The 57,671-nt window shown below is 48.8% G+C and carries 32 protein-coding genes and 1 tRNA gene (2 of these 33 running past the window's edge); 10 read left to right on the plus strand and 23 right to left on the minus strand.

The features are described from left to right. Positions 1-3,077: the 5' portion of a hypothetical protein gene (locus K2Y22_10430; protein ID MBX9878861.1), read on the minus strand. 94 nt of this gene lie to the left of the window's left edge; 3,077 of the gene's 3,171 nt are visible here — the first part of the coding sequence; it begins with the start codon at positions 3,075-3,077; its stop codon lies off the left edge, out of view. 206 nt (positions 3,078-3,283) lie between these two features. On the opposite strand from K2Y22_10430, the gene K2Y22_10435 reads away from it, so the two are divergent. Further along, positions 3,284-3,703 (plus strand): Dabb family protein, encoded by a 420-nt coding sequence (locus tag K2Y22_10435; protein ID MBX9878862.1) that lies wholly within the window; start codon positions 3,284-3,286, stop codon positions 3,701-3,703. A gap of 184 nt (positions 3,704-3,887) precedes the next feature. On the opposite strand, the gene K2Y22_10440 is transcribed toward K2Y22_10435, so the two are convergent. The 7 genes from K2Y22_10440 to K2Y22_10470 all read right to left on the minus strand — a co-directional run bounded on the left by K2Y22_10440 (position 3,888) and on the right by K2Y22_10470 (position 13,971). Then, positions 3,888-4,880: an acyltransferase gene (locus K2Y22_10440; GenBank protein ID MBX9878863.1), complete on the minus strand. Its 993-nt coding sequence runs from the start codon at positions 4,878-4,880 to the stop codon at positions 3,888-3,890. Between the two features lie 234 nt (positions 4,881-5,114). Continuing rightward, complete coding sequence (locus K2Y22_10445; GenBank protein MBX9878864.1) at positions 5,115-6,527, minus strand: DUF2252 domain-containing protein; 1,413 nt, start codon at positions 6,525-6,527, stop codon at positions 5,115-5,117. Between the two features lie 99 nt (positions 6,528-6,626). Next, positions 6,627-8,717, minus strand: coding sequence for a carbon starvation protein A (locus K2Y22_10450; GenBank protein ID MBX9878865.1), 2,091 nt, complete (start codon positions 8,715-8,717; stop codon positions 6,627-6,629). Positions 8,718-8,719: 2 nt separating this feature from the next. Continuing rightward, positions 8,720-10,030, minus strand: a complete 1,311-nt coding sequence (locus tag K2Y22_10455; protein ID MBX9878866.1) for a hypothetical protein — start codon at positions 10,028-10,030, stop codon at positions 8,720-8,722. Between the two features lie 2 nt (positions 10,031-10,032). Further along, positions 10,033-10,479, minus strand: coding sequence for a hypothetical protein (locus K2Y22_10460; GenBank protein ID MBX9878867.1), 447 nt, complete (start codon positions 10,477-10,479; stop codon positions 10,033-10,035). A gap of 119 nt (positions 10,480-10,598) precedes the next feature. Next, positions 10,599-12,809 carry a PBP1A family penicillin-binding protein gene (locus K2Y22_10465; GenBank protein ID MBX9878868.1) on the minus strand — a complete coding sequence of 737 codons (2,211 nt, stop codon included), beginning with the start codon at positions 12,807-12,809 and terminating at the stop codon, positions 10,599-10,601. A gap of 208 nt (positions 12,810-13,017) precedes the next feature. Next, positions 13,018-13,971: a tyrosine recombinase XerC gene (locus tag K2Y22_10470; GenBank protein MBX9878869.1), complete on the minus strand. Its 954-nt coding sequence runs from the start codon at positions 13,969-13,971 to the stop codon at positions 13,018-13,020. A 384-nt stretch (positions 13,972-14,355) separates the two neighbouring features. Here K2Y22_10470 and K2Y22_10475 point away from each other — a divergent pair, with 384 nt between their 5' ends. Beyond that, positions 14,356-30,999, plus strand: a complete 16,644-nt coding sequence (locus tag K2Y22_10475) for a hypothetical protein (protein MBX9878870.1) — start codon at positions 14,356-14,358, stop codon at positions 30,997-30,999. Positions 31,000-31,023: 24 nt separating this feature from the next. Here the strand turns inward: K2Y22_10475 and K2Y22_10480 are convergent, their stop codons facing one another. The 8 genes from K2Y22_10480 to K2Y22_10515 all read right to left on the minus strand — a co-directional run bounded on the left by K2Y22_10480 (position 31,024) and on the right by K2Y22_10515 (position 34,437). Continuing rightward, positions 31,024-31,440 (minus strand): type II toxin-antitoxin system PemK/MazF family toxin, encoded by a 417-nt coding sequence (locus K2Y22_10480; protein ID MBX9878871.1) that lies wholly within the window; start codon positions 31,438-31,440, stop codon positions 31,024-31,026. A 2-nt stretch (positions 31,441-31,442) separates the two neighbouring features. Further along, positions 31,443-31,700 carry a hypothetical protein gene (locus K2Y22_10485; protein ID MBX9878872.1) on the minus strand — a complete coding sequence of 86 codons (258 nt, stop codon included), beginning with the start codon at positions 31,698-31,700 and terminating at the stop codon, positions 31,443-31,445. A gap of 55 nt (positions 31,701-31,755) precedes the next feature. Next, the gene (locus tag K2Y22_10490) at positions 31,756-32,121 is read right to left on the minus strand and encodes a type II toxin-antitoxin system PemK/MazF family toxin (protein MBX9878873.1); all 366 of its coding nucleotides are present in this window, start codon (positions 32,119-32,121) and stop codon (positions 31,756-31,758) included. Then, on the minus strand, positions 32,112-32,471 hold the full coding sequence (locus K2Y22_10495) for a hypothetical protein (GenBank protein ID MBX9878874.1): 360 nt from the start codon (positions 32,469-32,471) through the stop codon (positions 32,112-32,114). Before K2Y22_10495 ends, K2Y22_10490 begins: the two co-directional genes overlap by 10 nt. 119 nt (positions 32,472-32,590) lie before the next feature. Beyond that, positions 32,591-33,367: a sulfurtransferase gene (locus K2Y22_10500; GenBank protein ID MBX9878875.1), complete on the minus strand. Its 777-nt coding sequence runs from the start codon at positions 33,365-33,367 to the stop codon at positions 32,591-32,593. Positions 33,368-33,420: 53 nt separating this feature from the next. Continuing rightward, positions 33,421-33,792, minus strand: a complete 372-nt coding sequence (locus K2Y22_10505; GenBank protein MBX9878876.1) for a DUF5615 family PIN-like protein — start codon at positions 33,790-33,792, stop codon at positions 33,421-33,423. Next, entirely contained in the window at positions 33,767-34,276 is a 510-nt protein-coding gene (locus K2Y22_10510) for a hypothetical protein (protein MBX9878877.1), read from the minus strand. Before K2Y22_10510 ends, K2Y22_10505 begins: the two co-directional genes overlap by 26 nt. A gap of 64 nt (positions 34,277-34,340) precedes the next feature. Then, positions 34,341-34,437 (minus strand) — tRNA-Sec (locus K2Y22_10515). A 117-nt stretch (positions 34,438-34,554) separates the two neighbouring features. Here K2Y22_10515 and K2Y22_10520 point away from each other — a divergent pair. The 4 genes from K2Y22_10520 (at position 34,555) to K2Y22_10535 (ending at position 44,351) form a co-directional block, all read left to right on the plus strand. Continuing rightward, positions 34,555-34,980, plus strand: coding sequence for a hypothetical protein (locus tag K2Y22_10520; GenBank protein ID MBX9878878.1), 426 nt, complete (start codon positions 34,555-34,557; stop codon positions 34,978-34,980). A gap of 334 nt (positions 34,981-35,314) precedes the next feature. After that, positions 35,315-38,779 (plus strand): DNA-directed RNA polymerase subunit beta, encoded by a 3,465-nt coding sequence (gene rpoB / locus K2Y22_10525; protein ID MBX9878879.1) that lies wholly within the window; start codon positions 35,315-35,317, stop codon positions 38,777-38,779. A 51-nt stretch (positions 38,780-38,830) separates the two neighbouring features. After that, positions 38,831-40,630 carry a hypothetical protein gene (locus K2Y22_10530; protein MBX9878880.1) on the plus strand — a complete coding sequence of 600 codons (1,800 nt, stop codon included), beginning with the start codon at positions 38,831-38,833 and terminating at the stop codon, positions 40,628-40,630. Between the two features lie 46 nt (positions 40,631-40,676). After that, a complete protein-coding gene (locus tag K2Y22_10535; GenBank protein MBX9878881.1) occupies positions 40,677-44,351 on the plus strand; it encodes a DNA-directed RNA polymerase subunit beta'' in 3,675 nt (1,224 codons plus the stop codon). 91 nt (positions 44,352-44,442) lie between these two features. On the opposite strand, the gene K2Y22_10540 is transcribed toward K2Y22_10535, so the two are convergent. The 5 genes from K2Y22_10540 to K2Y22_10560 all read right to left on the minus strand — a co-directional run bounded on the left by K2Y22_10540 (position 44,443) and on the right by K2Y22_10560 (position 50,231). Further along, complete coding sequence (locus tag K2Y22_10540) at positions 44,443-45,861, minus strand: hypothetical protein (GenBank protein MBX9878882.1); 1,419 nt, start codon at positions 45,859-45,861, stop codon at positions 44,443-44,445. 8 nt (positions 45,862-45,869) lie between these two features. Beyond that, a complete protein-coding gene (locus tag K2Y22_10545) occupies positions 45,870-47,525 on the minus strand; it encodes a hypothetical protein (GenBank protein MBX9878883.1) in 1,656 nt (551 codons plus the stop codon). Positions 47,526-47,653: 128 nt separating this feature from the next. Beyond that, the gene (locus K2Y22_10550; protein ID MBX9878884.1) at positions 47,654-48,925 is read right to left on the minus strand and encodes a HAMP domain-containing histidine kinase; all 1,272 of its coding nucleotides are present in this window, start codon (positions 48,923-48,925) and stop codon (positions 47,654-47,656) included. Continuing rightward, positions 48,915-49,595 carry a response regulator transcription factor gene (locus K2Y22_10555; GenBank protein ID MBX9878885.1) on the minus strand — a complete coding sequence of 227 codons (681 nt, stop codon included), beginning with the start codon at positions 49,593-49,595 and terminating at the stop codon, positions 48,915-48,917. The genes K2Y22_10550 and K2Y22_10555 overlap by 11 nt, the downstream gene beginning before the upstream one ends. A gap of 159 nt (positions 49,596-49,754) precedes the next feature. Further along, a complete protein-coding gene (locus K2Y22_10560) occupies positions 49,755-50,231 on the minus strand; it encodes a hypothetical protein (protein ID MBX9878886.1) in 477 nt (158 codons plus the stop codon). Between the two features lie 149 nt (positions 50,232-50,380). Between K2Y22_10560 and K2Y22_10565 the strand changes: the two genes are divergently transcribed. Both K2Y22_10565 and K2Y22_10570 read left to right on the plus strand, forming a co-directional pair. After that, a complete protein-coding gene (locus tag K2Y22_10565; GenBank protein MBX9878887.1) occupies positions 50,381-51,523 on the plus strand; it encodes a tetratricopeptide repeat protein in 1,143 nt (380 codons plus the stop codon). Between the two features lie 3 nt (positions 51,524-51,526). After that, the gene (locus K2Y22_10570; protein MBX9878888.1) at positions 51,527-52,144 is read left to right on the plus strand and encodes a 1-acyl-sn-glycerol-3-phosphate acyltransferase; all 618 of its coding nucleotides are present in this window, start codon (positions 51,527-51,529) and stop codon (positions 52,142-52,144) included. Here K2Y22_10570 and K2Y22_10575 read toward each other — a convergent pair. Together K2Y22_10575 and K2Y22_10580 are read right to left on the minus strand one after the other, a co-directional pair. Beyond that, the gene (locus tag K2Y22_10575) at positions 52,141-55,125 is read right to left on the minus strand and encodes an AAA family ATPase (GenBank protein MBX9878889.1); all 2,985 of its coding nucleotides are present in this window, start codon (positions 55,123-55,125) and stop codon (positions 52,141-52,143) included. The genes K2Y22_10570 and K2Y22_10575 overlap by 4 nt on opposite strands. Then, the gene (locus tag K2Y22_10580) at positions 55,115-56,383 is read right to left on the minus strand and encodes a DNA repair exonuclease (protein ID MBX9878890.1); all 1,269 of its coding nucleotides are present in this window, start codon (positions 56,381-56,383) and stop codon (positions 55,115-55,117) included. The genes K2Y22_10575 and K2Y22_10580 overlap by 11 nt, the downstream gene beginning before the upstream one ends. 167 nt (positions 56,384-56,550) lie before the next feature. Between K2Y22_10580 and K2Y22_10585 the strand changes: the two genes are divergently transcribed. Next, the gene (locus K2Y22_10585; GenBank protein ID MBX9878891.1) at positions 56,551-57,543 is read left to right on the plus strand and encodes a tetratricopeptide repeat protein; all 993 of its coding nucleotides are present in this window, start codon (positions 56,551-56,553) and stop codon (positions 57,541-57,543) included. Between the two features lie 64 nt (positions 57,544-57,607). Further along, positions 57,608-57,671, plus strand: partial view of a serine protease gene (locus K2Y22_10590; GenBank protein ID MBX9878892.1) — the 5' end (the start) only. 821 nt of this gene lie beyond the right edge of the window; the window shows 64 of its 885 coding nt (coding positions 1-64); it begins with the start codon at positions 57,608-57,610; its stop codon lies off the right edge, out of view.

Here is a 57,671-nt window from a genome sequence, read left to right on the forward strand (position 1 = left end):
TCGTCCATCTTATCGACGCTTCCTTTTTCCTTTTGATATGTGCCGGCGGCTACTCCGGTGGAAGAAGGAGGTTGTCCATAGCTTTCGAAATAATCTCGTAGCTCTGCTTCATCCATGCTCGGGAAATAGATGCTTCTATCTCTGTTATTTCCACCTGGGTTTTTGTGGTAGTTGTGATCAACAGTCGTCACTGCACTCTTCCAGGTTTCAAAATCAGACAGGAAGTGCATTTCCTTGAGGGACTCATCACTCATTTTCATGAAGTAATGAACATTCCCAGAGCTGTCTACTTTAGCGACAACACTACCCCATGAGTCGCCTTCCTCCACAGTTACTCTTCCTGTTGGTCCCATAGAGTCAACACAGAAGTTAGGTCCTTCAGGAGTTGTTGGTGGAGTTGGTGGAGTTGGTGGGCTTGTTGGTGGTGCCGTAGGCGGACTCGGTGGAGTCGGTGTGCCCGGAACTTCTCCAGATGTCGGCGGTGTCGGGGGGGTAGTCGGCGTGCCTGGGACTTCGCCGGATGTCGGCGGTGGAGCAGGAATGCCCGGTGGCGTTATCGACGGAGTTGTCGGTATTGGACCACTTGTCGGTGCCGGACATCTAAGTGACCATTCACCAATAAGCACAGGATAATTATTTCCAGCGAGCGAAGCATTACTTCCGGGAGCATTTCTGTCCGCAAAATACGCTTTCGTGTACACGGCACCATTGTCACGAGCGATGCAGTTCCACACTTGAGTAATACTTGAGCCAGCTGGTTTTGTAACCCAGGATGCAGTGTTCTGGTACATATACTGCGTTTCGAGTACGTTGACTCCAGCTAAACTGGTCAATGGTGTCATGCGAACCATATGTCCATCCGGATTTACATACAACGCAAAGATGTTGTTGCGCTGCGGTGGCACCGCTGTCAATGCATGCGCAGGAGCCAAGAGATGCAGACCACTTTCGCGCGGGACCTCGCTAATTTTAGCTGCGCCGGATGATGAGACAAGGACAAAGGACTTATCTGGTTTGACACTTGGGCATGCCCAGTCTCTTATAGCTAAACTTTCGTCTTGATTGGTGGCAATCACCGATGTGCTGATAATTTCAGCTTCGGTTGCGGCTTTTTGTACAGGATAGAAATTACCTGTTACGATTTCGTATTTCTTGCCGCTTTCACGCTTAAGCCCAAAAGCTGTTATAGCCTTACGGTCGTTGAGCATAGCAACAGTAGCGTTAATTGTGTACTGGGCATTCTTGCTCACAGCTAGTGCGCGAGCTACTTGTCTAAGCATGGCTTTTCTTTGTTTCAAAAGTTCGGTTTTTTCGGCACCGTCAGGCAGTCTATCAATACGCGCCTTATTGGCGTCAAGCTCATCGACCTTTTTAATCAGAACTGCTTTTGCAGCTTTTAACGATTCTGAAGCTAGTTGATTAGACCTTTTGACCGAATTGTAGAAATCAAAAAGAATTTCTGCTGGCTGTCCATTAGTAGTTATGGTGCGTCCTTGGTTATCCAATGAGACTACCAAACTATTGCCCGGCAAAGTCATATCAGCGGGAATATATCCAAAGACATTGGGAAACTGCCTGCGATATCCTTCGCGATCTGAATGAAAGTTGCGCAAGTCACGTCTGTCGCCAACACCATTTTGAGGAATATCAAATATTCCGAAGGTGACTGGATGATCAGGACGTACATCCGCATACACCGGAGCAATTACAGAATTATTAAGCGTTGCTTGCTGTCCCTGATTCCAAAGTGGAGATGAGATTACATCAGCAGCTTCTTTTATATTGGGACGCAAGTACATACTGCGCAACCAATCATAGACAACGAAAGACAAGACAACACTTGGATCATCGCTATTTCTGCCACGGAAACTATCCGGTATGACGCTTGCTGAAGCGTTAGCCGGCACAGGTCCACCACTGGCTCGAAACCAGTTGCCTGGACTGGCTTGATTCCATCCGTGATACGGGCTTGTAGAGCCAAAATTGCTATCAAGGTTGGCATTCGCCGTATTGAATTTTCCGCCGTCAAGTTTGACTTGCGAATTATTCATAATTGATTTGATGCTTGTGAAATCGACACCAAAGCCTGATGGCGGTGCGCCGGCTCCCGGGAATGACACTTGCAGAGTGCCGGATGGAAATCCTTTCGGGCTGAAAGAGCTGCCTGCCTCAGCAGTAGCTATAACATGCACAGTTCTAAAGTCAGGCTCAGGCGAGCCTGCTTTGTCACCAGTAGACACAAGCCCAACATCTTCTTGAGCATCAACTTGCACCAAGCTCGGTGGCATCAAGTCGTCACTAGGCATTGTTTGAAAGGTATTGTTATCAACCAAAGCAAGGGTGCCACCGGTGGCGATAAATCTAAATGTCAAATTGGTGCCAACTGCGTTGGTATCTACATTAACACCAGCAGTATAAACATAGTCACCATTTACGACTTGCGATGTCGCACCATCTACTTGTGCTGATGTGATAGGCACCGGTACAGGTGTATTGGTTTTTGTTTTACCGTTGGTTGTTCCTACCTTAATATGCAAGTCACCACGACGCTTGGCGCCCTTTATAGCTCTTACGGCGTTAGCGTCGTACGCAATATTGGCTGAAGCGACTAAATTAATTTCCTTGCCATTCTTGTCCTTCACAGTGCCACCACTTGCGGCTTTGAGAATCTCGTTGCGCAGAAGTTTTGCATCATGTTCTGCTCGACGCAAGTCTTGAGCTGCCATTACCACCATAGAACTGTTACCCAACTCATTGGCAATAAGAGCATCCAAACGAATGGTCGCCATGATTGTGTTTATGCCGATTACCGGACGCTTGTTGATATCGCCATCGGGAGGACTGTCATCAACTAAGGCAACGTTACCGAAATAGGTACCATCTTCTTCAGATACAACTATTCTGCCTAAATCTTTGGCTGCTTGTAGCGCTCCGGCATCAATTGCTGTCTGAGCTTCTTTATGAGACGTGAACAGCATCGTGTAATTGATGACGATAAAGCCGACAACCAGCGCAAACATCAACGAAACAATGAGTAGTATTAATGCATTCCCGCGACAAGACCGAACCGTTTCCATCTCGAAAATTCCTCATGCAACAAACGATATATACCTCGTGAACCGAGAAGGCACACGACTACATCGACTGGGGTAACTTTGCGAGAGTTAGTAAACAGTACCGGTCTATATTAGCACCGCTTAATAATTTGTCAAGGGGATTTAATCAAGCCTGAATGAGCCGCTGGGCTATAATTGCTGGACAAAATTCACCCAAAAGGACAGACATGAAAGCTTTCAATTTCCTAGTCGCGTTGTTTGTAATTTCTTCGGTCCTCTGCCCATCACCGGCGACTGCTGACACCGGTAAGTCAGGTTCATTCGTTCGTCACATGGTCTCCGTAAAGTTCAAGGAGACAACAACACCTGAACAAGTTCAACAAGTTTTGTCCGCGTTTAAAGACATGAAGACCGGCATTCCAGAAATCTACGCTATGGAATTTGGCCCTGATGTTAGTGTCGAGCATAAGAACAAAGGTTTTACACATGGTTTCTTGTTGACCTTCGCCAACGAGAAGGATCGCGATACTTATTTGGTACATCCTGTGCACAAAAACTTTCTGGCATTAGCCAAACCGCTGTTGGACGACATTTTCGTCATCGACATTTTGACAGCTGCATCGGACAAAAAAATAAACAAGACCTAAAGGTTTTTACCAGGGGGAACTATCACCCTGGCAAAACATCTTAGTGTCCATAAAGCAGCCAAAGTAAATGCGACGCCCAGTGACTGCAAAATTATGTGATCTGCTCCTAAGCAAGTTGATATTGTCACGTCTAGTTCAGATGAACTTAGTGAAGGGAAGTTCCAGACAATAACGAACACTAACGCTAAGCTTGTCCATATGGAAAGCGATTTTTCAAGCGATTTATGGGATTTTCCAGGTAATACCAGGACAGGGAAGCCATGCCAACGGTAATGGCAAAGTATAAAACCGGCTTAGTAATGAACGCCAATGAAGGAACAAGAATTAGGAGAAATATGCCGATCGGCATAGAAAACATATGAAACACGTACAAGCCATAACTTATTTTCCCCAAGTAGGCGATTGGTCTAAAAGAAAATGTGTTGAGCAAGAAGGCATTGTTTGTCCTCCACAGTCCGAATACAACAAGTGCCATTGCAAATGCGCAAACTGTTTCATCCAAGCCATAGAGATGCTGTTGGTTGAGTTCTAATGGAATCCAGGCAAGTATTAATGCAAGACCCAGCATAAAACACCTGGAGCCGCTCCAGTTTTTTGTATTAGCTTGAAGTTCTAACAATCCTGCCAAACATCCCCAGAAAAGGTATTGTCCGCGGACTGGTAAAAGCAATTCATAGAGAGTGTTTGGATTAACCGCCTGAAAAATCAGCTTGGCGATAATGGTGAGAAGAATCATAGTCGTCAAAAAGCGCAAACGCATAATAGACGGGACTAGAAGGATGAGTGGCGCGTACGAAAGATAGAACTGTTCTTCGACGCAAAGACTCCAAAAATGGTTGACCAAACTGGTTGACTGTCCGAGCAAATAAATTTTGATATTCCAGAGATAGGTAAACAACCAGAGTGGATAGGGTAATAGCCCAATAGCCAGCAAAACCAAGAGAACAAAATAGTAAAGCGGAAAGATCCTCAAACTGCGCCGAATATAAAAGACTTTCAGATCGTGCTTTATAGAACCAGTTTCTCCTTTAAGCAAGAGACGGGTTATGAGAAAGCCGCTTAAGACAAAAAATAGATTGACTCCGACGGCACCTGTTAGCTGAATGCCGATAAAGTGCTGCGCAAAAACCAGAAGGAAGGCTAAAAATCTTAATCCGTCTAGTTGCTGTCTGTGCATTGGCAAATATTAGCATGCAGTCCTGTTAACTTTGCATTTTTTGGAAACCTCTGGCTCTTTGTTATGAGTCCAATCCAAATAGATTTTGCCATAGCTGTTGCCTGTCGTAGGGACGCCTGCTGCGTTCGGAAAAAGATTTTGTACGAGTTATAGGATGCCCCACCGATCCAAGGGTTCCACGCCTTATAAACGTGGTTACAAAACTCAGCGTGGATTAAACATCTCGTAAATTTGTTACGACTCGGCTTCATTTTCCGACACAGCTTTAATACGCCCGGATCGAATAGCTGCCGTTAGAGCAGCGTGATCCTTTTCGGTTTGGTCGGCATAGCTCATGGCGAAATCAGCGATAGCTCTATCGAATTCATCAGAGTGTCCCAAATAACCGCTAAGTACTGCCGAATCTCCTGCTCGAGCGTGAGCACGGGCCAATACGGCACCCATAAATTCGGCGCCCGATACCATCTCGGCTCCTTCCCAGAGTTCGACTTCCGGCTTCACCTTCGTGTCGCGCAATTGACGAATATAGAAATGTTTACCGTTTTCAAATTGCGTCCAGCCAAGGAATATATCGCTGGCTGATTGGGCAATTCTTTGACCGGCAATTACTCGATGCCCATGATTAGCAAATTCGCTTTTGCCTGCGTACGGCTCAAGCACTGACTCCGAAGCTTCTTTGATTTGCAAAAGCAAAGGTTCATTATCTGGCGCCAAGAAAAGAGCTACTCCGCACAGCGTACCAACACTGCCTATACCGACAACTTTAACGGCAACATCCGTTAGTTTGTACCGGTCGAACAATCTGCGCTTATCTTCCTGCAATGAATCTCTGTAAGCAGGAATTGCATTGCGGAATTGATCAATGAAAGACTTGTCTTTCCAGTGATATACAAGCGGCGGACTATCTTTGATCATGAATTGCCCGTCGATTTGTTCAGTGAGTTTCGGGAAATAGTGGTCTTGCGTTGTGCGCTTCATTGCTTGTTTCAAACGATCTTTGCGTTCTTTTTGTAAATTCGGATCGCTTGTCTGTTCAATTACTTTGGTCCAATCAATACGCGAATACCAAATGTCCAAAAGACTCGTATGAGCATACTCATCGGTCTTCTCACGATATGAGCGAGCTACGGCTTCAGCCGCTGCCGCTTGAAACTTGGGTTTTATACCGTTGTCTCGAGCTGCTAAAACAAAACTCACCGCCAGTCGCTTAAGGTCCCATTCCCAAGGTGCAGGCAATGTTTCATCGAAATCGTTGATATCAAACACGATATTTCTTTCAGGCGTGGCAAAGGCGCCGAAATTGAATAAGTGGCAGTCACCGCAAGCCTGCACACGCACTTTAATTGAAGGTGAACTTGCCAGGTCATAGGCCATAAGAGCAGCAGAGCCACGATAAAAGGTAAACGGGGATTGGGCCATACGTCCCCAACGAATTGGGATAAGCTCTTCAACGCGCCCCTTGTTGAATTTTTCCAATAGTTCAATCGGATCTGGTCTATCAGGAGCTATCTTCCACGTGGCGTGGTCTTTGTACGGCACAACCGATCGCATTGCCTTACCGCGAAAACGTCTGTCATCGCGAGGCGAAATAGTCGCATCGTGCAACAGCGCCTCAGAAGTCGGTTTCTTTTCCTCAATCTCGGGCATAATCGGATCTCCCTGGCATAAAAGTCCCGCCAGTATTGTTATTCCAAGATCCGAGCCGTCCTGTCGGATCTTGTTAAATACCGATACAGTATTTAATCATTAGCAACAGCGCGCGGGAGCCTCAGCAGAGCCCGGTTCCGGCTTGTTGTCGTTGCACTGTGGTCTAGGCTTGCCAAACCAGGACCGAACCGCTTCAAAAACAATTAAAAACACCATGGCAAGAAATGCTACTGCCATAACCGCATCGAGGCGATCGTTGAAAATTAGGGTTTGTGTCATGCCAATGTCCGCTGCTGGAACAAGTCCTGATTGGATCTTATCGGCAAGCATTTGCGCATGTGACAAAAATCCAAGCTTCGGTGAGGCGCTGGTCACCTTTAACACCGCTGCCGTTGTCGTTACGCAAAGAAGCCAGACAAGCGGCGCAAGTGTAATCCAGCAATATCGAGCTTTGCCCATGCAAACGATGCAAGTTGTAGCAACGCACAAGGCAACAACTGCCAACAACTGATTGGCAATGCCAAATAACGGCCACAAGCTGTTGATGCCACCTAATGGATCAATTACACCTTGATAGAGGAAATAACCCCAGCCGGCCACGACCAAGAAAGAACTCAAAATTACAGCCGGATACCAGTCAGTTTTGCCTAAGGGCTTCCAAATCAAAGCAAGAAAGTCTTGTAAAAGAAATCTGCCCACTCTTGTGCCGGCATCCAGACAAGTAAGAATGAAAAGCGCCTCAAACATAATGGCAAAGTGATACCAGAATGCCAGACCACTGGCCGCTTCTTTAGCACCGAGTCCAATTTGAGTTAGAGCCTTGGAAAATATGTGAGCCATGCCCACGGCAAGCGTTGGTCCGCCGCCTGTGCGCGACCAGAGACTGTTTTCTCCGACATCGGCAGCCAGTTTACTCATCTCATCAGCTGAAACTTGATACCCCCAGGAGGAAATCATGCCGGCGGCAGCAACGGGGCTTTCACCAACAACACCTTTGGGAGAGTTGATGGCAAAGTAAGTACCTGGCGTAATAACGCACGCAGCAATTATTGCCATTATCGCCACGGAAGCTTCACACAACATTGACCCGTAACCAATTGCCCGTGCATGACTTTCCTTCGCAATCATCTTTGGAGTCGTGCCTGAAGACACCAAAGAGTGGAATCCGGAAATTGCTCCACAGGCTATTGTGATAAAGCAGAAAGGAAAAATGCTGCCGGAGAATATGGGTCCTTGTCCATTGGTAAATACGGTCAATGCAGGCATTGAAAGATTTGGGCAAAGAGCAAAAATTCCTACGCCCAATAAGCCAATCGTCCCTATTTTTATAAAAGCAGATAGATAATCACGCGGCGCAAGCAGCACCCAGACAGGCAGCACAGAGGCCACAAATCCGTAAATCATTATCGAGATAGAAAGTTGAGTACCTGTAAGTGTGAACCAAGGAGCAAGATCCGGATTTTCAGCAACATACTTGCCCACTATCACGGCAGCAACGGTCAGCAACACACCAAGAATTGATCCTTCAAGCACTTTACCTGGTCTTATAGAGCGCATGTAAATGCCAACGACAATTGCAATGGGCACCGTCATAAGCAACGTGAACGCGCCCCATGGACTTGCCTTCAAAGCATTGACTATGACAAGGGCAAGGACGGCCATCAAAATGACCATAATTAGAAGTATCGCTGTTAACGACAGTACGCCGGCAAAAGGCCCGATTTCTTCTTTCGCCATAGCACCAAGTGATTTGCCATTACGGCGCATCGAAGCGCAAAGAACAACAAAGTCTTGCACGGCTCCGGCAAGTACGACTCCAAGAATTATCCACAGAGTCCCAGGCAAGTAACCAAATTGCGCGGCCAGAATTGGACCTACCAATGGACCAGCTCCGGCAATTGCCGCAAAGTGGTGGCCGAACAAGACCCACTTGTGAGTCGGCACATAATCCTTTCCATCGTCTATTGCAACAGCTGGTGTCTGGCGCGAATCATCAAGGGCAAACACCTTTTCAGCGATGAACTTGCTGTAAAAGCGATAACCGCAAGCAAATGTACAAAGCGCAGCCAGCAACAACCAGGCAGCATTGATACTTTCACCTCGTACTATTGCAATATGACTAAGAGCGGCCGCACCAACAGTTGCGATAGCCACCCAAATGGCGCATCTAATTACATTCGGAAAAGACATAGTTAGGTAAGCAAACCTGCAATGGCAGCAGACATATAACTTGCCAGCGTGCCGCAAATTAAGGCCTTAATACCAAGCTTAGCCAAATCATGTCTACGTGAAGGAGCAATTTCTCCAATACCACCGATTTGCATAGCGATAGAAGAGAAGTTGGCAAAACCACAAAGCGCAAATGTGGCAATTGTTTCTGCCTGGTGTCCCATGTGTATTTCGCTTGAGCCCTTTAATATTGAAGACATGTCGAGGTAAGCGACAAACTCGTTGATAGTCAACTTCTCACCCATCAGGCGACCAACAGTGTGAGCATCAACCCAGGGCACTCCCAAAAGCCATGCAACTGGTGAAAAGAGAACACCAAAAATATCTTGCAGCTTTAGGGTGGCAAGATTTAAACCGATAGCATCGGCGCGCAATCCGACTTCATACAGTCTGCTACCGACAAAACCAAGACAGGCATCGGTCATGGCGATAAGGGCGATAAAGGCAATTAGCATTGCACCAACATTTAAACCAATTCGCAGTCCTTCGGAAGCGCCGTGAGCTGCTGCATCAATTAAGTTGATGCTTGTCTTTTTGACTTCGACTTCCACTGTGCCTTTAGTCTTCGAGTGTTCTGTTTCCGGAAAGACTATTTTTGAAATAACCAAAGCACCTGGTGCTGCCATCAAACTAGCAGTCAGCAGATATGAAGCCTTTATACCCATTCCAATATAGACGGCAAGGACGCCACCGGCAACGCACGCCATAGATCCGGACATTGCAGCAAGAAGTTCGGACATAGTCATAGTTGCCACATAAGGACGAATCAATAATTGAGCTTCCACTTGTCCGACAAATATCGAGGCAGCATTAGATATAGCTTCAGCGCCGGATGCTCCCATCACAAAAGCAACTACTTTAGCTACTACCTGAACAATTCTCTGCATGATACCCAGGTGATAAGAAATACTCACAAGGCAAGAAACAAAGATGATAGTTGGAATAACGCGAAAACCAAATATATAATCCGAACCTGGTCCAAATATCTGAATAAGTACTTCCGGTTTGCTAACCAGCGGTCCGAAAACAAACCCCGCGCCTTTGTCTGAATAACCAAGAACGGCAGTCACCACGTCGCCTATAGATTGAAAGAGCTTTTGTCCAAACTCAACTTTCAAAACAAAAATGGCAGTGAGCAGTTGCAGAATAAGTCCACTAATAACTAAACGCAGGTTGATTGCCTTGCGGTTGTTGGACATCAAATATGCCAGTCCAAGTATTGAAGCTATTCCTAGAATTCCCACCATCTTGCCTGCGCTTGGCTCAACAATCACAACTAGTTCCCTCCGAGTGCATCGAGTGAAGGATCGCCTTTCTCAATGAGTTTTTTTGGCTTTAGATTGACGCCTATATAGTCTTCGCGTCTCATATTTATTTGTTTGCTGAAAGTAGTAAATTCCGCTTTGCGCACTTCTATCAAATGTGGACCGTCATTGATATGAGTCCAAAAGGCACCGCCACCCAAACCGGAATCTTCGGAGGCTACCATGGCACCAACTTTCTTACCATCTACAAATACTTCTGAACCGACGGTGTCTGCTTCACCACTCAAGAAAAGATTGAAGTTTTGTCCGACGTTGTGACGCGTCTCCAGCCACAATACAGCAAGAACAACAACGACAAGAGCTATCCAAATTTTTAAGGCACGTGAGGACTTGGGTGTAATGGCGATATTGCCGGCATCCTCAATAGATTCACTGGAAGACTTTTCCGTCGTCATCATGGTCACAATTGCCTTTCATGTCCGGGGCAAGAATGCCCAGGATCCGCCTACATCTATTAGATCGTGCAGATCTTAGCAGTTGACTATGCTCAAATGTATTAAGACTTGAAGCCCGAGTCTTAGCGCAATTTCATCATGATGGCCGGCGGCTGATTGCTGCGATTTCCAGAGGCTTCGCTATTGGAAATTTTGCTTTCCGGCTGAGTTGGCAAGCGCATGATCATACGCGGTCCGGTTTGCGGCAAAGAACCAGCCGGTCTGCCTTCCGAATTTGGTCGCGGTTCGCTTGGCGTGATTAAAGGCTCACCGGTTGCATCCGATGGCGGAGCCTCACGACTTGGTGCCGGCGCAGGCGTAATTATGCGAACGGAAGACGTATCTTGTGCAGGAGCTGGTTGCGGAGCTTGATCAAGCTGCGGAGTCATCGGCTGCATTGGTTTTGCTTCTTGCGGCTGTCTATTTATCTCTTCCATGCCCGGCAGTGCTGTCGGCGGCTCTAAGTTTTCTTCCTTGAGCAACTCTTGTTCAGCACCACTTAATCCGCTATCAGAAGTAGGAATCATGAAAGCACCTGGTGGTGTCGGGTATTTTTCATAATAGGCTTGGTTGTACTCGCGCCAAATTTTTGCCATAACAGTACCGCCTGTGACAAAAGTTCCGGGAATAGGCAAATTGTCGTCGTTGCCGCCCCAAACGGCAGTAACTAGATCGGGCGTGAATCCAATAAACCAAATATCTTTTGCCTCGTCCGCTGTGCCTGTTTTACCGGCAACAGGTCTGTCGGCAAGACGAGCCTGCGTGCCTGTGCCCATCTTCACGACGTCCTGCATGATATCAACCAGCGTACTTACTGGTTGGGACTCAAATGCCTTGTCGACCTTCGATTCAAACACCTGAATTGTTTGACCACGATTGTTTTCAATGCGGCGAACTACTTGCGGGCGAATGGAAATTCCAGCGCGAGCAAATGTGGAATAAGCAGACGCCATATCTAAAGGCGAAACTGCTGAACTTCCCAGTGCAAGAGACAAGTTGTTATCGAGTTTGGTTGTGACTCCTGCTAGTCGAGCTGTTTCAATTACATTGTCTATGCCGACCATCTGTCCGATGCGCACGGCCGGTACGTTGCGCGAAAGTGTAAGCGCTTTGCGTACTGTTATCTTGCCCATGAATTTGTGGTCAAAGTCTTTCGGTGACCAATCAGGCAAGCCCCAACCTTGTTTAATCGTAATTGGTTCATCAGCAATAATCGTTTCAGGCGTGATTTGCCCTTTCAAAAAACCTGTCAGGTAAACAAACGGCTTGAATGCTGAGCCGACTGTATGTGGATTTGTCGCTCTGTTGAATTGATTTTTCCAGTAATTGCCGACACCACCAACAAGAGCAACGACAGCTCCATCCCGTACATTGATTGAAACAAGCGCACCCTGTGTCACACCCTTTGGTGCCTTCTTGATGCTTTCATTGAGAACTTTTTCAGCAATCTCTTGCGCTTGCGGATCGAGGTTTGTATAGACTCTCAGTCCCTGCCTGCGCATTTCTGCCGGGCTGAAGTGCGAGCGCAAAATCTCGAGCACGTAGCTTACATAATATGGATATTTCGAAAGTGGATTGATTCCCTTTTTGAAAACAAGCTTTTGATCCTTGGCTATTTTTGCTTGTCCTGCGGTAACGTAACCGTACTCAACCATACGATCAAGAATAAAGTGTTGTCTTTCAACTGCATCGCTGCGATTTGCTTCTGTAGAAAGTTCAGAAGGTGCTTTTACCAAACCAGCCAAGAAAGCCGATTCTGCAAGGTTCAAAGATGCTGCACTTCTATCAAAATAACGTGAAGCTGCGCGCTCAATGCCATAAGCACCATTACCGAAATAGACTTGGTTCAAATAAAGTTCAAGAATTTTTTCCTTGGGATAACGTCTTTCCAATTCCCAAGCCATGATTGCTTCTTTGACTTTGCGATCGATATTACGACGCGGCTCTTCAAAGAACAGATTCTTCACCAGCTGCTGCGTGATAGTCGAACCACCTTCAACAACACGACGAGCAACAATGTTGGCCATCAAGGCACGAAAGATACTTACGGGGTTAATGCCGTGGTGTTCATAAAAGTGATGGTCCTCAGCGGCAAGCATTGCTTGCTGCATTTGATTGGATATTTGGTTAAGGGGAACAACCTGACGATCTTCGTCACCCTCAACCGTCGTCACCATCTTGTCGTTGCGATCGTAAATTTGAACAGCTTCAATCGGCTCATATTTTTCCAAAATGGAAATATCCGGCAAGTCGACAATCTGACGCCAGAAGGCGGCGCCTAAAAATCCGAGCACGCAGCATATTATTGCCGCGATTGTCAGGAGGAAGTTTCGAAGCGAACTTGGCCCGGACTTTTTTCGTCCGTGCTTCGGTTTTTTGGAATTTGCTTTAGCTCTGACCACGTTGGTTCTTTATATGCTCCTGCCGAGCTTATATTTTAACGTAGTCAAGGAAAAGAGGGCGCCCTTTCGGACGCCCTCTTAGCAATTAGATTCGCCGACCCTACGCTCTTGGGTGGGATTGACTGTAGATTTTCCGCAGTCTGTCCATACTCACGTGCGTGTAGATCTGGGTGGTGCTAATAGACGAGTGACCCAGGAGATCCTGAACCACGCGGAGATCGGCTCCACCTTCCAGCAAATGTGTGGCGAATGTGTGTCTTAGTGTGTGTGGTGTAATTGTCTTGTTAATACCTGCCTTGCGGGCGTACTTCAAGACAATTCTGTGCACTGAACGTGTCGACAGCGGTGTCGATTCACGGCTAATAAAGAGCGGATCTTTACCTTCCGGAAGACGTCCACCAGCCAAACGAGACCAGTGCTCATTGAGGTAACGACGCAACCACTCGTTGGCGCTTTCATTCAAAAGCACAACGCGTTCGCGGCTACCCTTGCCGAAGCAACGAATTTCCATGGTTTCCGGGTTGTATTCAGCAACCGTCAAACCGCAGAGTTCGCTTACTCGCATGCCTGTAGCATAAAGTGTTTCCATAATTGCTCTGTCGCGAACACCCAAAGATGAGTTGTCCGGTTGAGAGAGAAGATTCTTCACCTCTTCGCGATCCAAGCAAGCCGGCAAGCGACGAGCAAGTTTCGGTCCACGAAGTGGCTTCGATGGATCTTCAGTAATCAATTGCTCGCGGCGCAAGAAACGGCAAAAGCTTCTAATAGCCGAAATCTTACGGGCAACTGTCGGGCGGCTGTACTGATCAGTAATGTCTCTGATGTAGGTTCTCAGCGCTTCCGCTTCCAACCAACCTGAACTATTACCGCTCGTACCGGCCATCAATGTACCTTCAACCTGAGGAACTTGTCCCTCCGGTTGTCCTGAGGAGTTAATCAACTGCCTCAGATCATTTATATATGCGCGAATTGTGTGCGATGAATAATTACGTTCTGCTTCAAGGTAGCCCGCAAATTGATCGAGCCACACCAGTGCCCCTGGTTGGTAAGTCACGATCGCCCTCTTTCTTTCTAGTCTAGTAAATATTAAAAATGTGTAACGGAACGAAGTTAATTATAAGCATCTTATGATCGCTGTAAAGCCCCTTGGCATCATATTTTGAGACATTTCTTTGAAAGCCTCACAGGGCGATCATTTCGAGATATTCCACTTTTTCGGACGCTCTAGCCTGTTGATATCCAACTGCTCATTAATTTCGATCTCTCGAAATCCAGACAAAGCAAAATCCAGGTAAACTGCGCCGAACTCTCCATTTTGTTACGATGGAATCTTGTCAAGAAGTCATTACTCATAGACAATATTGTTATGGTATGTCGTGTGTAGGCTGGCAAGGCATTTGGTTGCCAGATCCTGCCTGGAATCCCCTAGGAGTGATTCATGATCCAGTTCAGAAAGAAGCTGGCATTACTTTGCGCATTCGGTTTCTTATTTGTACACCTGCAAGGAAGTGTTGCCTTAGCGCAGGAGTCGACATCAAGCGTTCCAGATTCTCACAGTTGTGACTCGGCAACATGCGTGAATGGCACGAATCCAGCAACGGCAACTATTGTCGAATCTGCCTCACACTCAACACCAATTAACTTGGACCTCAGCTCGACCCAGCAAACGGTTGCGCTGCCAACAACAGCCACATTTTTGCCTTTCAACCTATCTGTTACCGACGGAAGTTCTCTACCTATTCAGCCTGGTGCTTTGCTAACTCCAGCACAATTTATTGCTGCCTTCCAGATTCTATCGGGAGGCACGCAAGAACTACTGCTTGGGATAAATGGTAATGCTGTCGGTGGCAGCTTTGCCATTAATGAGACCCTAAGCCAGCCGCTGGGCAACCTGGTGGTTCCGCAGGGTGTAACAGCCATTCATGACTTTGGCGTAGCATCCGAACTAAATCTTGCCGGCATTCTAAGCAATGCTGGAACTTTCTACGCAGTGTCCAGCAACATGGCGGTCAACAGTGCCGCAATCAGCAGCTCCAGTATTATCAACCAGCAGGGCGCGCTTATCACTTCGGTCCTGCCCACAGCTGGATTGCCTGGATACAGCAACTTGCTCTCATCCCTGAATCTCAACGTGAGCGCAATACAGGAGATACTAAATCACGGCACGATTAGCTCCTCAGCCAATCTTTTGATGTCAGCCGGCGGGTCGATAGCGAACACCGGTTCCATAACAGCAGCTCAAAATGCCGTCCTCAATGCAGTCATGGGAAACATAAACAACTCGGGGTTAATTGCAGCATCAACCGGAAATCTCCATTTGTCTGCCGGCGGTTCTATATTGAACACGGCGAACATATTAGCCGGACACAACGCCGCACTGATGTCCATTATAGGTAGTATCGCCAACTCCGGACTTGTTGCCGCCGACTCAGGCAATATCAACCTGACTTCAGAGCTAGGCCGGTCACTTGCTGTAAATAACATTGAAGGCACTCTACGTGCCCTCAATGCTCAGATCAATATTGAGAACATCTTCAATGATGAAGCAAGCATTATTAGCCTGGCAGGCGGTGACTTGCTTTCTCAGGAATTGAATCTTTCAGCCGGTGCAGGCAAAGTCAATTTGGCAGCAGGCAATGTCAGTGGAGTCGTGAACATCGACGCAGCATGCGCCAATTTATCCGTGTCCGGACCAAGTCTGAATCTGGGCAGACTCAACATAACCGGCGACCCAACGTTCTACAATAGTGGCGGTTCTGTGGTGTTGAACAATCCGGGTACATTTCAAGTCAATGCAAATCTGGCTGTGGTAGCCAGCCAGGACATAATCATCAATGGACCGTCGGGTGAAGGTATCATCACCAACCCGGGAGCCGGTCAGGCAGGAGATGTTTATCTGTTTGCTGGCGCAAACTTCACAGCACCTCTACCACTGCAAAATCTACAGTCAGGCCCGGATTTTGCAACAACAATTACTTTACAGGGCGGCTCAACAACCGGCGGAGCCGTCTATGTGCCCGGCGGCATCAGAACCAACGGCGGCATTGTACAAATTGCGGCGTACTCGGGAAACGGTAGCGGCTCCACCCTCAATCCCGGATCTATCCAGGTAGGTGATGTGAGCACAAAAGGCGGCGGCGTTGCAATGATTTCCGGCGCTACATCGGGAGTCGGCATCAGCACCGGCAACATCACTACATCTACTGCAAGCGGTCCTAAGAATGGTGGAAACGTCGGCCTTCTTGCCGTGCCATTCACATCGCCTTCGTTTTCAATTACAAACGCAGTGCCGTCAACTTTCCCTGCCCCATTTGCTCCGACAAGCAGCACTTACAATAGCGCGCTCATTTCAACAGGCAATATCCTCACAGCAGGCGGCGGCGGCAATGGCGGCACAGACCTGAGTCCTATTGGGCAAGCCGGTGGCTCAGGCGGAAGCGTAACCATTAGATCAAATGGAACTATAAACACAGGTTTCGTCAGAACCTTCGGCGGCGGAGGCGGAGGCGGTGTCGGTAACAACCCGGGAGGCGTCGGCGGAACAGGTGGAACTGTGCTGTTAGATGCTGGAGCAGGCTCGGTCAATGTATTGGGCGATATCAACAGCTCGGGAGGAGGAGGCGGCGGCGGTGGATCTTTTAACACAGTTGCACTGATTTACATCGCAGGTGGTTCCGGCGGCAGCGCCGGAGCGGTCTCGATTTCAAGCAATAGCGTAGTGAGCATTGCTGGAGCGATACTTGCAGCCGGCGGCGGCAACGGCGGCTCTGGCAAGAGTACTTTCTTATTCGGGCTTGGACAAGCCGGCGGTGGTGGCGGCAGCTACGGCGGTGGAGGCGGTGGCGGCGCGACAGGAGGTGGAGCTCAAGTACCAGGAGGTGCTGGAGGCGGCGGTCTATATGGTGGTGGCGGCGGCGGCGGTGGCGGAAACGGCACTGTTTCTGCAGGAGGAGGCGGCGGCGGTGGTTTTGCAGGCGGCGGCGGCGGCGGTGGCGGCGCAGGAGGTTTTCAGGACGCTGGCACAACACCACCTCCTCCTGAAGCAGGTGGCGGTGGTGGTGGTGGCGGTCTGGGGATAGGCGGCGGTGGCGGTGGCTCCACGGGCGCGAACGGTGCCGCTGGCAGTGGTGGAGGCAGTGGTGGAGACGGATTACCCGGAGGCGGCAACCTCAGTTCACCAGGTGGAAGCGGCGGACCAGGCGGTGGCGGCTCAGGTGGTGCGGGGACCGTCGGCAATACGGTCATAGTGAACGGCGGAGCTGGCGGCGCCGGTGGGGGTGCCGGAGCAGGCACTGGGGCAGGCGGCGCCGGAGGAGTCAACTTAGGGGGCAGCATTCCGCTGGGCGGAGGCACACCTGTGCCACCAGTACCGGACACAAACGGTGCTGCAGCCGGCTGGGGTGGCGGCGGACAAGTAACTATTTCAGGACACTCGCTTCATGTTGGACAATCAAACGGCACAGGTTCCAATCTCGGGTCAATAAGAGCCGAAGGACCGGGCGGTTTCATTAACATCCAAACAAGTCCCACCGCCAAGGCAGTTTATTTTAACGACGCCAATTACGGCCCGGGTGCCCAGTTATACGCGTCTCCATTGGGCGGATTTGGAGCAGAAGGTCCAAGTGTTGCCAATCAGATTGTAATAAATGGAAGTGTTATGGGTTCACAAGTTGCTGCAGGCAGATATGGCGGGCAGGCAGTTAATATACGCTATTCGACCAACTTAACCAGACAAGTGAGCGTGGCCAATTTGCTGACCCCGGCCGAACAGATAGCTGTTGTGCAAGTCTTAACTGGCGGACTCGCTTCTCAAACTATCGTACTAAGCGACCTGCTCACGCGTTCTGCTATTGGCGGCAATTTTACTATAGACAGCAGCCTGATTCCATCAGGAGGGTTCACTAGCTTAAACCTTCCTTCTACAGTAACGGCAAATGTGAATGTACCGACGTTAACTTATGCAGGGCCAGCCACCATTGATGGATTCGTGAGTTTCAGCTCCGGTGGAGCTCAACTGCATGTTTCAAATGGAAATATAGCAGGTAGCGGAAGAGTAATCGGGTCTTACGCGCTTAGAATTAGCGCCGGCAATGGCAGCATCGGCGCAAGCGGCAACCCGCTTGGTGTTCAGGCTAGGGTGCTTGGCTTGGACGCAGCTGGAAGCGGCAATGTTTTCGCGCTATTTATGGACAACATTCAGCTTGAGCTGCATAACTCTACTGCTGCTGGACAATTTAACTTATATGCACCCCAGACTATAACGTCTTCGCCGGGTACGTCAATCTCCTCACCAATAGTAATTATTGAATCGGGAGTCGCCATAGGTGAGCAAGGAGCCCCGCTCAATATCAACGGCACGACGCAACTGACTGCCAAGGCGGGTCTTTCTGTATACGTCAGAAACATTTCTCCAACTGGAACTACCACACTTGCAGGGGCCAACAACATGTTTGGTCAAGCCATTGTTAATAGGGGTACTACTTACAACCTGCAATCGCAAGGAGACATAATAGCTGCCGGTGGCGCAAGCTCGCTTCCCGAAAGTGCCGTAACGGCAGCTTCTGTCGCACTAAACTCGACACTTGGCAATGTGGGCAGCAGTACCAAACCTGTTCTTCTTGGGACCGCTTATACAAATTTGACTGCGCAAGCTGCACAATCGGTTTTCGTAAAGAATCCACTAAACGGCGCAACATCGTTGAGTAGCTCTGTTTTGTCAGATGGCTCCTTGATAACAAACAAGGCAGGCAATACATATTCGTTTGAGTCCGAAGGAACAATAGCTTCGCTTTCAGTTGGCACACTCGCAGACAACAGCATCTCAGCTCCCCGTGTCATCGTTACTTCCAACAACGGCGATGTCGGCTTATCTTACCTGCCCGTGCTTTTGTCCGGACAATCAGGACAAACTACCTTACTTACAGCAAGAGCTCTCAGCGCCGGCGGATCAGTAAATATTCGCGCACTTTCACCGGGTCTGACAGTCAGCTTACGTGACGTCTTTTCGGGTGGCTTTCCTTTGTATGACAACGGAGCCGGTCAAACATACAGCCTTCAAGCGGCCTCAGACATCATTTCGTCTACGGCGGGGGCAGGCAGCACGATCACGGCACCCACCACTGTTCTATACTCACTTGCCGGAAACACTGGCACTGCGGCATCTCCAGTTATGTTGAGCGGGACCAGCAACCTTACTGCTCAAGCCAGCCAATCAGTTGTAATACGTGACATAACAAACGGAAATATAACATTGCAAGGAAATGTCGCTGCTGACGGCACGACTATCACCAACAAAGCGGGCAGCACATACAACTTGCAGACCGTAGGGGACATAGTCTCATCTAATATAGGCACACCGGCAAACAACGCAATCCTGGCAAGCAGCATAATACTTTATTCCACTACAGGCAATGTCGGCACAGCAGCTTCACCTGTCCTGCTCAATGCTTTGTTTGCTCCGTTAACCGCACAAGCTTCATCAACTGGCAAGTCGGTCTTCATCAATAATATCTTAGTGCCACCACCACCGGGGTCATTGCCATTTGATGCAAGCACTACGGTAATTTTATCAAATGGCGTGGCTGCAGGCGGAGCAGCCATAACCAATCGAGCCGGCTCAATTTACAACATCCAGGCGGTCGGGCGCATAATCGCCGCTTCACAAACGGTCGAAATTACAGCACCAGATGTGGTTTTGTATTCTTCAACAAGCGATGTCGGTTCAAGCGCCGCGTCGCCTATTCGTATAAGCAGCCCGAGTAACTTAACAGCAAAAGCAGCAGGCTCGGTGTTCATCAACAACACAGCTACAGGTCCTGGTACGACCGTGAGTCTTAAGAGCGCCAATTCCGTAGACGGTACTTTAATTGCAAACTCTGCCGCCGGTCAATTCAATATAGCGGCTCAAGGCAATATAGTCAGCTCAGCTTCAGGTGCCGCAAATGCAATCAGCGCTCCAATCACTATATTACATTCAGTTGCCGGCAGTACAGGTACTGCCACAGCGCCGGTGCTGATAAACGGTGCAACAACACTGACTGCACAAGCGAACCAAGATGTGCAGATAAGCACTGCCGACATTCTCCAGCCGTTCAGCATCAGTTTCGGCAACGCAGCCGTTCAATCTAGCAGCGGCAACATAATATCAAACAAAGCCGGGAGCCTATACAGAGTATTTTCAAACAGCGATATTTCGCTTTCGTCCGATCTGTTAGTTGAAGCACCACTTTTTCAGCTGCAGTCACAAAGCGGCAATCTAACAACATTGAACATTAGGAACAGCGGTCAGAGTATCGATATGAGCGCTAATTCTGGCAGTATAAGCACCGGCAATATCATCACAGCGGGTATCGGCGGAACAGCCGGTAATATGGCTGCCGCAGGTGGACCTGGACAGAACGCCGGCAACATAAGCATTAATGCCCTGGCGAACATAAACACAGGCATGCTGCTTGCTTATGGCGGCGGCGGTGGTGGCGGCACTACCGGCGGTGCGGGCGGCTCCGGCGGCAATGTATTGATTGGCTCAACAGGCGGCTCAGTTATTACAAACGCAATTAACAGCTCTGGCGGAGGTGGCGGCGGCTCATCTGCTATCGGCTCTGCAGGAGGAGCCGGCGGATCTGCCGGCAATATTACGATATCCGTAAACCATCCTAACAGCGTGGCAATCCAAGGATCGGTTCTGGCGGCTGGTGGCGGCAACGGTGGCAGCTCGACAACGGCCTTTGGCGGAGCTGGCGGCGGCGGCAGTTTCGGCGGCGGCGGCGGTGGTGCGGCCGGTACAAATGCTGGTGGCGGGGGTGGAGGCTATGGCAGCGGAAGCGGGGGCAATTTCTTCACGGCGGGCGGCGGTGGCGGTAGCACTGCCGGTAATGGCGCTGGTGGTAATGGCATGCCCACTGGCGGCTCAGGTGGCTTCTTTGGCATGGGTGGCGCTGCCGGAAATGCAGTCAGTTCAAACGGTGCAAATGTTGGCTCACCAGTAGGATCAGGAAACGGCGGCGCTATTTCCATAAGCGCACTTGTAGTTTCAATAACTGGCACTGTAGCCGGACTTGGCGCCGGAACTGCTTATTCATCATCAGCATTTACGCAGGATTCTCTGAATGCTCTGGGTGCTGGTGGATCTATAGTGATAGGAACGCCTTCAGGACAGTCCTACTTTGCTGACGCTAACTATGCAGCCGGTGCTGCTACTTATCTGGCGCCGGCAGGCCGGTTCGTCTCTGTCGGTTCGCTGCAAGCCGATCAACCAATTGTAATTAACGGTGTGAGTTTCGCATCTCCTGTAGCTGCAGGATCATTCGATACTGTAGGCAGTATCCTTGAGGGGACTCAGCTGGTTCTGATTACACCAGGATCATTCATTACACCGGCTGAACAAATAGCTTTTTTGCAGGTTCTAGGGGGCGGGCCGCAAACACTTTTACTTGGCCAGCCAGCTGCCACAAACACCCCCGGAACAGGTTTTGCATCAGGCGGTAACTTCAGTATTAACAACCAGAACGTTCCGTCGGGCGATTTTAACAGCTTAACTTTGCCTGCAGGCGTTACAGCACAGGTGAATGTTCCAACTCTGACTTACACAGGGCAGGCGACAGTAGACGGCAATATTAACTTCAGTTCTGCAAGCGCCCAGCTCAATGTTGGATCAAGCCTTAACTTAGGCGGCACGATCAATTTCAATGGCGCCACAAGTGGTGCTGTCCTTGCCGGAAACACAATTTCCGGATCAGGCTCAGTAAGCTCGCTTAGTGGGCTGCTTTCAATAACTTCGACTGCCGGCAATATCGGCACAAGCCTCACGGCGCTTGCCGTGAGTTCAGGCGCAAGCGGCATTATGCAGCTTAGACTTAACGCAAACGCCCTGACAAACGCAGCCGGACTCGGCAATGTATACATAAGATCGGCAGACGCAGATTTGAGCGCCACTTTGCCTGCTCTTTTGCTAGCAGGGTCCTCGGCTGGTTCCGGTCTGCCTGCAGATAATACGACAGGCAATTTTGAAGTGACAGCAACAAGTGGCGGTATCGGCATTTTAGGAGCTGTCAGCGCCACAACCGGTCTGACACTTTCGGCAAACACAAATCTGACCCAGCAAGCCGGAGGCAGCTTTGCCAGCAAAGGCTTAAGCCTTCTTGCGCGCACTGGCTCTGTGTATATTCAATCATTAAGTGTAAATGGTGGCGGCATTTCACTTATGTCCGGTCAGGACGTCATTGTCGCAGGCGGGCTCGCGACAGTGCCCGGTGCTGTGCAAGGCGATCTCACGCTTGTCGCCGGGGCCAATTTTGTAAACGCCTTTTCAATAAATGGAGCTTCCGCCACAGGTGGCACAATTTTTGTTACCGGACCAATAACTACAAGCGGCAATAATTTCACAGCAGCGGCTTACACAGGAAGCGGCACCGGCTCTGCGTTTTTACCGGGCACTGTTTCTGTGACAGGAGCCATAAACACAGGTGCTGTATCAGGCAGCCAAATTAACGGCAACGCAGCTATTATTGCTGCCGGAAGCAGCAGCGCCATTAGCGTTGCCGGCATAACAACATCTTCTGGAGCTGGGTCCAGCCCGGCAGCAGGCTCAATTCATCTTTTTGCAGCAACACCAGTAATTAACGGCGGCACCGATCTATTTACAAAAGCAGGTGCGATTTCACCAAGACCGCCATTTGAAGTCAGTGGACTCGTACTTAGTTCAGGTTCTATAACTGCCGGCAATTTGATGGCCGCAGGCGCAGCCGGTCCCTACGACAGCTTTGCCGGCTCCGGCTCCCCGGGCGGTGCCGGTGGCACAGTAACTATTGGCGCAGGTGGCAATATCAACACCGGATTCATTAGAAGCTTCGGCGGTGGCGGCTGGGGCACCTTTCTTGAAAATGGCCTTGCAGGTGGTGCTGGCGGCGCAATTGCAGTCACTTCAACAGGCGGCGCCATAAACATAGCTGGCGACGTGAACGCATCTGGCGGTGGCGGCGGCGGTGCCGGCGGCAGCCTTCTAACGCCGTATGTCGGCGGCGCCGGCGGTTCCGGAGCTAATGTCACAGTCAGCGGCACTGGCACTGTAAATATCATAGGTCCGGTGCTCGCAGCAGGCGGCGGCAGCGGCGGCAAAACAATGGACTTTTTCGGTCATGTCAGCGGCGGCGGCGGCAGCTTCGGCGGGCGGGGCGGCACCGGCGGCGATACCAGTGGCAACGGGCTTGGGCTGGGATTTGCAGACTCAATACCAAATTATGGCGGCGGCGGTGGCGGCTTCGGACTGGGAGGCAGCGGCACAAGCCTTGTCGAGAACGGCAGTGATGCCGGCGGCGCATCAGCAGGCGCCGTTGTCATAAACGGCAGGCTGGTCGCCATAGGCACAATCGGACAGTTGCTAACATCAACCGGCGGCAGCTTTGATCTGGACTCTGTGAATGCGCTTGGAGGCGGCGGCACCGTTATACTCAACTCACAGTTCGGGCAAACAACTTACTTCAACGACGCCAACTACGGAGCACTTGCAAATGTCTACCTGGCACCCGGCAGCGGCAGGCTGCAGGCGGGAAGTGGCATCGGCACGCCGATTACTGTAAATGGCATTGCAAGCGCATCTCCTGTGAATTTAGGTATATTCGGCGCCGGCGGTGCCACTATAGAAGAATCCGGATCCCCTTTTGTAATATTGCCCGGCATGTTTATAACGCCGGCCGAGCAGATTGCATACATTCAAGTGGCAGCCGGTGGACCGCAGGCGCTTACTTTAGGAGGCACAGGACCCGGTACAGGTCGTGCAATCGGCGGCTCTTTCTCAATTCAAACTGAAAACATCCCCACTGGAAATTTTACGAACTTGCGCCTGCCGCCTACAGTTGTGGCTAATGCTAACGTGTCGATTCTTACTTATACAGGTTCGGCCCAGATTAGCGGAACGTTGAATCTCAACAACAGTACATCACAACTAAATATAGGCGGCAGCACTTCCGTATTAGGGCTGGGCAGCATAACATTCAGTAATAACAGCAGTGGTGCATTAACATCAGGCGGCTCTATCGATCTAAGTGGTCCCGGCATAGGACTTACTGTGAACAGCTTCTCCCCGTCCACTCTCGTTTTGGTTTCGGGTGGCGAGATCCGTTCTGTAGCAGCGCTGCTTAATCTAAGCCAGCCGAATGCGCTTGATTTGACCGTCATAGCAGGAGTGAACTTGAGCCCGATTCAAGCTGACGGCAGTGTGAGTTTCTCGGCCGGCTCAACCTCAGGCGGGGCAGTACAGGTAAACTCATCAATTAGCACTAACGGAGGCAAGCTGGAGATAGCCGCCTACGCTGGCAGCGCCTTGGGTTCGGGATCGGTAAATATTGCAGGAACAATAGATACTAACAACGGCAATTTGACGATAATATCCGGTGCCGCATCAGGCACAGGAATTTCAACAGGACAGATCATAAGTGCTGGCACGGCGCTTACAGGAAGCGCCGGCAGTGTCCGACTCCTCACAGCAAGTCCGATCATCGCAAACCCGGGCGCAGCAACAATTGCTAACAGCACAATTAGCCCATCTCCAGTTTTCGCAACAAGCGGACTTACCCTGAGTGGTGCCGGAATTTCAACCGGTGGCATACTGGCGGCCGGAGCCGGCGGTGCCGGAGCAACTGCCTCCGCAGGCGAAGCTGGCGGCGCAGGTGGTGAAATACAAATTCAAAGCGGCGGTTCAATATCTGTTGGTTTCGTTCGTAGCTTCGGAGGCGGCGGCGGTGGCGGTAGCGCAGGTGGTACCGGAGGCAACGGTGGCAACATTAATATCACCGCAGTGTCAGGATTTATATTAATCGCAGGAGACATTAACAGCTCAGGAGGAGGCGGCGGCGGCAGTAGCCAAAGCGATGTGCCAGGAGGACTGGGTGGCTCAGCTGGTTCGATTACCATCAGCACAAGCTCCGGCGTGGCAATCACCGGTCCCATTCTTGCTGTAGGCGGAGGCAATGGAGGCTACAATGACTCCGGAAGCACACTGTCAAGCGACTCGGGGGGTGGTGGAGGCGGCGGTTCATTCGGCGGCGGCGGTGGTGGCGCAGCTCATACATCAAGTGGGGCAGGTGGTGGTGGTGGATTCTATGGCGGCGGTGGTGCCGGCGGCGGAACTTCTAGTGCCACAGTAGGTGGTAGTGGTGCTGGCGGCGGCTACGCAGGTGGTGGCGGCGGCGGTGGCGGTAGCACTGGCACAATAGCCGGCAGCGGCGGTGGCGGAGGTGGCGGGTTAGGCAACGGAGGAGGAGGCGGCGGTGGCGGTTTCTTCGGCGGTGCCGGGGCTGGCGGAGAAGGTGGTGGAGTTTCAGCAGGTAACAACGGTGTTAACGGAAGCAACACTATTAATGGTGGAACCGGAGCCTTCGGTGGTTCCGGCAATGGCGGTGGCGGTAACGGCAGCTCAGGGCAGGGAGCCTCAGGCGACTTTATCGGCGGGAGGGGCGGCAATGGCGATACTACCGGCGGTGGCACACCCAACGGTGGACTCGGGTCCAATGGCGGTGCCGGTTTTGGCGGTAGATTTGGAAGCGGTGGCACATCAGGTGGACTCACATCAGGAACCAACGGCGCTGAAGCAGGCGCAACCGGTGCAAGCGGAAATTCCGGGGCAATAACCATATCCGGACAAACAATAAGCGTATCAACAGACATAGGAAACCTGGACGGTGGCTCCTCCGGCTTCTCACTCTCGAATTATAATGCCGATGCGCTCAACGCCCTTGGAAATAATGGCACTATTGTAATTTCAGCCGGCGCTTTTGCGCCCATATATTTGCCGGATGCAAACTACGGACTTGGTGCCAATACCTACCCCGCTCAGACAGGAGGATTTTTCTCCACCGGCGGTCTTGCGGCCGGCACGGGAGCGGGGCAGCCAATAACAATTGGCGGCGTATCCTACGCCTCGCCTGTAGCAGGCGGATCTTTTGGAGGTGAAACAGCCACCATTTTGGAGGACGGCGTGTCGGTCACAATTGGTCCCGGCATGTTCATTACGCCGGCAGAACAAATTGCATTCGTGCAGGTAGTCTTAGGCGGAACGCCAGCCTCTCAAACACTGATTTTGAGCCAGTCATTGTCTACAAGCAATCCAGGCACAGGTTATGCATCCGGTGGGGACTTCAATATCGACAGTAACAACATTCCGGATGGCGGCTTTACAAACCTGATCCTGCCGGATCTAGTAATTGCCACTGTGAGTGTGCCACTCACTTATTCAGGATCCGCATCAATTTCGGGAAGCCTAAATTTCAATTCACCCGGTGCTCAACTGAATGTAGGCAACGGTCTGACTATCGCGCCAACAGGCATCATCGGAAGCGTCGACTCCCTATCAATAAATTTGGGCACGGACACTACTTTCACTAACGATGGAAAAGTAGAGAGTCTCTCCCTTGCAGCTGCCGGTACAAACACCATATCTATATCCAGCTTGGGCACTTGGACACTTGCCGGCAGCACAGGAATTCTAGATCCTGGTCAGAATCACTTTGCAAAACTAACTTCACCCATCTCAGTGATCCTGGCAAACAGCCTAACTCAAGAGATCGGTTCAGCTGGTATTACAGCCAGCATAGAAATTGCCGCGCCTCGGCTTTACGGGCCGGATGACGGCAGTACTGCCAGTGTTAATACTAGCGGCACAGTGGTACTACACAGTGGCTCCGCTGGAGGCTCATTTCAAGCAATTGGGAACGGAACCATCAACTTCGGCTCACCAGCTGGTGGTCTTACGAATTTTTCCTCGGCAACCGGCGGCGATTTGAACTTCACTATTCAAGACATTGTCTTGGAGCAGACAGGCACAACAGGCAATTCATTTGTGTTGAATTCAGGTGGCACATTCAGAAATTCCGGCACGATCCTTGTGAGTGCTGACACCATTACAATAGCTGGGACAGATCTGACTCTTAAAGGAGAGTTTGGGATTTTCAGCTTTAACTCAACCGGCTCAGTGCGGGTTGAGGCAAATGTGCTGAGAATGGACGATATAAATCTGTCGGTATCGAGCGGCTCCGACTTCGTGCTATCGGTCGCGCAGGTTGTCGGCAACTTTACGACAATTCTAAACGGACCAGTAGTACTGGACGGTGTCAGCAGCACACGATTTTCACTGGCAGCAGGCGCAGCGGCAAGTATCATCCGCGTGGACTCGCTTCAAGACAGTAGCGGTTTCACGACATTGACAGTGGATAATGGAGTAACCGTCACTTCCGATGCCACCATTACGTTTGGCTCAGCAAGTAATTACAATGTATCTGGTGCTATTTCTGCAAACGGACTGATAAGCCTTCCTTCAGACTCTCAGATTGTTATGGGCACTGGCTCAGCGCTAACGGCTCAGTCATCAAACAATATTGACTTCGGTACCAATACCCAAATATCGGGCGGGAGTCTTTCCGGAACGATTACGGCAAACCAAATTAATTTCACTGGTGGCACGGTGAATGTAGATATAAGAGAGATAAACGGACTATTGGGTCCTATCTCCACAGGCGGTTCCGACGTCACAATTCATACGGCTGTCGGTAATCTAGTGGTGGCACAGACTGGAGTTGATACCAGTGGCGGCAGCAACGCCGATGGAGGAACAATTGATTTGAGGGCTTCTACCGGATCCATTCGCGGAGTCACACTAGTCACAGCCCCCTCATTCAACACGCAGGGCGACGGCAACGGCAAGAGTGCAGGTAGCATCAGCCTGATTGCAGGAATTGATCTATCCACAGCCACCGTCCAGGCTACGGGCATTAATGGGGCATCAGGACAGGCAATCACTTTGACTGCGCCAAACGGACTGAACTTAATTTCGGATGTAGATGCAAGAGGTTCGGTGGCCGGCGGCAATATCACCATAAATACGGAAGCTCTCTCCGGCACATCTGCGGCAGTCTCAACCAATTTTAACGCGACGATTTCAGTTGAATCGCAGGATAACCTCATTCTCACTGGCACCACTACTTTCCGCACCGCCGGAGCCGGCAGCACTTCTTTTCTGGCTATGACAGCAGGGAAGTCCATTACGCTTGGTGATGCTGCAGCGTTAGTTGTAGAAGGAGGTGGAGACCTAAATATCCGCACACCAAACCTGATCTTTGCCGCGACTACAACCAGTCCTTCCCTAACCGCAACGGAAAACTCAGCCGTCACAATCAATTCAGGCAACTCAAGTACAAATGTGAGTCTCAACATCACCGGTGCGGCAGGCTTTGGCGGAACTATAACTACTTGCGCCAACTGCGCAGGTTCGGGAGGTTCCATTTTAATCTCACCAACTGGAAATGGCTCTCTGACCTTCGCGATATCCGGTGTCGGTGTTACAGATTTGTCCTTTAATGGCGCCGATCTTGCCTTGAACGCCACAGCTGTGACTATCAATCCAGGTGTATTCATAGGCTCAGATCAGCAAATTGTCGTCAATATGAATTACGCTGCGCCAGCAACACCGACGTTTGTCAACAACGGCTCGTTGGAAACACAATTCTCCGGAGCCAATACCTCAAGCATATTAATACAGAACACTCTCGGTAATCTTAATCTTTCAGGCAGCGGTTCATTCTTGCAGGCAGGAAGTGTCAAAGGCGACACGGTATTTCGAAGCAGCGGCAACTTGACCATAATTGACGGAACATCCTTCACAGCTTCAGGTGGAGGTAGCGTCATTTTTTATGCTCTCGAAATACAGGTAAGCAGTCCTTCAGCCGCAACTGCATCTGCGACCTTCAGCGCCAACGGAGTCTCCAACTATGTGATTAATTCCAGCTTCGTTTGCACTATTTGCCCACTAGCATTTCGCCCAGCCGGTTTGGCGACTACGTCCACTCTCAACTTGAACGGAGCCCCCGTAGCCACTAGCACCGTCGGCGGTGCCACATTCAACCCGGTGTCCAGCATACTTGTCGGCGCCGACTTCACACTGGCAACCGACAGCTCGATTACTTTAAGCACAACCCCGTTTACACCTGGTACTTCCAGCATTGTGACTCTAGACGGGACAGTCAGCGCCCTGTCAGGCTCAGTCGTTGTTCAAAATCCGGACAATTTAATACTTGTAGGAACAGGTAGAATTGAAACCGGTCCATTCGGTTCAATCAATTTCAATGCAGGCAATATGATTACCCTTGCAGGTGGAGTATTGCCGACCACACTGACCGTCGCGGGCGGGCCATTAAGCGTTGATGCTCCTCAACTTGTAATTGCATCCGGTCAGTCACTTATCAGAAACAACGATATCTCAATCACCACAAGCTCTCTTACGAACAATGGCTCCCTGCAAATGCTGAGTCCAAGCAACATCAACGTATTAGCAGCCCAAGTCGGCAGCTCGCTTGACCTGACTGTAAACGGCTCCGGCTCTTATTCAGCCACCTATCTCAACCTTACATTGGACTGCTTGTGTAGTCCAAGTTCGGCGAATTTGACTTTATCAGGATCTCCGACGGTCGATGGATCTATCGCCATATTAACTGCTTCAATTGGATCAGTTGTTGTGCCAGTCAACACCAACGTAACTGCTTCAGATGGAATATCAGTGAGCACCAATAGCTTAAGCATCTTTGGTACTTTGCGAGCATTGGGTTCGCTTCCCATACTTGGAAGCGGCGGCATAAATATTGCAGACAATGGCTTGTCTGGCTCAGGTACCATGTCCATTAACGGCCCCGGTACATTGATCGCCATATCCGATTCAATTGTTTTTCAACCCTCAAGTAACTCAATCACTTTTACAAACACGCTTACTTTGCGCGCTTCACCTGTCGGATCGTCCGCGGCAGTGTCAGTAGTAGACAATGCAAATCTGGGCGTGATATTAACTGCAAATGCGAATCTCATGGTGATTGGTGGAGATGGACGTACTCTTATTGAAAGTCCGACAGGCTTACCTCTCAACCTTTTAGGATCAGGAAAACTCTCATCTACTACACAGCTAGCTATTACAGCTACCGCCCCAGCTTCCAACTTAAATTTGACAGGAAGCCCCAGTCTGTTGCTCGAAGGTCCGGTCTTCTTGTCTGCAACCGGGGGTGCCGTCAACATCATTTCTGGTCAGATAGCACACAGCGGACCGGTCATGCTCAACACGCCGGCAGCTATACCAAGCGGATTCAATCCTGACACAGACGTTGCTCAACTGAATTCCACGGTAACACCTCCAAATTCCGTCAATGCCAGTCTCTATATAAGGACGAACGAACTTACCGTCAACGGCAACCTCAGTGCCATGACGGTAGCAGAAGCTGCGGCCGAAATTGGTACCGGCTCAAATTTCGGAACAGGTCTCGCTTCCCTAGAGACTGGGCGATTGCCAATTTTCTCATTTCTGTTTTCACTTTTTCAGCAAGGGGACATCACCAATTTGTCAGCTCCACAAATTATCGCCACCGACAAGACCCCGTTTAGACAAAGTACTTCTGAAGAAACATTCTTGCTAGGGTATTTGTCTAGCGATCAGCTTGAGCATCCAACCGGCTTTATTGCCACCCTTGAAGACGCCCGACTGCACACAGTAAGTCTTTTCACCCAGAACTGGGCAGAAAACGCCGGGCTTGTCGCGGGGCAACAAACAGGTGGCAATTCCCTGCAGCTAATGCAAGGGGCGGGTATTTTCACACCAGCACAAGACATAGTTATTCAAACAAACCACGGTACAGTTTATATTGCCGCCAAGAGCACGGCGATAATTTGGACAACCGGTAAGGAAACTACAATCTATACCTTGCATAGCAAGCGCCTTGGTGATATTTCAGCGCTAGTGGGCAAACACCGCATTTCTATCCCTCTGGGCATGCAGTTAGTACTGGCAAATGGCGACGGTAAGAATTTGGAGGGCATAAATGCCATCACAGGAATCGCATTCAGGAATGCAATTGACTTGAACCTTGACGGTGAGGTTAAGGGATTTCTGGCGGATTTTTCCCTAATGTCGTCCATTGAAGCAATTAAGGTTCTCCGTGGGCTTGCCAAATCTGGCGACCCCGCTGCCAAGCGTTTTGTATCAATTCTTTTGAAAAATTCCGCCCTGTTGGCACACGTAACAGCTTCACACGGTCCTTACAAAACATCTAAATAGTAAGACAGAATTGGAGACTTTTTATCAAACCTGAAAGAGATCGAGCACTAAACAGAGGCGATCATCAATAGCTCGCACATGACTCGCTTCCAGCACACCGACTAAACGACGCAGTCGAATAATGGAAACACTGCGCACCTGTTCGGTCATGAAATAGGTCGAGTGATGTAATCCATTTGAAATAGAATCGCCAACTTCTCGATGAGAAAATAAAGTCGTCCCGCTAGAGTTAGTGAAATGAGCGCTGGTTCCTGGTACAACGATTACTCGACCAAGCCGCGCCGCAAAGTTATTCAATTCTTGTCGAGACACAATAACTGCAGGGTGCTCCATTCCAAGTTCGGTTCCTAAAGGATTGCCAAAGTCAACCATCCATATCTCGCCGCGACGATAACTCGCCTCAGAAGCTGAGTGACTTTTAGGCTTTCCACCACCAGCCATGATTAGAGCCCATCTCCTGATGCGCCCTCAAAAGCAGAAGATATTTGCCTATATTTCTTCAGCGCTTTCTCGTTACTAGCTAAATCTGCAAGATCTTGCGCAAAACGCTGTGCCAACATTTCACGCTCAAGGAGCGTCACAGCAAGATCCAGCAGTTCGGGCTGACTCATGTCAGTTTGCGTTTGCATTCGGTCCAACTTCTGCTTAGCTGCAAGGTTTATACGGACGATTGGCTGCCTGGATGGAATACGAGCTGTCATAAATTCACACCTCTGTATACAATTATGTATACATTTTTGCATACAGTCAAGATTCTTAGGGAACTCTAGTTTCGCCAAGTGCGATTCTTATTCCACGATGAATTCTCCTCATCGACAATTGACTAATTTTTCCGCCCAACGGACCATTGACCAGTAATATTTTGTCTACTGTTGTGACTTGATCACACTTCGCCACCGAATGATGAGGAAGTCCGCCTTCCTTGGCTGGTACACGCACATAAGTATCCAATAGAAATGTCTTACTAGTGATGGGCACAACCATCACATCAGACGCATACAAGTTGCGAGCATCCGCGGACACGACAATCGCCGGTCTCGGTTGATGAGGATCGGAGGGCTGATTGGGAAATTTGACATACCAAATTTCACCCTTTTCAGGGCTTACTTCACTTACGGCCAAATGAACTTCGCAGCCTCCGTCTGAATTGCTTTCCAGTCGGCATCCTCTTGAGTTTCCTTATGTGTAGCGTAATAACGTTTGTATGTTTCAGCTTGCATCCAATGGATCCACAGCTCGATTGCCTGCTCAAAAACGGCGCTACGATTAGTCTCTGGATGCCATTCAACGTAATCATCAACATAACGAAGCAGTCCTGGATGAACTGAAACAGTTACCCGGGCCGCTGTGTTGTCGTCTGCCGGCGGCACTCCGTACTCCTGCGGCAGAAGCGCTTCATACAAGCTTGCCGGATCAGCGACTGTCTCACCAACCTTCGAAGCGATAGATTTCCGGCGCCTGGGTCTGGCCATAAAACAAGCCTCAATCACTTATATAATTCATCATACGCTTTCATCATACGAATTGCAAATTAAGCCGTGAGCCAACGCCGCCGGCTCAAAGACAGGCGACCTATGGCAACAGCTAGCTGTTACGCAGGCTCGGAGATTCTCACAGCCCCACTTGGACGCAGGTCAGGGTTCAGCGCCACTCTTTCATCGAACACAAAACAATCGCCATTCCAGAATGCGCCTCCAACATCTTCGAAGTAGCGCAAGATGCCACCGTCCAACTGGAGCACTTTGGGGTGTCCAATTTCTTCTAGATAAATTGCAGCCTTTTCGCACCGAATACCACCCGTGCAAAACGACACTATTGTTTTGTCTTTGAGACTTGCATCGGATTCTAATGCGGCGCGTATTTCATCGGGGAATTCGCCGAATTTTGTGAGGTTGAGATCAACAGCACCTTCAAATGTACCGAAGTCGACCTCGAATTTGTTGCGCGTATCGAGTAATACTATCTCGCGTTTTTCGTCATCGTATCCCTGCTCAAGCCACTGTTTCAATGTCACAGGATCAACAGACGCTGCACGACTATCTGCAGGACGAATTGTCGGATGACGCATCGTGATGATTTCTTTGGCCACACGTACTACCATTTTGCCGAACGGCTGGTTGTCCGACAAACTTTCCTTAATCGTGATGTCGAGGAAACACTGTTGAAATTGACTATCGTTACGCAAGTAGTGAAGAAACTCATCAATAGAATTCCTCGGCCCTGCCAAAAAGAGATTGATACCTTCAGTAGCGAGGATAATCGTGCCTTTGAGATTCAGTTCACTGCATTTATCTTTCAACGGCGCTATCCAATCAGCCGGCTCAGGAATACCGACGAACTTGTAGGCAGCAATATTGACGGTGGGCATTGTTAACATCTGCTTGTGAATCTTGAGTGGACAGTCTACTAATGATTGTCCGTTTAGTAGTTATATGCAACTAACGAATGTAGAGCACTCGCTAGAGGAATTTTGCTGGCTTCAAGGTTGGCGATTGCTTGTACTATCTGCTTGTAGCCTAAGTCTCTCTTTGGGTTATTTTGAAGATAGATAAGCAGAACTCCCGGATGACTCCGCTTGTCCTCTAAATAAGCTTCATGCAGGTCTTCGAAGTCATCGCAATTGGTAGTTACAACAAGGCGATTATCCTTAACAGCATGATCGAAAATCGCACTGTCCGTACTGCCTATCAGGTTTATTTGAGTTACTGTAACCACATCGTGCCCTGCTTTTTCCAGCGCCGCAATCAACAGCTTGTCGATTAGGCATTCATCTACCAGAAGTTTTAGGCTCAAAGCTTATTCCTTTTTCCTGTAGCCGTCGCTTCTCTTCAGCAGCTTCCATTTGCAATAGAGCTTTGTTTGTCTCGCAATATTCTTCAATTTCCAAAATTGCCTCTAGCGGCAAGTCCCAATTTTCAGCAGCTTCCTCAGATGTTAGGTTGTTTACTCGCATGGACACCCAAACATTGGCAGCGGGCAATTTTCTACCCTTAACAAACAGCTGCCTTTTCCATGGATGATCATGCTGCACCAGATACTTTGGTCCGCGCGCTGCACCAAAAGGCAGAAGCACTCTTTCCGGCTCCATAAAACCTGGCTTGCTTATATAGATTTGCTTACCCTGGCTAACTTCTTCTCCAAGCTGAATTCCTAAGCGTATCGCAGCTAACACCGCATCCTTTCTGGATGTCGCATTAGCTAACTCCTGGAAGTGAGTGATAGCTTGGGCTTGCTCTGGACTGACTTCAAAGTTTTCGCGCTTTGTGTCTTTAGGCATTCTGGACTCCTTGAATCTAATTTGAGTATATATTACTCAGTGGTGATTTTCAAGTGCCGAAAACTCGGGGACGAATGGGAATCGAACCCACCCGGGCTAGCGCTGGGCTCACCCACAGCGGTTTTGAAGACCGTGCATCACACCAGCGATGTCTCATCCCCGCAGCTATTTTAGCCTTATTAATAGGATGGGGCTACGTATTTACCCCACTGACATTGAAAGCTCCTGTCACTACAATCATTCTATTGACAACAACTCAAGCAATTGGAGTAAGGATCATGGCAGAACAGTATGTTTCAAAAGCAATCGAACTTTTAAGAGCAGAGGCAAAAACTAATGAGCGCGCCGGTAACTTGGCCGAAGCCGAGCACGACTACAAGACACTGCTCACGCTAGAAGAAATCTGCGGATTCCCGAAGGCAGTCATCGATTCCGAGAAAGGGAATGTACAGAGATGTGAGTTGGCACAAACATTGAAACATATGATGGAAAAATCCAGTCTCCATCTGGAAGCGCTTATAGTCCCGAAAGAACCACCAACAGAAGTGCGCGGCGTCAACACGTGCGGCAAAATAAGAGTAAAGCCATCGGAGACAGTAATTATTGACACCGAAAAGCTCTACAAAGAAAAGCAAGCAAAGGCTGCAAAAAACGAACAACCGATCACACCTGATTGGGAATGGTCCGGCAAAGGCTGTCCATAACTAGCTCTTTGTTATTCGTTTTCAGAATTTGTTTAGATTCGACGCCATCATTGGTGCCTATACGCTGATTTCTTGCGCTTCGTAACGCTGCAAATAGATCTTTTCTCATCGAATTAAGCTACAATACCCCTTGGCATATCTCGCAAAAACACGGCTAACGCCTTGTGAGAGATGCTATTCCGGTTTGTGATCGATAGATAAGGTTATAAATATTTGTGTTTACAATCGCCTGGGTTAGCCCCATCTACATTGACAGTACATTAACTCCTTACGTAAACTTGCTAGCTTGTCCCTTAAATCCCATGAGCTTTTAGCCAGCACCCAGAGGTATCCAATGGCTTTAGAGATATCTGAGCGCGTCCGAACCTTCGGGGTCGGAAGTTCTCGCATCGCCGAACTTCCCGATCTCGCCGAAATTCAAAAGGCGTCCTTTGCGTGGTTTATCCGCGAAGGTCTTGCCGAAGAGTTGAAGGCATTTAGTCCGATCAAGGACTACACAGGCAGACTTGAACTGCACTTCCTCGCCGATTACACATTCGACGATCACACCGAACCCAACAAACCAAAGACTCCTGAAGATGCGCGTGCAATGGACGCCAGCTTCACGAAGAAACTGCGCATCAAGATGCGCTTGGTTAACCGCGACATTGGTGAAATCAAAGAACAAGAGATATATGTAGGCGATATCCCAATGATGACGGACCGCGGTACGTTCATCATCAACGGCGCTGAGCGGGTTATCGTTTCTCAGATCGTCAGAAGCCCTGGCATCTACTACAAGCGCGAAGTTGACACCAACGGTAAGCGTACGTTCTCCGCTACCCTTATCCCGAACCGTGGCGCTTGGCTGAAGTTCGAATCGGATACCAATGACGTTATCTATGTAAAGATCGACAAAAACCGCAAATTGCCGGCAACAACCTTGCTACGCGCTTTGGGTTATTCCGATCAGGAGATGGAGTCCATCTTCCGTCATCGCGATTTCTTGAAGAAGACCTTCGAGAAAGACAACACCAAGACTCGTGAAGAAGCCTTGATCGAAGTCTACCGTAAGCTACGTCCAGGCGATCCGCCGTCTGTAGCTGGTGGTCAATCGATTATCGACAGCCGCTTCTTCGATGATAAGCGTTACGACTTGGGTAAAGTTGGTCGCTATAAGCTCAACAAGAAGCTCAATTTGTCCATTCCTGAAACTCAGCGTACTTTGTCTCGTGAAGACATCGTTGCTGCAGTGGATTATCTAATTGCTCTGCACTATGACGAAGGTCATCCTGATGATATCGATCACTTAGGCAATCGTCGTATTCGTTCAGTCGGTGAACTATTGCAGAACCAGTTCCGCATCGGTTTGACCCGTCTTGAGCGTATCGTTAAAGAGCGTATGACATTGCAAGATGCAGACACTCTGACACCAGCTAACTTGCTCAACACCAAGCCATTGGTTGCAGCTATCCGTGAATTCTTTGGATCGTCACAATTGAGCCAATTTATGGATCAAACAAACCCATTGGCAGAACTCACCCACAAGAGAAGACTCTCTGCATTGGGTCCTGGTGGTTTGTCTCGTGAAAGAGCTGGATTTGCTGTACGCGACATTCACCCAAGTCACTACGGACGTATTTGTCCAGTAGAGACTCCTGAAGGTCCAAACGCAGGTCTTATCGGATCACTAGCTACACATGCTCGCGTTAACGAGTATGGCTTCATCGAAACTCCTTATCGTCAGGTCATTGGCGGAAAACTTTCCGAAAATGTCCACTATCTGACAGCCGATGAAGAAGATAAATTCCGTGTTGCTCCAGGTGATGTGCCTGTAGATGATGCCGGCAACTTCTTAACTGAACTAATTCCAGTTCGTTATCGTTCCGAATTTATCGAAACAACACCGGATCAAGTCGACTACGTAGGCGTAAGCCCAATTCAGATCGTCTCTGTTGGAACAGCACTTATTCCGTTCCTTGAGCACGATGACGCCAACCGTGCCTTGATGGGATCCAACATGCAACGTCAGTCAGTTCCGCTGATTAGAACAGAGCGTGCCTATGTCACAACCGGCATCGAGAAGCAAGCAGCCCGCGACTCGGGTATGGTGCTCTTGTCCCACGTTGATGGCACAGTTGAGTTGGTAACAGGCAATGTCATCCGCATCCGTCAAGCAGACGGCAAGGTTGTGGATTGCAAACTCTCGAAGTTCCAACGTTCCAACCAAGACACTTGCTTAAACCAAAAACCGATGGTCAACGTCGGTGACAAGGTGAAAGCCGGTCAGATTATTGCTGACGGTGCTGCCACCAAGTCTGGTGAATTGGCTGTAGGACGCAACTTACTCGTGGCATTCATGCCATGGGAAGGCTACAACTTTGAAGACGCTATCCTCATAAGCCAGAGACTCGTTTACGACGATGTGTTGACCTCCATTCACATTGAGAAATTGGAGATTGACGCTCGTTCAACCAAACTAGGTCCGGAAGAGATAACTCGTGAAGTGCCGAACGTCTCTGAAGAGTCGCTCAGGCACTTGGACGAAAACGGCATCGTGCGCATAGGCTCACGTGTTTATCCGGATGACATTCTGGTTGGAAAGATTACACCGAAGGGTGAATCCGAGCACCCACCGGAAGAGAAGCTCTTAAGAGCAATCTTCGGTGAGAAGGCTCGTGATGTACGCGACAACTCACTACGCGTTCCGCATGGTGAAGGTGGTCGAGTAGTAGATGTCAAAGTCTTCGACCGCGAAAAAGGCGACGAATTGCCACCAGTGGCCAACAAAGTCGTCCGCGTGTACATTGCCCAGAAGCGTAAAATCTCGGTCGGCGACAAAGTCGCAGGACGTCACGGCAACAAAGGTATCGTGGCTAAGATTCTTCCACCGGAAGACATGCCATTCCTGCCTGATGGCACACCTGTCGACATCGTCTTGAACCCGCTTGGTGTACCAAGCCGTATGAACGTCGGACAGACATTCGAGACACTTCTCGGATTAGCTGCCATGCTCACAGGCTTGCACTACGAAGTACCACCATTCGACGAAATGTTCGAAGGCGAAGCTTCCACCAGCTTGGTTCACCGTGAAATCAAGACAGGTAAAGAAAAAGCCGGCACTCCGTGGGTCGGAGACGACGGCAAAATAACCATCTACGATGGTCGCACCGGTGATAAGTTCGACAACCCAGTTACAGTCGGCCGCATCTACATGATGAAGCTCGTCCACTTGGTTGACGACAAGATTCACGCTCGTTCGACAGGTCCTTACTCGCTGGTTACCCAGCAGCCACTAGGTGGTAAGGCTCAGTTCGGCGGACAGAGACTTGGAGAAATGGAATGTTGGGCACTGGAAGCATTCGGTGCGGCTTATTCCTTGCAGGAAATGTTGACCATCAAATCCGATGACGTCAACGGCCGCTCGAAGGCCTACGAATCCATCGTTAAGGGTGAAAACTTGAGACGTCCTGGTATTCCTGAGTCCTTCAAAGTACTGGTCCGCGAATTGCAATCAATCGGCTTGGATGTCTCCGTTGCTAAACACAACCGTGATGGCGAAGAGCAAGAAGTTGACTTGATGGTTGAAGTCGAAGAAGTGAGACCACGCGGAATGCGCCGTGTCAGCCCATTTGGTGACATCGGTATGGAATCCGAATTGGCTGAACTTACACGCCAAACTATGATCCCGGCTACCGGGGTTGCAGTTAGCGAGCCAGAGGAATCTGAAGGCGTTGCAGTTATGAATGAGGTATCAATTGATTTGGGATTAGGCGATGAAGCCACCGATGAAGCAGATTCATCGGATGACGAAAATTAGTCAGCTTCAACGGTTTAACTCAAACGATTATTCGGAGGTTGTTCGGTCACTATGCCTACAAGTATTGATAGGTTTGATTACATCAAAATCGGGATTGCTTCTCCCGACCGCATTCTTAGCTGGTCGCACGGCGAAGTAACAAAGCCTGAGACAATTAACTACCGAACGCTCAAGCCGGAAAAAGACGGCTTGTTCTGCGAACGAATCTTTGGACCATCCAAAGATTGGGAATGCTATTGCGGCAAATACAAACGTGTTCGCCACAAAGGTATTACTTGCGAACGCTGCGGAGTTGAAGTTACCGACTCTAAAGTTCGCCGCCACAGAATGGGTCATATCCGCTTAGCGGCTCCTGTTACCCATATCTGGTACTTGAAGGGCATCCCAAGTTATATAGGTCTCTTGCTGGACTTGCCCTTGCGTGATCTTGAACAGGTCATCTACTTCAACGCCTACATCGTAACCAACCCAGGCAATGCACCTGATCTGCATAAGAATCAGTTGTTGTCCGAAGAAGAGTACGACAAGCTTTTGGATGATCAAAACATCCAGTTTGACGTAGGCATTGGTGCTGAAGCTATCAAACAACTCTTGAACGAACTGGCTAAGCCTGTTTACGACAAGAACGAAAACAAAGAAGACAAAGGCAAATTATTAGATGTACCTGGACTGAAAGAATTGTCCAAGACATTGCGTGATGAGTTAGCCGGTTCCGGCGGCAGCCAACAGAAGCGCGCCAAGATAATTAAGCGCCTCCGCTTGGTTGAAGCCTTGATCAACTCGAACACTGATCCAACATGGATCGTACTCGATGTGCTCCCGGTAACACCGCCAGATTTGCGCCCAATGGTGCAGTTGGATGGTGGACGCTTCGCAACGTCTGATTTGAACGACCTCTATCGTCGTGTTATCAACCGCAACAACCGTCTTGCGAGACTTCTCGAGATGGGTGCTCCTGAAATCATCGTGCGCAACGAAAAGCGTATGTTGCAGGAAGCAGTTGATGCCTTGATCGACAACGGTCGTCGTGGTCGTACCGTAGTTGGTCCAAACAACAGACCATTGAAATCACTCTCGAACATCATCGAAGGTAAGCAAGGTCGCTTCCGTCAAAACTTGCTCGGTAAGCGCGTTGACTACTCAGGTCGTTCGGTTATCGTGGTTGGGCCGACATTGAAACTCAATCAGTGCGGTTTGCCACGTGAAATGGCTCTTGAGCTCTTCAAGCCATTTGTAATCAACAAATTGATCGAGAGACAAATAGTCCAAAACATCAAATCCGCCAAGAAGCAGATTGAACGTGGATCAACAGTTGTCTGGGAAATCCTGGAAGAAGTAATTCAAGGACACCCGGTACTCTTAAACCGCGCTCCCACCCTGCACAGACTTGGTATCCAAGCTTTCGAACCGGTATTGGTCGAAGGACGCGCCATTCAATTGCACCCGCTTGTTTGCTCGGCATTCAACGCCGACTTCGACGGCGACCAAATGGCTGTTCACGTACCGTTGTCCGTTGAAGCACAAGCTGAAGCTCATATGTTGATGCTTGCTTCCAACAACGTTCTCTTGCCGGCTACAGGCCGTCCTACAATCACCCCAACGCAGGACATGGTTTTGGGTATCTATTACCTGACCATCGACAAGCCGGGTTCGGACAATCCGAAAATCTGCAAGGGCGCCGGAATGCGCTTCTTCTCCCTGGCTGAAGCACGCTCTGCTTATGAAGTAGGCGTAGTTGACCTGCACGCAAAAATCAAAGTGCGTGATATCGATGGCACAACCATCGACACCACTCCTGGTCGCATCATCTTCAATGAAGCGATAAGAGAAGCTTTGACTGCAGTCAGCTAATAGTTGTACTTCATAGCCAAATTTGCATCATAAGGAAATAACAGGCATGAGCCAAGATAAGAAAGACTCAATAGCGTTCATCAACCAAACGGTGGACAAGAAGAAGCTAGGTTCGCTTCTTGCTGAACTGTACGAGAAGTACGGCACAGCACGTTCTGCTGAAGTTGCCAACTCGCTCAAAGACTTGGGCTTCAAGTTCGCCACCAAAGCAGGCGTCACAATCTCTATCGAGGACTTGGAAGTACCAGAGACCAAGCGCAACTTGATCTCTGCTGCTGAAAAGGAAATTGAAGAAGCTCAGCGTCGCTACGAGCGCGGTGAGATCACAGAAGTTGAACGCTACAACAAGGTTATCGACACATGGTCTGCTACAACCGACCAATTGACCCGCGAAGTGGTCGACAACTTTGATCGCATGAACCCTGTATACATGATGGCCTTCTCCGGCGCCAGAGGTAACATCTCTCAGGTCCGTCAGCTGGTCGGTATGCGTGGCTTGATGGCTGACTCTCAAGGACAGATTATCGACTTGCCGATTAAGGCTAACTTCCGCGAAGGTCTGAACGTAACCGAGTACATCATCTCCTCTTATGGTGCACGTAAGGGTCTTGTAGATACAGCTCTGAAAACAGCCGACTCCGGTTATCTAACCAGACGTCTGGTTGACGTTGCTCAAGACGTTATTGTTCGCGATCTCGATTGCGGCACAACACGCTCCGTAGCAATGCAGGCAATCATGGAAGGCGATAAAGTTATCGTCGGCTTGTCCGAGCGCGCCTTCGGTAGAACTTCTTTTGAAGATGTTGTTAGCCCGGATGGCGAAGTTATCGTCCAAAAAGGTCAGCTCATCGACAGAAAAGCAGCAGCAGCTCTCGATAAAGCTAAAATCAGAAGCATTCCAGTGCGTTCGCCTCTTGGTTGCATAAGCCAATTCGGCGTTTGCCAGAAGTGCTATGGCTGGTCACTCACAACCAACAAGAACGTCGATGTCGGCGAAGCAATTGGTATCATTGCCGCTCAGTCAATCGGTGAACCTGGAACACAGCTCACAATGAGAACGTTCCACACAGGTGGTGCCGTAGCTGGTGGCAGCAGCCGTATTCAGATCAAGGCTCCGATGACCGGTGAAGTCACCTACAAGATTCCAACCCGTTCTGTTCGTACCGCTTACGGTGACCAAGTTGAACAAGCTACTCGGGACGGCGCCATCAAAGTTGGCGGCGGCAAGAGAGATGAATCCTTCAACTTACCTGCCGGCGCTCTCATCATGGTTGCCTCCGGTACTGAAGTACAGCAAGGACAAGTTATTGCCGAGCATGAAGCAGTTGGCGCTAAGAAGAACTTGACGGAAAAGGCCAGCAAAGATATCACCGCTGATATCTCCGGTCGTGTTTCATTCCAAGGCTTCCAGGCTGACGAAAAACGTGATCGTCAAGGCAACATCTCCCGCACAGCAAACCGTGCCGGTATCATCTGGGTACTGGAAGGGGACGTATACAACCTGCCTTCAGGTGCCCGTGTTGTCGTCAAAGACGGACAAGACGTGGTTCCAGGCGATGTTCTGGCTGAGATCACAATCTCATCCGAGCATGGAGGTGAAGTACGCTTCGGCACAGATCTGAAAACGCAAAACGTCAAGCAAGGCAAGAAAACAGTTGCCAAACTTGTTGAAGGTAAGGAAATAAACGTCGTCATCGCTTCAGTCGGTGCAGCTAATGCCAAATTAGAACTCGGCAAGCAAAGCAGCGCATGGAAAGTGCAAAAGACCAAAGAAGCCTTCACCATCAAAGTAGTGCATGACGAAACAGTAGAAAACGGCAAGATTGTCGCTGAACTCGTAGATGATGGCGTCAATGCTGTTACCTGCGGCGGCGAAGTCATTTACGACGGAGTCGAAACAGATGATCGTCGCGTCGTAACCAAGCCTGGTCGCTTGCTCTTTATCCCAGAAGAGACACACTTCCTCTCCAAGGATGCTTCCTTGAAGATGGTCGACTCCGGTGACATCGTCACTGCCGGTCAGGAAGTCGTCAAAGACGTCTTCGCTCACATGGACGGTGTGGCTGAGATAGTTGCCGACAACGACATCATCCACGAAGTAATTATTCGTCCAGGAGACATCGTTCCGATAGCCGATCCTTCCGAATTGAAAGTTAGAGACGGTGAGATAGTCGACGTTGGTGTTGAGTTCCTCGAGGGACAAAAGACCAAGAAGCGCCAGATGATTACTCTGCTCGAGCGCGAAGATGGCTCCAGCTTTGTTCTAGTTCGTCCAGTTGATGAATACTGGATTGAGCCAAGAGAAACCAAATTCAAGCACAAAGCTACTGACGAGAAAATTAGCTTGAGAAGCGTCACTCAGCTCTTGTTCCGTGATCGCGAGAAAGTGCGCAACCTGCAAGGCGCAGCATTGACCCGTACATCACTCGTTCTGCAAATGCAAGGTCAATTGCAAGGACTCAAGGGAACAGTCGAAGTTGAAAACGACGATCTCCATATTGTCGTCAAAGAAAACATCCTCTTGAGACGCGACAGCGAATTCAACGTCACATTGTTGGCTGTTGAAGATCGTCAGGAAATTCCTGCAGGCGGCGCCATTGCCACCACGCAAGTGTTGACCAAAACACCAGCGCGCGTGCAATTGTCCAAGTCTGATGAGCGCCGTGTTCTTCTCATCACAGAAGAACAGCAGATTCACGAAAAAGTGAAAGGGACTCCAACGGTTAAAGTCGGCGACCTCTTACGCAATGAGGACACTATCGCTAAGGGCTCCACAGCCAGCCATTCCGGTCAAGTTGTAGCTGTTGAGTCTGGTGAAGTGACTATCCGTAAAGGACGTCCTTACCTCATCTCCGGTAACACACAACTGCAAACAGATGATGGTCAGCTGGTGCAGCGTGGTGACTTGCTTGCAACACTTATCTTCGAAAGACAGAAGACAGGGGACATCGTACAGGGTCTACCAAGAGTTGAAGAACTGCTGGAAGCTCGCAAACCCAAAGAATCAGCCATCTTGGCTGAGCGTGCCGGTCGTGCCCGTGTTGTCACCGAAGATGACATCACTCGCTTGATTGTCACCTATCCGGAAGGCGGCGAAGAAGAGATAGTCATACCTTCAGGATTGAACATTATCGTTGAAGACGGTGAAGACATCACAGTAGGTAAGGCACTCACAGACGGTCCACCAAACCCACACGATATCGTGCGCTTGGTCAATATCGAAGCTGCTCAGAAATTCCTTGTGGATGAAGTGCAGTCGGTATATCGTTCACAGGGTGTAGACATCGCCGACAAACACATTGAAGTGATTGTCAGACAGATGACTCGCAAGGTGCGCGTAGACGAGCCGGGCGAAACAATCTTGCTGCCGGGCGAATTGCTCGAGCGTTACGATGCCGAACAAGAAAACGCCAAGGCGCAAGCCGCCGGGATAAGAGAAGCAACCTGGCAACCAGTACTTCTCGGTATCACCAAAGCCAGCTTGAACACAGAAAGCTTCATCTCTGCTGCTTCCTTCCAGGAAACAACAAGAATCCTCACCGAAGCTGCTGTCGAAGGTAAGAAAGATTGGCTACGTGGCTTGAAGGAAAACGTGATCATCGGTCGCTTGATTCCAGCCGGAACAGGCTTCCAGGGTCACCATGCCCCAGCTGAAGAAGAAGAGCAAGAAGAGGACATCTATCCTCCAATCGGCGAAGGCTCTTTCACTCAGACGAGTTAGTTTATATAGCTCCGGTTTCGCTTCGCTACAGGTTAATCAAAAGAGCCAGGCAATTGCCTGGCTCTTTTGTCATTCCCCAAATGAACCTAAATTACATACTTGCTTTCAGACCGCGTTCCATATCGTCCAGCGCCTTCAAACGGGCAGCAACAATCTGCCCAGGTAAAGCACCTCTCCTGCGTGCCTTTTGGCGTTGAATTTCTCCTTGTACCTGAATGCGCAGAGTATCAAGAATGGCAAAGCTGGTTGCAGGCAATCCAACTACAGCAGCGGTGAACAACATGTCGTTGGTCACACGTCCTGCCCTTTTTGTAGCGCTGTTGTATCGGTGGTCATATCCCGGAATCAAGAAGAAGATAGACTGAGCCGTTTTCGAGCCACCAACAAAAGCACCTGCCGCGACGTTTTCCGTAGCTGTGAGACGGGCTGCAGCAACCTTCATCTCTTCTCTTCTGATTGCCCCTGTAAAGTCCTTTTCGTGCACATCAAAGATGGCCTCTCTATCTGTAATTGAGGCAACGGCTGTATCAGCTGCATGTTTTTCCTTCATCAGCTTGTCTAAGGCTTGCATATCACTTTGGAGTTCAGCAATCTTTGCCTCTTCAGCTTCAGGAAGTGCCTTATCAACTTTTCTCTTGGTCATTTTTGCAACTTCCCAACCAACAAAACGACTTAAGATAGGCGCCGCCATGGTCAATTGACCAGAGATGGCAAAGAGTACACCGGCTCTTCCGTTCCAGACTCGTTTGTGCTTATAGAGGGAGAGAAATGCAAAATGGGCGCCAATTGCACCAGTTGTGTATTTTGCTACATCGAAAAGATATTGAGTCTGCTGAAAGGCAAGCAGCCCCCGTGCTCCGACGTGATAGCGACTGAATTCCTTAAGGCTTTGTTCAAGCATGTCATTGAGCACCTTCGCCTCAGCATTGAAGACCTCATCGTATCTATCAAGGTTGGAATCATTTGATGCTTGATTTACCAGGTTTTGTCGCTGCTCCAGCAGATTTTGAATATCTTCTTTAATAGTTCGAATATGCCTGATGGAAGCGCCAGGCGAATAGCCGCGCATGCGAGCCCTGATGTCATGATAAGAATTAACACCAAATTCACCAGCCGCTGCGCTTGCTCCAATTATCGAACCAATCATAGGAAGATGGTTGGCGGTTTCCTGCACCTTTACATTGAGTCTTTCCGGATGATGCAAGTCTCTGCCCCGATTCCAGGTAGAGAGAATTCCACCATATAGTCCAAGCGAGTTATTGGCTTCTTGCATTGCTGCATACCGCCAACCTTTCCAACGTCCTTGTCTAGCAACTTCGATGGTGTAGTGCAGTGAAAATCGTTCTAACTCGATTTCCTTGAGTAAAATCTGCTTTGTCAGGCTATCGACCTTTTCTACAGTGACGGTCTCATCAACCGATTGCTGGAGAGCAAGTGCCGGAGCGCCTTGTGTAAGCAACACCGCAGATCCAACAGCTATTAAGTTTTTTCCTTTAGTAAGTGATGGCATTAATTTGCCTAGGGGGAATACTGAACTCTATATCTAAACGAATCCGCATGATCAGAGCAGCTATACAGGGTGTCCAAGCCTTCAACGCTAAACGAGCAACCTATCCTTTTTGTTTCCTCGATAAGTTGCTTAAAGTATACGGTAGTACTGTGATCTACGATACCTACATCGGAGGTGAGTACAACCTTTACCTTATTACCTGGATTGATAAGCCCCTTCAATGCAGAGCGAATGGACAAACTGTTGAAGCAGGTAAGTGGTCCTGAAAAGTAGATATACTTCGTGCCGCTAACGCTCTCAACTTTTTCAAGCGGATTCTTAAATAAACGCACTACCGTTTTGCCCAGCAATTCCAGTCTATTTTCTTGATTGCCGGCGGCTTCTGATGCCTTAAATGAGTAGTACACGAGGATGAGAACCTTCATTGCAATGCCGGCGGCAATACCAATAAGAAGATCAGAGCAAACTGTGACAAGAACAGTTGTTGTAAATATTAGCAACTGTTCTCTGCCAAGCTCGATCATTTTTTGCCATTGATGAGGACCGGCCAACTTATAGCCTATCTGCATTAGTACGGCTGACAAGGCCGCAATTGGAATGGCCCTGATTAGCTCATGTCCGAAAACCAGGAAGGATATAAGGAAAAGCGCATTGTAGAAGTTGACCCAGGCAGTTCTTCCACCGGCAAAGATGTTAGTGCTGCTCTTCATGATTCCGGGAATGATCGTTAAACCACCAATGAATCCAGAACAGATGTTGGAAATGCCCATGGCCAGTAATGTTCTATCGGGATTGGATTTTCTGTGGAACGGATCAATTTGATCAACTGCATGTATTGTCGCCAACGATTCTGTACCGTCGACAAATGTCAATGCCAGAACGGCCACAATAACCTTGGGTATTATCGTCGCATCACTAAACAATAGTCCAAAGTCGGGAAATTGAAATCCATGCTGCAGTAGATTGGTCGGTATTTGCACTAAATAACGACTTTCCAGGTGAAAGAAATTAGCCAGCACAATACCGACCAACACTACCAGCAAATGCGGCGGAACGAAACGAAGTACCTGGTATTTTAGCTTAGGCAGGATAAAGAGCAAAGCCAAACAAACAATTGAAGTGACAAACACAGCCGGATTCAGGTGAGTTATATGCGACGGAGTCTCAGCCAACACAACAAAAAATTCATTGGCGTGATATTTGTGACCGATGAAGTTTGGAATTTGTTTGCCGATAATAAGCAAGCCGATAGAAGCCAACATTCCTTGGACAGCAGCTCTAGGAATTAGATAACTAAATCTGGCTGCTTTCAAATACATAAGCGCAATTTGAGTTAGTCCGGCGAGCATGATTACAGGCAATACAAGCTTATAGCCAAGCGCCATGTCTCCTTTACCCAACGCCAATATTGATGAATACAAGACGGGCGCAAGTCCGGCTGCCGGACCGCTGATGGTGACGAAAGCACCACCAATGAAAGGGAAAACAAGTCCGGCTATGACTTCCGATGTTAGTCCACAGATAGGTGGCGCACCGGATGCTAAGGCTATGCCCAAAGATAACGGCACAGATACCAATGCCACAATCAAGCCGGCAACAATATCGTGTCTCCAATGCTTGAGTCCACGAATTCCGTTCTCCGGTGTCTCGATATGGTTTTCCACCTTGATATTTCGCCCCATTCGGCAACAGACAGCCCCGGACGATTACGACCGGTTCAACTAGGTTAAATTGCCACAAAACCCGTAGCACTTTACCCAACAGACGCATTGCAGCATCTGTAGTCATGCTATTAGGAATTCGTGGGGATTGTGTGGGTACTTATAGGCTGTGCCACTATAGGCAAACTGACAATAACTTTTGTGCCGACATTAAGCTCACTGTCGACCTTGATAGCGCCCCTGTGTGCTTCTACAACGTTTTTGACAATGACCAGCCCTAGTCCTGAGCCACCACTTGCAGCAGCGCGTGATGATTCTGCGCGGAAGAATTTGTCGAATATTCTCGGTAAATCTTGTTCGCTTATTCCTACTCCACTATCGGCAATTACCAATTGTGCGGTTTGATCAGTCAACTTCAACGATATTGAAATGGTGCCGGCGGACTTGTTGTAAGAAATGGCATTCTGCAATAAATTCGTCAACATCTGTTGCAACTGAAACATATTGCCGCGCACAAAAACATTGTCCATCGACTCAATTGAAAGCTGAATACCATGCTCTTCCAATAGAGGCTGAATATGCTCAAGCGTTTCTCTAACTAGGTCATGAAATGGCAATACCTTAAATGTGCGAGTTGTAGCCTTATCCGACTCCAGCTTAGCCAGCAAAAGCATGTCATCAACTAAATTGCGCATTCTGGTCAAAGACAGTTTGATGACGGAAACTTTCTTCAAAACATCAGCTTGCTTTGCCCCCTGGCGATCAAGGTTGTCCAAGGCAGCTTGAGCAATCGACAAAGGCGTGTTCAATTCATGACCGGCGTTAATCATGAATTCTTTGAGAATAGAAAATGTCTCTTCGATGGGCTTAATAGCCACCGCAGTAAAGTAATAACCGCAAATAAACAATAGAGCAATAAGCACAGGAAATGTTATGACCAACATCAGCAACCTATCACTCTCAGCTCTTTCACGAGCGTCCGTGGGTAACTGAACTTGCAGATAACCCAAGAGCCGGCCATGGTCCAAGATTCGGCGCGATAGACTTCGCAAATGATGACCATGCAGAGGAACTTCTGTAGCTCGAGGATACATTATGGTTACACCAGGGGCGCCTGTTTCTTGCACAAATTTTCCGTTTGGATCGAATAACTGTATTGAAGCAAGCAACTTTATCGATTTTGCAGAAAAGGATCGAGTCGCCGTCGGCAGACTTAGATGACCATCGGTGTAATCTATGTTTTGCAAATGCTCTGCCACCAACTCAGCAAGCTCCGAGTCGATAGCAGCGGTTAATTGGTTGTGAAATAGGACCCCGGTGAGTATTGTGGTTGTGATATGAGCAACTGCGGATAGACAGACGAACCAAATTGTCAGACGTAATCGCAGGTTTTTAAACATCACGATTCACAACCATATAACCTGAACCATGCACCGTGGCAATGAAAGAATCTTTGCCTTCCGTATCGAGCTTTTTACGCAATGACTTTACATAAGAACGCAAAGTCTCAGGAGTTATGTGAGTATATGACTCCCAAACACGCCTGATCAACGCCTCTGTGCTGAAGGTGACATTAGGATGGCGAAGTAGAAATTCCAACAGATTGAACTCGCGCGGTTCCAGATGAACATCCTGTCCACCCTTAGTGACGGTTCGTGTTTTAGGATCGACTACGATGTCCATAACCTGCAAATTATTCGTTGGCGACACAACCTTGCGTCTGAGCAAAGAGCGTATTCTGGCGCTCAATTCCTTAAGTTGGACAGGCTTGGTCAAATAATCATCTGCTCCGGCATCCAATCCTTCTTCCTTGGATTCAATCGATGACCGGGCGGTAAGAATAAGTATAGGAGTCTGCCCGCCGGATGCGCGATAGTTTTTGCAAACATCCACTCCACTCAAACTAGGTAGCATCCAGTCAAGGACAACAACATCGTATTGGCAGCAAGAAAGAATCTCTTGTGCCGCCAGTCCGTCTCCTACAATTTCCACAATATGATGCTCGTGCTGCAACCACTCGCTAATCTCATTAGCCAGTAAAGCCTCATCTTCTGCTAGCAAAACCTTACTCATCGACTTATCCCTATGATGGCATTGACGTAGCAATTCGGCTCAACTAGGCCGAATAATACTATGGTACTAGTGTAAAACGAGAATTGTGGGGGTTTTGTGGGGGAGAACAGACAAAAACAGCCGGGCAGTGTGCCCGGCTGTTGAGACTTTTGACTTACCCTAAACGGTCTTGACTAGACTCTTTGTTTTGACCGTAGTCGAGCCGTGATAGACCCTTTCAGTAAGCAGCCTATTTGCGTCAAACCCTTTGTGGATGCGGTTTGCTAGAAAATAAGTTAATCGCGATCTCGATGGATTACAGTGCTGATCCAGCAAAAGATGCGTCAAAATTGATAGTGTGACACCTACGCGGAAAGGCTGTAGGGTGGGACCTCTTAGGAGGAAAAAGAACAAGGCTAACAGTTCGTAGGAGTGCAGAGGCAAATACAATTTCCCACTGTACTTCTCATGGCAAGCTTCATTGAAATGAAACCAGCTGAACCTGAGTCCATGAGCTTTGACATAATCGAAGATATGATCGATGTCGATCACCCAGCCTGCCAGAAAACTAGCAAGTGCTGCGCCTGGAGAACGGTAACGAGCATAAGTAGCAAGGCTAACCCCTGCTGATGTAATTACATGACCTAGCGTACGCATAAAGAAGGTCCTTTCCAGAATTGCCGGTTGCCAATAGAGATTATATTTCGATTAACACAATGTTATATACCCACATCCTAATGCAACTTATTCGTAAAACAATAGTCAGCCCGTTAAATAGACGTAAAACATGTCAGGAGATAGCGCCAATGCCGTTTTGTTCCCACCTAGCCACCAGAATTATCGGACTGGCACTACTTAGCCTTCTCACAGTCGCCCCTGCTGCACTCGCTGCCGAGGAAAAGCCAGGCGCGCACGCTGTCAGCCTGTACAACTTGGGACTGACCGCCTACAAGCAAGGCAGCCCCGAATCAGCAATCATCTTCTTCCGCCGGGCAACCGACCTTGACCCGGATTTGGCCGATGCGCATTACAATCTGGCTGTCATCTACCAAGCTCAGAAGAGATACAAGGAAGCAATTCCTCGCTTCGAGCAAGTTTTACGCGTCAAACCAACGGATGCTGATGCGCACTTCCAACTAGCAATAATCCTGCAAGAAACAGGCAGACTACCGGAAGCCAAAGATCATTTTTCCAACATTGCTCCAAATAACCCGCACTTTGCCGAATGCCAACAACGCATGGCACAGATAAATAGCCAACTTTCAGGCGGCGCCCAACTGAAGGGCCAGTCCGGATTTGAATCGACTCCAAATTATGGACAAAATCAATCAACAGTTGCCGCCAATATGTCCGGCAGCAGAATTGATGAAAGCCCAATGCAGACGGTAGCCCCCTCTTCTTTTGGTTACGCGGCCCAAAATTACAATAACCAACAAATGTCGGCTCAAACACAGCAACAGATGCCCGTCGAACAACCGGTACAGCAATTACAACCAATTCAACCGGTTCAACAAGCAGCGCCTACACCAAGTCCTGTACCGACAATTGCCAACTCGACTTTGCGTGTTATTGCTACTGGATTTTCCGCACCATCCGGCATTGCCTTTGATCGTCAAGGCAACTTGTACATCGCAAATTTCTTGAGCAATACAATCGACAGAATCACACTTGATGGTTCACGCATGCAATTTTCCGCAGGCATCAACTTGAAAGGACCTATCGGCATAACTATTGATGAAACCGGTAACGTCTATGTCGCCAATTACAATTCCGGCACCATTGCCCGTATTAATCCGGCAGGAGTTGCCACCATTATTGCCAGCGGCTTCAAGAAGCCATATTATTTAGCTCTGGACAACGACGGAAATTTATATGTCAGCCAGCAAGAAGACAATTCAGTTGTAAGAATTACTCTCCCCAAATCGGCGGCTAGAAGCGCCAGCAAATAGTCCATGGCAACATTCAATGAAAATTCACTAAAACTCAGTGGGCGGTTGTTTTTCAATTTCATCGCATCTAGCTACAGGCTAAAGTTTTGGCTGACGCACCCCACCGTTGTAAAAGGCAAAGAAAACTTGCCTACAGAAGGGGCGTATTTGATGGTGGCTAATCACCTCTCAGATGTTGACCCGCCGGCCATCGGCATTCAAGTTGGCCAACCGGTTGGATTTATGGCCAAGGAAGAACTCTTTAAAATTCCAATTTATGGTCCAGCGCTTGCACTTCTTGGAGCAGTTTCTGTCGATCGCAATAAACCGGAACCGTCCACATTTAAGGCTCTTCGCCAAATTTTAAAAACAGGACGTCCTGTTTTAGCCTTTATTGAAGGCACACGAACCAAAACTCCCGGCGTACTGGGTATGCCGCACACTGGTCCGGCTTACATTGCCAGATCGAATAAAGTACCAATTGTCCCCGTGAGCATAGTCGGCTCAAATGACAAGAAAAGCAAAATGTACATCACCTTCGGGGAACCAATGCCGCCAGGTGAAGACCTGGACGAAACGACCTGGAAAATCATGGAGCGAATATCTGAAATGTCCGGGCTCAAGCTTCCTGAAAAACACTAGAAGCTTACCGAGGCTGACTCCGTTATCGGTTTCAATTCGCAGTTTTGAATAAGTGCCTTTTCTTCTTCATTTAGTCTGTCCATGAGCCAACGGTGTCTTTCATGGTGGCAGCTGAAAATGATCACCTGGTGGTCTTTAGCAAGCACGTTCAAAAGAAAACGCATTGACTTCAAGAAACGCTCGTCATCGAGTTCACTAAACGGCTCGTCCAAGACAATTGGAAGAGAAGAGTCGCGGCTTAAAAAGCGGCAAATGGCCATGCGGGCCAGCCAGTAGAGCTGCTCTCGTGTTCCTATTGATGTCTGGCTCTCAATATTGGCCGGCTGCCAGGGTTCAACTTCGCCTTTGCGCCTTGCTGTTATTTGTAGATTCTGATCAAATTGAATGCTCTCAAAGTCAGAGCCGATACCGTTTAATAGATCTTTGGAAATTTCATTCAATTGCTGTGACCAATTTCTGTGTGTTTCATAAGCCATTTGTTGGAAGGTAGTCAAAGCCAATTCCAGGGACAACTTAGTTTGCTTGAATTCCTTGATTTGTTCTTCCAGCGATTCGAGATTTTCTTCCAGTTTGAGGTAATGATCCTCATAGTTTTTCAAGGATGCGCGCACCTTGATGGACAATTCCTCTTTTTCTTTTTGATATGCATGCAAGAGTTCAGAATAGCCGGTGAGGCGCTGCGCAAAGTCAGTTCTTTTTGTCAAAACCCCCAGGCAATCCGATGATTCGGCGATTTCCGGATATTTAACTATCAACTCTTCCATTTTTGACCAGGCAGCTTGTCTTTGCCGCTTCAGTCTTTCTATTAAATCCGGCAATGTGTTTACAGAAGTATCGGATGTGCTGTCACGCTCCATTAGTCCCAACTCCGACTTGAGGTCCTGCCACTGCCTAAATGATTGAATTCTATTTGTAAAAGTTTCATAGGCGGCGGGAATATCTTCCGGATGATCAATTTTTGCTTTTCGAAAGTACTCCTTCAATTGAGCATCCAAGTCACGCATTTCATCGGACAAGAATTTCAATTCGGATCTCTGATGCTCGAGCATCTCGCCGGATAATTTAATTCCACGCGTCTGCTCAAGATAACTATTTATATCCTCAGCTAACTTGAACGCCATTTGTGGCGTTATTTTATCCAGCGAATAGCCAGCCTTGGTCAGCATCGCCTTTAGCTGGTCTTTTAGAACATCTGCGTGCGATTCCTGGCTCTGAATAATTTCAGTCAGCAGATCCAATTCTTTGAGTGCCGGCGCCGCTGAGGCATAAGCCTGCATGCGTTCTAAGAGCTGATTACCGTCTGACAGAAAGGCATTTCGAGCAATTATGTTCAAGCGCTCGTTCATTAAGCCAATTTCTTGAGGCAGATTTTTGGCATCCTGATTATTTCTTTCTTCTTCTTCGCGAGCGGTTGCTAAATCCAATTTGCGGAAGTTGTTAGCGTCGAAAAATGTCTTGGCGTGAAAAGCCAAAATCACAAAAGCAACAGCACAAATAGCACCAATAGCAAATGAGACGGTGGAGGAATCAACCGGCAACAATGCAGCTACCGACGGCAATTTACTCAAGAGAAAAAGCAAAATGAGCACAACTAGAAAAGCAAAACTCATCATAGCACCACTGCTGGCTGCAGCAGACATGTGTTTACGTTCAGCCAAAATATCATTGGCAATCATCTGAGCACGCCAAGCCGAGCCCTTGGTGCGCTCAATCTGATCAGTCATTTTCTTAATTTTCTCGTGGCACATGTAGGCTTCGTCAAGGTCTTTTGTGTCCAGATTCAAAAGTGACTTGCGTACCGAAGACAACCCATCTAAATCGATACCGCTTGTTCGAACTCTTCCTTCTTCGGCTTCCAACTTGGTTTTATTTTGCACAAGTTCAGACAATACTGACTGCAGCGTCATGCCTATGCCTGATACCGTCTGTGCTTCCTCAGATGTGAAATGATGAGCGGATTCATATTGTTCGCGCACACGCATTTCTTTCAAAGACAGCTCTTTTTCCTTACTATCAAGTTCGTGCTTAAGTCTTTGCCTATCGGAAAGGCGCGCCTCACGCTTGGTCCAAAGCTCCTCGACATTTTTAACTGAAGCAATGGGAAACTCTTCGCTGCCGGCCAGAAGTTTCATTTTCACGCGTAAGTCGTTGACCTTAACAAGCCTGTCGGTTGCCTTGCTCAGTCGAGTGTCGACATCGGCCACCTCAAGACACAAATGAAGATATTCAAGGGCTCTAAGCTGTCTTTCTTCCACTTTGACCTTGTCTTTGAGCAGAGCCAGTCTTTCCAGATCTTCTCTGGCAGCAAGCCTGTCTCTATCAAGATCGTGCAGTCTTACTTGAATATCTTCTCGCTGCATCTCTAATTCTGAGATAAGTCGTTCTGCGCGGTATTTCTTTCCTTGCCATGGAAAACTGGCAAGAGCTTCCATTAAAACTTCTATCGCTTCAGCAGCTGTTGTAGCAGCACCGGAGGCATCGGATATGCTCTGCAGAATCGCTGACAGGCTGGATTCTTCGGATAGTCCTGTAAGCCCAAGTTCCCTTTGTCCGACAAAAGACGTATTACGGAATAGATCCCTGCCGACTCCTGTTAGCCTAATTCCTAATTGATCCTGGCTAGGACCGGACAAGTATTCGTTGGTCACATCTCTATCAGAATTCAATCTGTCAAAAACTTTCAAAATGCGCTCGTCAAAATCACGCACGATGCGCAATTTTTGATCCGGCAAGGTTATATCCATAGAGGCTTTGAAGCCCTGTGCTGTCTTGGGCTTGCGTGCTTCTCTCTCCTTCAGCCTGTCTTCAGTAGAGCGCTGGTGCGGCGGGTAGTCAAACAAAATTGCCCAAATTGATTCGGCAATTGTCGATTTGCCATACTCATTGGCGGCCAAAACAAGGTTTAAACGCCCTTGTTGGAAATCAATGCGCTTGCCGGCTAAATTGCCGAATGCATCAAAAAATAGACTCTCAATCAGCATTTTTGATCGATATCCTCTTTTGCTTGAGAGCATCCAGCCCAAAATACAGAGCATCCTCTATTGCTTTTACATCAATCGGTCCTTCTCCATTGGCAATTGCGACTGAGCCTCCTGCCGCTTCTGCTTCTTTTTTCAAGTTCGTCAAAAATGCAACAAATTTGCCTTCAGTTGTTCGTTCATCAATCGACTGCAAGAAGTAATCTTGGCGAGTTTCATCACTTACTTCCAAGTGATAAAACATGGTTGCTAGTTTTTCTTTGACATAGGTCGGTTCACCACCAGCCGGATAGCGACCAGTCAAACGCAGGTAAACTATGTCTGTACCTTCACGCGCTCCTGCTGACACCAAATTGAGCATGACTTGATCAATTACCTCATTGGATGTCTTGCCGGTTATTTCAAAATCGGCAACAACAATTCTTCTTTTGTCCGATTCGACCGGCTCAATTTTTACTTCAAAGTCTTGTCCGTTTCCAGGTTTGGCACTTATCGTGCCAAACAAGCAAAAGCGCGGACCTGACTCATCCAGTCCACGGCCTATTAAACAGCCGGAATAAGCACCTATGAGTTTGTCCTCGAATTTAATTGGGGTTTGTTGGTGATAGTGTCCAACTGCCGTGTAAGTAAAGCCTTGGTTGATCAATTCCTGAGCAGAAAAAGGAGCAGTTAACTTACCAGGAAAACCGGAGTCGCCGCCTTTGTAGCCATCAAGCGATCCATGAAACAGCAGAATGTTCATAGGCTTCAATTTCTCTTTTGAAATTGGCTCGGCAAGCAGCCGCTCTTCAACAGGGACATTGGCGGCAAAAGCACAGCCGGTAAAGGAAACGTCATCTCGAAACGGGTGGCAGACAGTCTGAAAATTGGCGCTTTTGTAAATGTGAACATTAGACGGCCAAAGACGCATGCCGCGCGCCTGCAGCGCCTCCAGATTGTACATAGAATCAGCCGAATAATAATCATGGTTGCCTGGACTTATGACTATGAAAGTATCTTTGATGGACATGCAAAGCTCAATCACTTGATTAACTGTTTGGCTGCTTACGGATTCGGCATCCCAGAGATCACCAGGTATCAAAATGGCGTCCACACGCCTTTCTTTGGCTACCTCAAAGACTTTGGCAAGCGCTTCTAAAATCTCTTGCTTGCGTTCCTTCCGTTTACTCACCGGCAACTTAATCTTACTTCCGGCAAAAGCCGAGTCCAGATGGACATCGGATACTTGCAAGAAGGAAAACGGTTTTGACTCTAAAGCCACGGTGACTCCAGCAGATAATGTTGCAATCAAGGCTCACGAACGCCTCTAAGTGAAATTTGCCCCGCAACAACCTTAAATATGCGGATTTCCCTATTTTCAAATTCAATTAAATTCCCTAAAATCTGCCTAACTAAAAAGCCATTGGACATATGGCAAGCGAGGGACGAATGAAGAAGGTGATTCTGGCAGGGCTGGTAATAGCGCAAGTCAGTACTTGTTCATTATCAGCATCCGCGCAGGGACTAGCCGGCAGGCTTTTACCAAAGTCCGAACTTTTAGGTTCAACCAAGGCAGACACTGTTTTCCAGATGCCTGAGTCTCTGGCTGAAGGTCAAAAATTACTAGGATCAGGGCAAGCCCCTAAAGCCGCTCAGTTATTTCAGCATTATGTTAGCGAGCATGACGCCGACAGCGAAGGCTACTTCTGGTTGGGAACCGCGCTTAATGAGATAGGCGATGCCAAAGGATCAGTCGATGCTTTCGGACAGGCTGTCACCATCAACAATCGCACTGGCGCAGATTCTGCCCAGCTAAGAGTAAACTTCGGCAATTCGCTCATGGTTCTGGAAAGAGTCGACGAAGCACTTTTCCAATACCACAAAGCAATTTCCATCGATCCTGGTGAAGCTAGAGCCTATTTCAATCTGGCAAGAGCCCAGATTAAAAAGGAAAGCCCTGTTACCGCGCAAGCTGCACTAGTCAACTTGCACAAGGCGGCAGCACTTGGTTTGACCCATCCGGACATACAGCGCTATAGCGCTATGAGCTATATCATCCTTTCTGAAAATGGAAAAGCAGCTGACGCCTTGAAGCAATACTTGCAGCAAGTGCCAAATGATCAGGCGGACAGCGGACTGCGCAAAACCATTGAAGACACAATTTCAGAACTAGTAACCACAAAAGAAGAAGCTGTCGAGCATCTAGTTACACCCATCGAGAAGCGCCAGTACACTCTAAGTCCAGAAATTGCTTATGCCGTTTTGGACATGGACGAATCCAAAAAGGTCGTCACAATAGGTGCCGAAGATTCCCGTGACCCCGACGACGGAGCTCAAGACGGCAACAACGACGGCATTTTCCAGATGAGTTCAATTGGCTTTGAGACACAAGTGTCCATTCACCCCAAATTAGTGGGTCTGGGCAAAAAGGTCGAACAATAGCGTAGTTGTCTCATTGTCCAAGTATTGAAAACGCCCTAGGATGGTCAAAAATCCGAGGGAAGCCATGTCATTTGAGGCAATTTCAAGAAAACAGGATACGCCTGCTACAAACGGCGATCATTGTCTTA

Source organism: Candidatus Obscuribacterales bacterium, from assembly GCA_019744775.1.
Taxonomy (GTDB): domain Bacteria; phylum Cyanobacteriota; class Vampirovibrionia; order Obscuribacterales; family Obscuribacteraceae; genus SBAT01.

Coding starts and splice junctions, on each gene's coding strand:
- K2Y22_10450 (MBX9878865.1), bottom strand. CDS start 8,717: ATGTCTTTTCCGAATGTAATTAGATGCGCCATTTGGGTGGCTATCGCA.
- K2Y22_10460 (MBX9878867.1), bottom strand. CDS start 10,479: ATGATGACGACGGAAAAGTCTTCCAGTGAATCTATTGAGGATGCCGGC.
- K2Y22_10530 (MBX9878880.1), top strand. CDS start 38,831: ATGCCTACAAGTATTGATAGGTTTGATTACATCAAAATCGGGATTGCT.
- K2Y22_10445 (MBX9878864.1), bottom strand. CDS start 6,527: ATGCCCGAGATTGAGGAAAAGAAACCGACTTCTGAGGCGCTGTTGCAC.
- K2Y22_10440 (MBX9878863.1), bottom strand. CDS start 4,880: ATGCACAGACAGCAACTAGACGGATTAAGATTTTTAGCCTTCCTTCTG.
- K2Y22_10475 (MBX9878870.1), top strand. CDS start 14,356: ATGATCCAGTTCAGAAAGAAGCTGGCATTACTTTGCGCATTCGGTTTC.
- K2Y22_10555 (MBX9878885.1), bottom strand. CDS start 49,595: ATGAGTAAGGTTTTGCTAGCAGAAGATGAGGCTTTACTGGCTAATGAG.
- K2Y22_10585 (MBX9878891.1), top strand. CDS start 56,551: ATGAAGAAGGTGATTCTGGCAGGGCTGGTAATAGCGCAAGTCAGTACT.
- K2Y22_10485 (MBX9878872.1), bottom strand. CDS start 31,700: ATGACAGCTCGTATTCCATCCAGGCAGCCAATCGTCCGTATAAACCTT.
- K2Y22_10435 (MBX9878862.1), top strand. CDS start 3,284: ATGAAAGCTTTCAATTTCCTAGTCGCGTTGTTTGTAATTTCTTCGGTC.
- K2Y22_10540 (MBX9878882.1), bottom strand. CDS start 45,861: ATGCCATCACTTACTAAAGGAAAAAACTTAATAGCTGTTGGATCTGCG.
- K2Y22_10575 (MBX9878889.1), bottom strand. CDS start 55,125: ATGCTGATTGAGAGTCTATTTTTTGATGCATTCGGCAATTTAGCCGGC.
- K2Y22_10520 (MBX9878878.1), top strand. CDS start 34,555: ATGGCAGAACAGTATGTTTCAAAAGCAATCGAACTTTTAAGAGCAGAG.
- K2Y22_10495 (MBX9878874.1), bottom strand. CDS start 32,471: ATGGCCAGACCCAGGCGCCGGAAATCTATCGCTTCGAAGGTTGGTGAG.
- K2Y22_10570 (MBX9878888.1), top strand. CDS start 51,527: ATGGCAACATTCAATGAAAATTCACTAAAACTCAGTGGGCGGTTGTTT.
- rpoB (MBX9878879.1), top strand. CDS start 35,315: ATGGCTTTAGAGATATCTGAGCGCGTCCGAACCTTCGGGGTCGGAAGT.
- K2Y22_10480 (MBX9878871.1), bottom strand. CDS start 31,440: ATGGCTGGTGGTGGAAAGCCTAAAAGTCACTCAGCTTCTGAGGCGAGT.
- K2Y22_10510 (MBX9878877.1), bottom strand. CDS start 34,276: ATGCCTAAAGACACAAAGCGCGAAAACTTTGAAGTCAGTCCAGAGCAA.
- K2Y22_10565 (MBX9878887.1), top strand. CDS start 50,381: ATGCCGTTTTGTTCCCACCTAGCCACCAGAATTATCGGACTGGCACTA.
- K2Y22_10560 (MBX9878886.1), bottom strand. CDS start 50,231: ATGCGTACGCTAGGTCATGTAATTACATCAGCAGGGGTTAGCCTTGCT.
- K2Y22_10500 (MBX9878875.1), bottom strand. CDS start 33,367: ATGCCCACCGTCAATATTGCTGCCTACAAGTTCGTCGGTATTCCTGAG.
- K2Y22_10535 (MBX9878881.1), top strand. CDS start 40,677: ATGAGCCAAGATAAGAAAGACTCAATAGCGTTCATCAACCAAACGGTG.